At 75.2% G+C, this 57671-nt stretch carries 52 protein-coding genes, 3 tRNA genes and 1 pseudogene (1 of these 56 cut by a window edge); 24 read left to right on the forward strand and 32 right to left on the reverse strand.

Annotated elements, in window-relative coordinates:
* Positions 1-405: 405 nt before the first annotated feature.
* Positions 406-1512, reverse strand: coding sequence for a putative sulfate exporter family transporter (locus E8D37_RS08270; RefSeq protein WP_240770278.1), 1107 nt, complete (start codon positions 1510-1512; stop codon positions 406-408).
* 228 nt (positions 1513-1740) lie between these two features.
* Here E8D37_RS08270 and E8D37_RS08275 point away from each other — a divergent pair, with 228 nt between their 5' ends.
* Positions 1741-3471: an alpha/beta-hydrolase family protein gene (locus E8D37_RS08275; protein WP_168929680.1), complete on the forward strand. Its 1731-nt coding sequence runs from the start codon at positions 1741-1743 to the stop codon at positions 3469-3471.
* A 123-nt stretch (positions 3472-3594) separates the two neighbouring features.
* The gene (locus E8D37_RS08280; RefSeq protein ID WP_136569299.1) at positions 3595-4914 is read left to right on the forward strand and encodes a tryptophan 7-halogenase; all 1320 of its coding nucleotides are present in this window, start codon (positions 3595-3597) and stop codon (positions 4912-4914) included.
* A 222-nt stretch (positions 4915-5136) separates the two neighbouring features.
* On the opposite strand, the gene E8D37_RS08285 is transcribed toward E8D37_RS08280, so the two are convergent.
* A tRNA-Arg gene (locus tag E8D37_RS08285) sits at positions 5137-5209 on the reverse strand.
* A gap of 453 nt (positions 5210-5662) precedes the next feature.
* On the opposite strand from E8D37_RS08285, the gene E8D37_RS08290 reads away from it, so the two are divergent.
* Positions 5663-7531: a phosphoenolpyruvate carboxykinase (GTP) gene (locus tag E8D37_RS08290; protein WP_136569300.1), complete on the forward strand. Its 1869-nt coding sequence runs from the start codon at positions 5663-5665 to the stop codon at positions 7529-7531.
* 288 nt (positions 7532-7819) lie between these two features.
* Positions 7820-8839 carry a LuxR family transcriptional regulator gene (locus tag E8D37_RS08295; protein ID WP_136569301.1) on the forward strand — a complete coding sequence of 340 codons (1020 nt, stop codon included), beginning with the start codon at positions 7820-7822 and terminating at the stop codon, positions 8837-8839.
* A 182-nt stretch (positions 8840-9021) separates the two neighbouring features.
* Here E8D37_RS08295 and E8D37_RS19800 read toward each other — a convergent pair whose 3' ends face one another.
* The 3 genes from E8D37_RS19800 to E8D37_RS08305 all read right to left on the reverse strand — a co-directional run bounded on the left by E8D37_RS19800 (position 9022) and on the right by E8D37_RS08305 (position 10136).
* Positions 9022-9159, reverse strand: coding sequence for a hypothetical protein (locus E8D37_RS19800; RefSeq protein ID WP_168929681.1), 138 nt, complete (start codon positions 9157-9159; stop codon positions 9022-9024).
* A 299-nt stretch (positions 9160-9458) separates the two neighbouring features.
* Positions 9459-9549, reverse strand: a tRNA-Ser gene (locus tag E8D37_RS08300).
* A gap of 104 nt (positions 9550-9653) precedes the next feature.
* Positions 9654-10136, reverse strand: a complete 483-nt coding sequence (locus E8D37_RS08305) for a hypothetical protein (RefSeq protein WP_240770279.1) — start codon at positions 10134-10136, stop codon at positions 9654-9656.
* A 126-nt stretch (positions 10137-10262) separates the two neighbouring features.
* Here E8D37_RS08305 and E8D37_RS08310 point away from each other — a divergent pair.
* Positions 10263-10350: transfer RNA gene (locus E8D37_RS08310), tRNA-Ser, on the forward strand.
* A 3-nt stretch (positions 10351-10353) separates the two neighbouring features.
* On the opposite strand, the gene E8D37_RS19805 is transcribed toward E8D37_RS08310, so the two are convergent.
* From E8D37_RS19805 to E8D37_RS08325, 4 genes are all read right to left on the reverse strand, one after another.
* Positions 10354-11850 carry a hypothetical protein gene (locus tag E8D37_RS19805; RefSeq protein WP_168929682.1) on the reverse strand — a complete coding sequence of 499 codons (1497 nt, stop codon included), beginning with the start codon at positions 11848-11850 and terminating at the stop codon, positions 10354-10356.
* Between the two features lie 122 nt (positions 11851-11972).
* Positions 11973-12200 (reverse strand): biotin/lipoyl-binding carrier protein, encoded by a 228-nt coding sequence (locus E8D37_RS08320; protein ID WP_136569302.1) that lies wholly within the window; start codon positions 12198-12200, stop codon positions 11973-11975.
* A 58-nt stretch (positions 12201-12258) separates the two neighbouring features.
* Entirely contained in the window at positions 12259-13536 is a 1278-nt protein-coding gene (locus E8D37_RS19810) for a hypothetical protein (protein ID WP_168929683.1), read from the reverse strand.
* A gap of 197 nt (positions 13537-13733) precedes the next feature.
* Positions 13734-14522, reverse strand: a complete 789-nt coding sequence (locus E8D37_RS08325; protein ID WP_136569303.1) for a carbon-nitrogen hydrolase family protein — start codon at positions 14520-14522, stop codon at positions 13734-13736.
* A gap of 187 nt (positions 14523-14709) precedes the next feature.
* On the opposite strand from E8D37_RS08325, the gene E8D37_RS08330 reads away from it, so the two are divergent.
* From E8D37_RS08330 to E8D37_RS08345, 4 genes are all read left to right on the forward strand, one after another.
* Positions 14710-15393 carry an NTP transferase domain-containing protein gene (locus tag E8D37_RS08330; RefSeq protein WP_240770280.1) on the forward strand — a complete coding sequence of 228 codons (684 nt, stop codon included), beginning with the start codon at positions 14710-14712 and terminating at the stop codon, positions 15391-15393.
* A gap of 117 nt (positions 15394-15510) precedes the next feature.
* Complete coding sequence (locus E8D37_RS08335) at positions 15511-15831, forward strand: DUF6457 domain-containing protein (RefSeq protein WP_206055651.1); 321 nt, start codon at positions 15511-15513, stop codon at positions 15829-15831.
* Between the two features lie 58 nt (positions 15832-15889).
* Positions 15890-16867, forward strand: a complete 978-nt coding sequence (locus tag E8D37_RS08340; RefSeq protein WP_136569305.1) for an NAD(P)H-quinone oxidoreductase — start codon at positions 15890-15892, stop codon at positions 16865-16867.
* A 94-nt stretch (positions 16868-16961) separates the two neighbouring features.
* Positions 16962-17597, forward strand: a complete 636-nt coding sequence (locus E8D37_RS08345) for a bacterial proteasome activator family protein (RefSeq protein ID WP_136569306.1) — start codon at positions 16962-16964, stop codon at positions 17595-17597.
* 64 nt (positions 17598-17661) lie between these two features.
* Here E8D37_RS08345 and E8D37_RS08350 read toward each other — a convergent pair whose 3' ends face one another.
* The 5 genes from E8D37_RS08350 to serS form a co-directional block, all read right to left on the reverse strand.
* On the reverse strand, positions 17662-18348 hold the full coding sequence (locus tag E8D37_RS08350; protein WP_136569307.1) for a hypothetical protein: 687 nt from the start codon (positions 18346-18348) through the stop codon (positions 17662-17664).
* On the reverse strand, positions 18342-19175 hold the full coding sequence (locus tag E8D37_RS08355; protein WP_136569308.1) for an HAD family hydrolase: 834 nt from the start codon (positions 19173-19175) through the stop codon (positions 18342-18344). Before E8D37_RS08355 ends, E8D37_RS08350 begins: the two co-directional genes overlap by 7 nt.
* The gene (locus E8D37_RS08360; protein WP_240770281.1) at positions 19172-19684 is read right to left on the reverse strand and encodes a GNAT family N-acetyltransferase; all 513 of its coding nucleotides are present in this window, start codon (positions 19682-19684) and stop codon (positions 19172-19174) included. The genes E8D37_RS08355 and E8D37_RS08360 overlap by 4 nt, the downstream gene beginning before the upstream one ends.
* 14 nt (positions 19685-19698) lie before the next feature.
* Positions 19699-20493 (reverse strand): HAD family hydrolase, encoded by a 795-nt coding sequence (locus E8D37_RS08365; RefSeq protein WP_206055672.1) that lies wholly within the window; start codon positions 20491-20493, stop codon positions 19699-19701.
* Positions 20494-20564: 71 nt separating this feature from the next.
* On the reverse strand, positions 20565-21869 hold the full coding sequence (gene serS, locus E8D37_RS08370; RefSeq protein WP_136569311.1) for a serine--tRNA ligase: 1305 nt from the start codon (positions 21867-21869) through the stop codon (positions 20565-20567).
* A gap of 173 nt (positions 21870-22042) precedes the next feature.
* Between serS and E8D37_RS08375 the strand changes: the two genes are divergently transcribed.
* Positions 22043-23716 (forward strand): diacylglycerol kinase family protein, encoded by a 1674-nt coding sequence (locus E8D37_RS08375; protein ID WP_240770282.1) that lies wholly within the window; start codon positions 22043-22045, stop codon positions 23714-23716.
* Positions 23717-23767: 51 nt separating this feature from the next.
* On the opposite strand, the gene E8D37_RS08380 is transcribed toward E8D37_RS08375, so the two are convergent.
* A complete protein-coding gene (locus E8D37_RS08380; RefSeq protein ID WP_136569312.1) occupies positions 23768-25429 on the reverse strand; it encodes an MFS transporter in 1662 nt (553 codons plus the stop codon).
* Positions 25430-25595: 166 nt separating this feature from the next.
* Between E8D37_RS08380 and E8D37_RS08385 the strand changes: the two genes are divergently transcribed.
* The 3 genes and pseudogenes from E8D37_RS08385 to E8D37_RS20270 form a co-directional block, all read left to right on the forward strand.
* Complete coding sequence (locus E8D37_RS08385) at positions 25596-26480, forward strand: MarR family transcriptional regulator (RefSeq protein ID WP_168929684.1); 885 nt, start codon at positions 25596-25598, stop codon at positions 26478-26480.
* Positions 26481-26659: 179 nt separating this feature from the next.
* Positions 26660-27754 carry an NADH:flavin oxidoreductase/NADH oxidase gene (locus E8D37_RS08390; protein ID WP_136569314.1) on the forward strand — a complete coding sequence of 365 codons (1095 nt, stop codon included), beginning with the start codon at positions 26660-26662 and terminating at the stop codon, positions 27752-27754.
* 226 nt (positions 27755-27980) lie between these two features.
* Positions 27981-28091: pseudogene (locus tag E8D37_RS20270) on the forward strand (DUF1232 domain-containing protein); the annotation flags it as partial.
* A 161-nt stretch (positions 28092-28252) separates the two neighbouring features.
* Here E8D37_RS20270 and E8D37_RS08400 read toward each other — a convergent pair.
* A complete protein-coding gene (locus E8D37_RS08400) occupies positions 28253-28687 on the reverse strand; it encodes a DUF4446 family protein (RefSeq protein WP_136569315.1) in 435 nt (144 codons plus the stop codon).
* A gap of 23 nt (positions 28688-28710) precedes the next feature.
* On the opposite strand from E8D37_RS08400, the gene E8D37_RS08405 reads away from it, so the two are divergent.
* Entirely contained in the window at positions 28711-29562 is an 852-nt protein-coding gene (locus E8D37_RS08405; RefSeq protein WP_136569316.1) for a prephenate dehydratase, read from the forward strand.
* A gap of 30 nt (positions 29563-29592) precedes the next feature.
* Here the strand turns inward: E8D37_RS08405 and E8D37_RS08410 are convergent, their stop codons facing one another.
* A complete protein-coding gene (locus tag E8D37_RS08410; protein WP_136569317.1) occupies positions 29593-30048 on the reverse strand; it encodes a hypothetical protein in 456 nt (151 codons plus the stop codon).
* A gap of 193 nt (positions 30049-30241) precedes the next feature.
* Between E8D37_RS08410 and larB the strand changes: the two genes are divergently transcribed.
* The 5 genes from larB (at position 30242) to E8D37_RS08435 (ending at position 35214) form a co-directional block, all read left to right on the forward strand.
* A complete protein-coding gene (gene larB / locus E8D37_RS08415; protein ID WP_240770283.1) occupies positions 30242-30925 on the forward strand; it encodes a nickel pincer cofactor biosynthesis protein LarB in 684 nt (227 codons plus the stop codon).
* Positions 30922-32163, forward strand: a complete 1242-nt coding sequence (gene larC / locus E8D37_RS08420; protein ID WP_240770284.1) for a nickel pincer cofactor biosynthesis protein LarC — start codon at positions 30922-30924, stop codon at positions 32161-32163. Before larB ends, larC begins: the two co-directional genes overlap by 4 nt.
* Positions 32164-32217: 54 nt before the next feature.
* Positions 32218-33450, forward strand: coding sequence for an arginine deiminase (locus E8D37_RS08425; protein ID WP_136569319.1), 1233 nt, complete (start codon positions 32218-32220; stop codon positions 33448-33450).
* 271 nt (positions 33451-33721) lie between these two features.
* The gene (locus E8D37_RS08430; protein WP_136569320.1) at positions 33722-34105 is read left to right on the forward strand and encodes a cyclic nucleotide-binding domain-containing protein; all 384 of its coding nucleotides are present in this window, start codon (positions 33722-33724) and stop codon (positions 34103-34105) included.
* The gene (locus E8D37_RS08435; RefSeq protein ID WP_240770285.1) at positions 34102-35214 is read left to right on the forward strand and encodes an adenylate/guanylate cyclase domain-containing protein; all 1113 of its coding nucleotides are present in this window, start codon (positions 34102-34104) and stop codon (positions 35212-35214) included. The genes E8D37_RS08430 and E8D37_RS08435 overlap by 4 nt, the downstream gene beginning before the upstream one ends.
* Positions 35215-35416: 202 nt before the next feature.
* Here the strand turns inward: E8D37_RS08435 and E8D37_RS08440 are convergent, their stop codons facing one another.
* The 3 genes from E8D37_RS08440 to E8D37_RS08450 all read right to left on the reverse strand — a co-directional run bounded on the left by E8D37_RS08440 (position 35417) and on the right by E8D37_RS08450 (position 38662).
* Positions 35417-36379 (reverse strand): DUF5926 family protein, encoded by a 963-nt coding sequence (locus E8D37_RS08440; RefSeq protein WP_136569321.1) that lies wholly within the window; start codon positions 36377-36379, stop codon positions 35417-35419.
* A 117-nt stretch (positions 36380-36496) separates the two neighbouring features.
* Complete coding sequence (locus tag E8D37_RS08445; RefSeq protein WP_136569322.1) at positions 36497-37312, reverse strand: glycerophosphodiester phosphodiesterase family protein; 816 nt, start codon at positions 37310-37312, stop codon at positions 36497-36499.
* 87 nt (positions 37313-37399) lie between these two features.
* The gene (locus E8D37_RS08450; RefSeq protein WP_136569323.1) at positions 37400-38662 is read right to left on the reverse strand and encodes an ATP-binding protein; all 1263 of its coding nucleotides are present in this window, start codon (positions 38660-38662) and stop codon (positions 37400-37402) included.
* Between the two features lie 208 nt (positions 38663-38870).
* Here E8D37_RS08450 and hpxO point away from each other — a divergent pair, with 208 nt between their 5' ends.
* Complete coding sequence (hpxO, locus tag E8D37_RS08455; RefSeq protein ID WP_136569324.1) at positions 38871-40028, forward strand: FAD-dependent urate hydroxylase HpxO; 1158 nt, start codon at positions 38871-38873, stop codon at positions 40026-40028.
* 841 nt (positions 40029-40869) lie between these two features.
* On the opposite strand, the gene E8D37_RS08460 is transcribed toward hpxO, so the two are convergent.
* Positions 40870-42177, reverse strand: coding sequence for a fibronectin type III domain-containing protein (locus E8D37_RS08460; RefSeq protein ID WP_136569325.1), 1308 nt, complete (start codon positions 42175-42177; stop codon positions 40870-40872).
* Positions 42178-42250: 73 nt separating this feature from the next.
* On the opposite strand from E8D37_RS08460, the gene E8D37_RS08465 reads away from it, so the two are divergent.
* A complete protein-coding gene (locus tag E8D37_RS08465; protein WP_136569326.1) occupies positions 42251-43117 on the forward strand; it encodes a DNA-formamidopyrimidine glycosylase family protein in 867 nt (288 codons plus the stop codon).
* Positions 43118-43274: 157 nt separating this feature from the next.
* On the forward strand, positions 43275-43604 hold the full coding sequence (locus E8D37_RS08470) for a rhodanese-like domain-containing protein (protein ID WP_206055652.1): 330 nt from the start codon (positions 43275-43277) through the stop codon (positions 43602-43604).
* A 46-nt stretch (positions 43605-43650) separates the two neighbouring features.
* Here E8D37_RS08470 and E8D37_RS08475 read toward each other — a convergent pair whose 3' ends face one another.
* Positions 43651-44130, reverse strand: a complete 480-nt coding sequence (locus E8D37_RS08475; protein WP_136569327.1) for a hypothetical protein — start codon at positions 44128-44130, stop codon at positions 43651-43653.
* Between the two features lie 120 nt (positions 44131-44250).
* Positions 44251-44934, reverse strand: a complete 684-nt coding sequence (gene aat, locus E8D37_RS08480; RefSeq protein WP_240770286.1) for a leucyl/phenylalanyl-tRNA--protein transferase — start codon at positions 44932-44934, stop codon at positions 44251-44253.
* A 64-nt stretch (positions 44935-44998) separates the two neighbouring features.
* Here aat and E8D37_RS08485 point away from each other — a divergent pair, with 64 nt between their 5' ends.
* Entirely contained in the window at positions 44999-45688 is a 690-nt protein-coding gene (locus E8D37_RS08485) for an EcsC family protein (protein ID WP_136569329.1), read from the forward strand.
* A gap of 64 nt (positions 45689-45752) precedes the next feature.
* Here E8D37_RS08485 and E8D37_RS08490 read toward each other — a convergent pair whose 3' ends face one another.
* The 7 genes from E8D37_RS08490 to E8D37_RS08520 all read right to left on the reverse strand — a co-directional run bounded on the left by E8D37_RS08490 (position 45753) and on the right by E8D37_RS08520 (position 55496).
* Positions 45753-46955, reverse strand: a complete 1203-nt coding sequence (locus E8D37_RS08490; RefSeq protein ID WP_136569330.1) for a hypothetical protein — start codon at positions 46953-46955, stop codon at positions 45753-45755.
* Complete coding sequence (locus tag E8D37_RS08495) at positions 46952-48247, reverse strand: hypothetical protein (protein WP_136569331.1); 1296 nt, start codon at positions 48245-48247, stop codon at positions 46952-46954. Before E8D37_RS08495 ends, E8D37_RS08490 begins: the two co-directional genes overlap by 4 nt.
* A 7-nt stretch (positions 48248-48254) precedes the next feature.
* Positions 48255-49349: a hypothetical protein gene (locus E8D37_RS08500; RefSeq protein ID WP_136569332.1), complete on the reverse strand. Its 1095-nt coding sequence runs from the start codon at positions 49347-49349 to the stop codon at positions 48255-48257.
* A gap of 57 nt (positions 49350-49406) precedes the next feature.
* Complete coding sequence (locus E8D37_RS08505) at positions 49407-50417, reverse strand: hydroxymethylglutaryl-CoA lyase (protein ID WP_136569333.1); 1011 nt, start codon at positions 50415-50417, stop codon at positions 49407-49409.
* The gene (locus tag E8D37_RS20535; RefSeq protein WP_206055653.1) at positions 50414-52528 is read right to left on the reverse strand and encodes a biotin carboxylase N-terminal domain-containing protein; all 2115 of its coding nucleotides are present in this window, start codon (positions 52526-52528) and stop codon (positions 50414-50416) included. Before E8D37_RS20535 ends, E8D37_RS08505 begins: the two co-directional genes overlap by 4 nt.
* Before the next feature lie 5 nt (positions 52529-52533).
* Positions 52534-54120, reverse strand: coding sequence for a carboxyl transferase domain-containing protein (locus E8D37_RS08515; RefSeq protein ID WP_136569611.1), 1587 nt, complete (start codon positions 54118-54120; stop codon positions 52534-52536).
* Positions 54121-54194: 74 nt separating this feature from the next.
* Positions 54195-55496: a glycosyl hydrolase gene (locus E8D37_RS08520; RefSeq protein WP_168929685.1), complete on the reverse strand. Its 1302-nt coding sequence runs from the start codon at positions 55494-55496 to the stop codon at positions 54195-54197.
* A 188-nt stretch (positions 55497-55684) separates the two neighbouring features.
* Here E8D37_RS08520 and E8D37_RS08525 point away from each other — a divergent pair, with 188 nt between their 5' ends.
* Positions 55685-56242: a TetR/AcrR family transcriptional regulator gene (locus E8D37_RS08525; RefSeq protein ID WP_136569335.1), complete on the forward strand. Its 558-nt coding sequence runs from the start codon at positions 55685-55687 to the stop codon at positions 56240-56242.
* 77 nt (positions 56243-56319) lie between these two features.
* Here the strand turns inward: E8D37_RS08525 and E8D37_RS08530 are convergent, their stop codons facing one another.
* Positions 56320-57096: an SWIM zinc finger family protein gene (locus E8D37_RS08530; RefSeq protein ID WP_240770287.1), complete on the reverse strand. Its 777-nt coding sequence runs from the start codon at positions 57094-57096 to the stop codon at positions 56320-56322.
* Positions 57093-57671 carry the end of a DEAD/DEAH box helicase gene (locus E8D37_RS08535; protein WP_240770288.1) on the reverse strand. The gene runs 2391 nt beyond the window's last position, so only the last 579 of its 2970 coding nucleotides appear in the window; the start codon falls outside the window, past its right edge; its stop codon occupies positions 57093-57095. The genes E8D37_RS08530 and E8D37_RS08535 overlap by 4 nt, the downstream gene beginning before the upstream one ends.

Consider the following 57671-nt stretch of genomic DNA (forward strand, 5'->3'; position numbering starts at 1 on the left):
CCAGCAACCCTGCCGGCGTTCGGTCCTCGTCGGCACGAGGACCCAACGCCACCCGCCAGCCGACCCGCCACCATGCCCGCCAGCGGACCCGCCACCGTGCCCGACAGCCGGCCCGCAGCGTTCGGTCCTCGTCACCACGAGGACTCAGCGCCACGCACCGGCCCCGCCGCGTTGGGTCCTCGCCGCCACAAGGACCGAACGCCACCCAGCGTCCGCCCACCTACACAACTGCCCAGGTCAGCCGCCTGCCCCAGCCGACCCCGCCGCGTTCGGTCCTCGTCACTACGAGGACCGAACGCCACCCACCGACCCCGCCGCGTTCGGTCCTCGTGACCACGAGGACCGAACGCCCCACAGCCGCCCGCAGCCCACACCGGCCCCGCAGCCCTGCAGAGGACACACGACTCAGCTCACGAGCAGCACGAGCCCCAGGCTGGAGACGGTGACGACGAGCCACAGCACGAAGCCCATCGCGAGGGGGCGCCATCCGGCGCGGCGGAGTCCGGCGACGTCGGTGGAGAGACCGATCGCGGCGAGGGCGACGGTGATGAGGAAGACCGAGAGGTGGGCGAGGGCGGTCCGGGCGTCGTCCGGGATGCTCACGACGCTGCTCACGCCCGCCAGCACCAGGAAGCCGACGAAGAACCACGGGACGCGCGGCACCCGGCCAGCAGCCCCCACACCATCAGCCCCGACACCAGCCCCACCGCGCCGATCACGCCGACGCACCACCGCACCGAGGACCAGGACGATCGGGATGATCGACAGGGTCCGCACGAGCTTCACGACGACCGCCTGCGTGCCGGCCTCGTGCCCGTACGTCGAGCCGGCGGCGACCACCGAGGAGGTGTCGTTGACGGCGGTCCCGGCGAGGAGCGCGAACTGGTCCTGGCTGAGCCCGAGCAGGTGCCCGACCGGCGGCAGCAGCAGCACGGCCACCACGTTGAACAGGAAGATCGTGGAGAGGGCGTAGGCGACGGCGTGGCCGCGGGCGCGGACCACGGGGCTGACGGCGGCGATCGCGGAGGCCCCGCACACGGCGGTGCCGACGCCCACGAGGACGGCGAGGTCCGACTCCACCCGCAGCCACCGGGCCAGCAGCGCCGCGGTGGTCAGGCAGATCGCCAGCGTCCCGAGCATGACCGGCAGGCTGCTCAGCCCGACCGACGCCACCTCGCCCAGCGACATCTGGGTCCCGAGCACAACCACCGCCAGCTGCAGGACCGTCGACGCGCTGAAGGCCAGGCCCGGACGCAGCGCCTGCCGTCGTCCGAGCCGCCCGCTGAGCAGGACGCCGAGGACGATCGCGGCCACGGGGGCGCCGAGCACCGGCAGCGCCAGCCCGATCGGCGTGGCCACGGCGGCGACGGCCACCGCGACGGCGACGCCCGGCCACCGCCGGTCCCCTGGCACGCTCACCGCCGCGCGCGCAGCAGCCCCGCCGGGGCCTGGCTGCGCGGGGGCGGTGGCGGTCGGGGACAGCGGGGCGGTCGGAGCGGTCGGGGGCGTCACCCGTCCAGCGTGGCCGCACGGACGCACGGCCGGAACCCGCGACCTCGCTACCTCCGCCATAGTCGCTGTCTATGGCGGAGCGGCGGCGCCCGCACACGCAGCGCCGGTGTGAGAAGAACGACGCCTCCCCGCGTCCAGCGTGAAAGGTCGTGCCACCACCCGCAGGACCCCCCTCACGCCGGTGTGGACCGGGCTGCGCGCCTTTACCTCCGGTGCCACCATGCGCCGGTGAACCACCCTGAGAGCCCTGCCGAGACACCGGACCACGCCGAGGGCGGGCGAGGGGGACGAGTCCTCGCCCGCGTGCGCGCCCGCCTGCTCGGCGTCCGCGTCGGCCTCGGCCCGACCGTCGGGGCGCTGGTCCTGCTGTGGCTCTCGCTCACGCCGTCGCTGCTCCCGCTGGGCCCGGTGTTCCAGGGCCTCGTGTCGGCCGTCTGCGCGTTCCTCGGCTACGGCCTCGGCGCGCTGGTGGCCTGGCTGCTGGCGGGCTGGGAGCGCGCGTCCGCCCCCCGCACCCGGGCGCTGGCGTGGCGCTGGGTCGCCGGCGTCGGCACCGTCGGGACGCTCGTCGCGCTCGTGCTCGGGCACCGGTGGGACGACCAGGTCCGCGACGCCGTCGGCGTCGAGCGCGACGCGGTCTGGGACGACGTCCTCCAGGTGCTCGTCACGGCCGTCGTCCTGCTGCTGCTCGTGGCGATCGCCCGCGGCCTGCGCGCCGCCGGTTCCTGGACGTCGCGGCAGGTCGGCCGCGTGCTGCCGCGCCGGGTCTCGCTGGTGGTGGGCGGCCTCCTCGTCGCGTGGGTCGCCTCGAGCCTGGCCACGGGCGTGCTGGGCGGGGCGGTGGTCGACGCGCTCGACCAGACCTTCGCGGGCATCAACGACGACTACACCGACGACGTCGACGCCCCCACGAGCTCCGCCCTCTCCGGCAGCCCGGACTCGCTGGTGTCCTGGGCGGACCTGGGCCGCCAGGGCCGCGTCTTCGTCACCAACGCCCCCACCCCGGAACAGATCAGTGCCTTCACCGGCGAGGACGCCGTGCAGCCGGTGCGCGCCTACGTGGGCTCGACCGCGGGCAGCGGGGAGGCCGACCTGGCCGCCGAGGCCGACGAGGCCGTCGCCGAGCTCGAGCGGGCGGGCGGCTTCGACCGCGCTGTCCTCAACGTGGCCACCGGCACCGGGCGCGGCTGGGTCAACGAGAACTCCGTGCGTGCCCTGGAGCTGATGTGGGGCGGGGACACCGCCACGGTCAGCATCCAGTACTCCTACCTGCCCAGCTGGATGTCGTTCCTCGTCGACCAGCAGCGGGCGCAGGACGCCGGACGCCTGCTGTTCGACGCCGTGTACGCGCACTGGCTGGAGCTGCCGAAGAAGCAGCGCCCGCTCCTCGTGGTGAGCGGCGAGAGCCTCGGCTCGTTCGGCGGCGAGGCCGCGTTCAGCGGGTCCCAGGACCTCGCGAACCGCACCGACGGCGCCCTCTTCGTCGGGCCGACGGCGAACAACCGGCTGTGGAGCCGCTTCACCACCGAGCGGGACGCCGGCACGCCCGAGGTGCTGCCCACGTACGAGGGCGGGCAGACCGTCCGGTTCGCCGACCAGGACACGGACTGGGGGACCCTCGGCGAGTGGGACGGCACGCGCGTCGGCTACCTCCAGCACGCCAACGACCCGGTGACCTGGTGGGACTGGTCGCTGGCGACGGAGAAGCCCGACTGGCTCAGCGAGCCGCGCGGCCGGGACGTCTCGACGTCCCTGCACTGGCTGCCGGTCGTCACCATGCTCCAGGTCGCCGCCGACCAGATGGTCGCCAACGACGTGCCCGCCGGTCAGGGCCACCAGTTCGGCCAGGAGCCGGTGCGGGCGTGGGCGCAGATCCTCCCGCCGGACGGCTGGACGTCGGCCGACACCGAGCGGCTGGTCGACGCCGTCGCCGCCCTGGAGCCGGACATCCTCAGCTGACCCGCTCCGCGGGGGCAGCGTCGCCGGGACGAAGGACGCCCACCGCCCCAGGCCCGGCCTAGAGTCTGCCGACGCCCGGCCGGGCCCCCGACCGGGCGCCCGCCGTCCCCGCGGAGGTGGCAGATGCGTGTCCTGGTGGCCGGAGCCGGCCCGACCGGCCTCATGGTGGGCGCCTCGCTGGCGCGGCAGCGGCACGACGTCCTGCTCGTGGACCGCGACGCCGGGCCCGCACCCGACGGCTCCTGGACCCGCACCGGGGTGATGCAGTTCGAGCACACGCACGCGTTCCGGCCGCACGTGCGCGAGCTCCTCGCCGCCCGGTGGCCCGAGGCGGACGCCGCGTGGGAGGCGGCCGGCGCCGAGCCGGCCCCCCTCGAGATCCCCGGGGTCGGCACCGTCTCCACGGGCACGCGCTCGCAGCGCAGCACCTTCGAGCGCGCGCTGCACGAGACCGCGCGCACGCAGCCGGGGCTGACGCTGCGCCGCGCCCACGTCGACGGGCTCTGGAGCGAGGGCGGGCGGGTCGTGGGCCTGCGCGTCGAGGGCGAGGACGTCGCGGGCGACCTGGTCGTCGACGCCACCGGCCGGTCGGGCGGGCTGGCCCCCGAGCCGATCGACCACCCCGACGCGCTGCGCAGCGAGTGCGGCATCGCCTACGTCAACCGGCTCTACCGGCGGCGGCCGGGCACCGGGCCGGCGCCCCGCGTCGACGGCGTGGCCTGGGGGGCGATGCTCGACGGCTACATGGGGCTGGTCTTCCCGCACGAGCACGGCACGTTCTCCGTCCTGCTGATCCGCCGCACCGACGACGCCGCCCTGCGCGACCTGCGGCACGAGCCGGCGTTCGAGGCCGCCTGCGCCGCGGTCCCGGGTATCGCCGCGTGGACCGACCCGCGCGTCGCCGAGCCGCTCGGCCCGGTGCTGGTCGGCGGCGCGCTGCGCAACGTGTACCGCCCGCAGGCGGGGCTCCCCGGGCTGGTAGCGGTGGGCGACGCCGTCGCCACCACCACGCCGACCGCGGGCCGGGGCGTCGGGATGTGCGCGCTCCAGGTGGGGCACCTGCTCGACCTCCTGGACGCCGGCACCGACCCCGCCGAGGTCTGGGCCCCCTTCGAGCAGTGGGCCCTGACCGCGATGCGGCCGTGGGTGGTGGACCACGTCGAGTGCGACGACGACCTCGCCGAGCGCTGGGCCGGGGTCGACCTGGACGTCGAGGCGACCCTCGTCTCGAGCCGGATCTGCGACGCCGGCGCCCAGGACCCCCGCATCCTGCAGGGCGCGACGGGCTACCTGGGCATGCGGGCGCTCCCCGAGTCGCTGCGCGCGGTCGAGCCGCTCGCCCGCGACGTCTACCGCACCGGCTGGCGGCCGCTCCTCGACCCGGGCCCGTCGCACGACGACCTCGTCGGGATCGTCCAGCGGGCGCTGGTCGGCACCGCCTGAGCCGCCTACGGCAGCGCTCGGCGGATCTCGCGCAGCGGCTCGCCGGCGGCGTGGTGACGGCCCGCCTCCCGGGGAGGCGAAGAGCTCTGTCATGTCACTTTGTCCTTTATTAAAGGACAAAGTGCAGCCGAACCGAGGCGAGCGCCTGCGCACCGACGGAGCGCACACTCCCGGGAACGCAGAAGGGCCCGGTCCTGCTGGACCGGGCCCTTCCGAGTGCTGCGCGCCTGTAGGGATTCGAACCCCAAACCTTCTGATCCGTAGTCAGATGCTCTATCCGTTGAGCTACAGGCGCCCGCCGCACCGCTTGCGCCGTGCGACTGGTCAACGATAGCGCTCCCGACGCCCCAGACCGAAATCGCGCCCTCCGGCCCGGCCCCCAGGGCGCCTCGAGGGGTCGTCCAGCCGCGTCCCGGAGGCACCGCGCGACGTCCTGCACCCTCGACCCGCAGCCCCACGTCGTGAGAGCGTGACCGGGCAGGTTCCGGGCGCTCCCACACCCCGGTGCGGGCAGGTGACCAGGCACAACGCAACCGTTCTCGGCAATGTGAAGTGGGTCTCCACCTTGGGATCGATCTAATAGTCGGACGTCGATGTCCGCAGTATGGTCGCCTCATCCCGGACGGGGTCTCACGCAGACGCCGTCCGGGTCGTTCGTTCCCGCGCCGAGAGAGACGCGCGAGCCGGTCCGCGACCGGTGGGGCCCGAACGGACATCCCGGCACCCGCGAGAGGCGAGATCCAGGCACATGACGGCGATCCTCGAGACCGAGACCCACCACGACCAGGGCGCTACCCCGCTGGAGCTGGCGGCACCCACGACCCACCGCGGCATCCTCGACTTCGTCGCCCAGGTGGCGTCGCTGACGCAGCCCGACGAGATCCACTGGTGCACCGGCTCGGACGAGGAGTGGGCCGAGCTCACGGACTTCCTCGTCTCGACGGGCACGTTCACCCGACTGAACCCCGAGCGGATGCCGAACAGCTTCCACGCGGCGTCCGACCCGATCGACGTCGCCCGGGTGGAGGACCGCACCTACATCTGCTCGCTCGCCGAGCGCGACGCCGGCCCCACCAACAACTGGATGGCGCCGGCGGAGATGAAGCGGCGCATGCGCGGGCTCTACGAGGGCTCGATGCGCGGCCGCACGATGTACGTCATCCCGTTCGTCATGGGCCACCTGGACGCCGAGCGCCCGATGTTCGGCGTCGAGGTCACCGACTCCGCCTACGTCACCGTCTCGATGCGGGTCATGTCGCGGATGGGCACCGAGGTCCTGCGCCGGATGGAGGAGCTCGAGGCCGACTTCGTCCAGGCCGTCCACTCCGTCGGCCACCCCCTCGCCCCCGGCGAGCCGGACGTCGCCTGGCCCTGCAACGAGATCAAGTACATCTCCCAGTTCCCCGAGGAGCGCGCGATCTGGTCCTTCGGCTCGGGCTACGGCGGCAACGCGCTGCTCGGCAAGAAGTGCTACGCCCTGCGCATCGCCTCGGCCATGGCCCGCGACGAGGGCTGGCTGGCCGAGCACATGCTCATCCTCAAGCTCACCAGCCCCGCCGGCTCGGTGAAGTACGTGGCCGCGGCCTTCCCCAGCGCCTGCGGCAAGACCAACCTCGCCATGCTCGAGCCGACCATCCCCGGGTGGAAGGTCGAGACCCTCGGCGACGACATCGCCTGGATGCGCGTGGGCGAGGACGGCCGCCTCTGGGCCGTGAACCCCGAGAACGGCTTCTTCGGCGTCGCGCCGGGCACCAACTGGCACACCAACCCGAACGCGATGCGCACCATCGCCAAGGGCGGCTCGGTCTTCACCAACGTGGCCCTCACCGACGACGGCGACGTGTGGTGGGAGGGCCTGGAGAACCCGCCGGCCCACGCCACCTCCTGGAAGGGCGAGGAGTGGACGCCGGAGAGCGGGGAGCTCTCCAGCCACGCCAACAGCCGCTACTGCACGCCCATCCGGCAGTGCGACATCCTCGCCCCCGAGTTCGACGACCCGCGGGGGGTGCCGATCGACGCGATCCTCTTCGGCGGACGCCGCCGCACGACCGTCCCGCTGGTCTTCGAGTCCCGCGACTGGAACCACGGCACCTTCCTCGGCGCCACCCTCTCCTCGGAGACGACGGCGGCGGCCACCGGCGCCGTCGGCGTGGTGCGCCGCGACCCGATGGCCATGCTGCCCTTCATCGGCTACAACGCCGGCGACTACTTCGGCCACTGGGTCGACATGGGCAAGAGCGGCGACGCCGCCCGCATGCCGCGGATCTTCTACGTCAACTGGTTCCGCCGCGCCCGCCTCGAGGACGGCAGCGAGGGCGGCTTCCTCTGGCCCGGCTTCGGCGAGAACTCCCGCGTCCTCAAGTGGGTCGTGGAGCGCATCGACGGGGAGGCCGCCGCCGTCGAGACCCCGATCGGCCACGTGCCCACGCCGGAGTCGCTCGACACCGACGGGCTCGACATGACCGCCGCCGAGCTCGAGGCCGCCCTGGCCGTCGACGTCGACGAGTGGCGCGCGGAGCTCCCGGGCCTCACGGAGTGGTTCGAGGGCTTCGGGGACGACCTGCCGACCGTCCTGTGGAACGAGCTGGACTCGCTCCGCAGCCGCCTGGAGGGCTGAGCCGCCCGCCAGGCACCGCTGAGGCCCCCGACGAGCCTCCCCCCACCGCGACCCCGGTCGGCAACGGCGCCGACCGGGGTCGCGTGCATCCCGGGTCCTCCCGCCAGGTAGCGCTCCGTCCCGCCCCGTCCCACTCCGTCCCGCTCCGTCCCGCTCCGTCCCAGTCCGTCGGTCGACACGGTGTGCACGCGTGCGTGGACGCCTCGTGGGGTATCCGACGGCTGTGGAACGATGCGGGAGCACGACCGTGACGCACGGCCGTGGCGGGACTCGCAGGAGGGAGCGGCGGTGAACGGCTTCGGTCCGGAGCAGCGCGCGCTGTTCGAGAAGGCGGCGGTGCCGCTCTACGAGGACGTGCTGGCCGCCGGCGGGATGGCCGCGGACGACGTCCGCGTCGCCGAGGGGGCCGCCGAGCGCCCCGCCTTCGAGCTGCTCGTCGAGCTCGGTCTGCTCCAGCTCGACGAGGCGGGCGAGCGCTGGCGACCGGAGGACCCCTCCACCGTCCAGTCCCGCGTCGTCGCCCCCATGAACCAGGAGTCGACCCGCCTGCTGCAGGAGTCGACGGAGTGGGCCCGCGCGTTCACCGGGATCGGCCAGGCCTGGCGCCGCACCCCGCACGCGGAGGGCCCCGGGCCGTTCACCTACCTGCGCGACGGCGCGATCGGCCGCTTCCTCACCGGCCTGGTGGCCGACGCCGAGACCGAGATCCTCACCGCCCAGCCGCAGGCGGGCCGCGACGCGCAGACCCTCGCCGCGGCCGTGCTGCGCGACACCGCCGCCCTCGAGCGGGGCGTCTCGCTGCGCACGCTCTACCAGCACTCCGCCCGCCGCTCCGTGGTCACCGCGCAGTACGTGCAGGAGGTCTCGGCCCGCGGCGCGCAGGTGCGCACGCTGGACGAGTTCTTCAACCGGATGATCGTCGCCGACCGGCGCATCGCGGTGATCCCGGGCGCCGAGGACCTGCGGGTCGCGGTCGCGGTGCGCGAGCCGTCGGTGGTGGCCTACCTCGTGGACGTGTTCGAGCGCTCGTGGGAGCGCGGGCGGCCGTTCGCGAACAAGGAGACCGGCACCATGCGCACGATCGCCGGCGAGCAGCGGGCGATGACGATCCGGATGCTCATCGAGGGGCACGCCGACCCCGCGGCCGCCAAGCGGGTCGGGGTCAGCCCCCGGACGTACGCGGGCTACGTGGCCGACCTCAAGACCGAGTTCGAGGCCGAGACCCGGTTCCAGCTCGGCTGGACCATGGGCCGACTCGGTCTCACCGGCGGGGACGACGACCCGGACCCCGACGCCTCCGACCAGTGAGCCGCCCGGCCGCAGCAGCGCGGCCGGCGTCCCCCTGACGTCCTCGGGCGAAGGCGAGCTCGGACAAAAATGTGCTCAGGCGCCGGACGGACAGCCGGCGCCTGAGCGGGGGGTTGTTCCGGGGACCGGTCCACACCCGAGAGGGGGACCGGACTCCGGCACGTCTTCAGTTGGTCAGCGGGTCACTTCTTGACGGCGCAGTAGCCGCCGCAGCCCCAGCTGGTGTCCATGGCGTTGGCCGGCACGGCGAGCGCCGCGGTGAGCCCGAGGCCCAGCGTGGCGGTAGCAACGACGACACCGATCCTGCGAACGATCTTCATGAGCCTGTCCCTCTCCTCGGTCCCTCAGTGGTGGCACGAGTGTGGGCCGAGGGCGGCGAGGGGAGCGAGCGATCCGGTGCCTCATGTCTGTGCAGTGCACAAACCTGCAATCCCTGCCGCGACCTGCGATGACAGGCCCTCCCGGCAGGGCTGCCCTGCACACTAGGCGTCGCCGGGCGCGGACGGAAGACTTCGCCGGGATCGGCGCGTCCTGGAACAGGCGACCCCACGTCCGGCCTCGCGCGCGGGCCCGGGAAAGGCCAGAGCCCCCGGCGTGACGCCGGGGGCTCTGCACTGTGCGGAGGCGGAGGGATTTGAACCCTCGATGGGGTTGTAGCCCCAAACCCGCTTAGCAGGCGGGCGCCATAGACCTGACTAGGCGACGCCTCCTCGCGCAGCCGAGGTTACCGTCACATCGCTCCGGGCACCGAATCAGGTCCCCCTCGCACGGCGTGGCGGAGGCGGGTCGGCGGACGGGGCGGCAGGCGCGAGGGTCAGCGCCGGCCGAGCCGGGTGATCATCTCGGTCACGAAGAGCTCACGGTCGTAGGCCATCGCGGCGACCGGGATGCGGGTCTGGCGGCCGCCGGTGAGGTGCAGCCCGAGCACGGCCACACCCTGCGGGGTGGCGGTGGTGACCCGCTCGACCTCGCGCCAGGTCGCGGCCCGCACGCCGACGCCGCGCACGATCGCGACGCGGTAGCCCTCGGCGTCCACCTGGACCACCCAGGCGCGGCGCAGCAGCCACCAGGCGAACCCGGCCGCGGCCACGACACCGACGAGCGCCACGACGCCCGTGAGCAGGCCGGGCAGGCCCGTGAGCGCGACGAGGAGCTGCACGAGCAGCGTCACCACGGCCACCGCCACCAGCGCGACGCCGCTGAGCCGGACCGCGATCACCGGCGCGAGCCGGTACGTGTGCGGGGTGGGCGCGCCCGGGTCGGCGGGGGACGCTGCGGGGGACGACGGCGTGCTCACAGGCGCATGGTGCCGGACGCGCGCGGCCGGCTGCCAGCCGGGGGCGGCGGGCCGCCCCCGACCGACACCGGGGTGCGGTCGTAGGATGCCCGCAGTCCGCTGCCGGCGTCCGCGCCCCGGCGGTCTGGAGGGGTGCCGGAGTGGCCTATCGGAACCGCCTTGAAAGCGGTCGTGGGGAGACCCACCGCGGGTTCGAATCCCGCCTCCTCCGCCACCCTCAGCGCGCCCGCACCCGCAGGACGTCGGTCCCGGCGTCGTAGTGGCTGCGCCGGCCCACGGCCCGCAGCGAGCCCGTCGCGTCGGGCCGCAGCGCCATCCGGCAGGTCCCGCGCGAGGACGTGCGGCACTGCCGTCCGTCCACCGTGACCCGCACACCGGCCACCGGCACCCCGGCGTCGGTCGCCGTGAAGGTGACGCGCGTGCGCCGGTGGACGGTGAGCGTCGCCGGGTCCGCGACGAGGCTCAGCCCGGGGTAGACCTGCTGGTGGAGCAGGCGCTCGGTGTCGTTCGCGACCACGTCGGCGTAGCTCGCGGCGGCGTCGACGACCACGCCGTAGGTGCTGTCCAGCCCGTCGCGACGCAGCGTCCCGAGGACCACGGCGCGGCCGAAGCGCGTGCCGGCGGGGTTGCTCCTGGCCGCGCGCACCTCGTGGCCGGACGCCCAGGCGACCCAGAGCCGCCCGCGCGGGTCGACGGAGAGGGAGGCGTACCGGGCGTCGGCGCTGGACGGCACGCGGACCACGCCCGAGCGACCCACCCGCCACACCGCCAGGTACTCGCGGGTGGGGTAGCCCACCGGGTAGGCGACGAACACCGCCCCGTCGCTGCGGGCCACCAGCGGCGCCGGTCCGCTCATCTGGCTGGTGACGGCCGTGCCGCCCGAGGTCGTCGTGGAACGGGGGGCCTTGGCCGGGTCGTCGTCGACGTCGATCCGGCGCACGAAGACCCCGTTCGGGGCGCTGCCCCCGACGGTCCAGGACATCCAGGTCCGGTCGTCCCCCGGGACGACGGCGACCTCCGGGTCGTACCCGCAGCAGCCGTCGAGGGTCTCGGTGTCGTCCGCCGCGGCCGTCGCAGGGTCCGCCACCACCCCGGTGCGGAAGCTGACGGTCGCGCCGCCGACGGTCCACGCCGTCACGGGGGTCCCGTCGTCGAGGGCGGCGGCACCGAGCGTGGCACCCGTCGTGAGCGCCGTGGACAGGTAGGTCGACGACAGCGTCCACGTCGCCCCACCGTCGGACGACGAGCTCCGGTGGGTCTGACCCCCGCCGGAGACGCCGTCGGAGCTGCCCGAGCTGCGCTTGCCGGTGAAGGCCACCGTCAGCCCGCCGCTCCCGTCGGGCAGCAGCTGCGGGTCGCGGCCCAGGATGTACCAGCCGGACACGACGGCGCTGCGCGACAGGACCCGGCCCCGCGCCCCGAGCGCGACGTGGCGCAGCGAGTACGTCCCGTCGTCCTCCTGGCGGGTGTAGACGACGTGCAGGGTGCCGTCGTCGGTGCGCAGGAGCGAGGGCCGCCCGGTGTTCCCGATGGCCTGCGCGGACGAGCCGGTGACCGACGTCCACGTGCCGGGAGCCCCGGCGTCAGCGGCGGGGAGGGGGCCCAGGAGGGCCAGGCCGGGGAGCAGGACGAAGGCGAGGACCGAGGGGACGGCCGTGGTCAGGGCCGCGCGGAGGCGGCGGACGCCGGGGGGCGCGCAGGTTTCCCGGGACATGACCGCAATGTCGCGCCGGGACGCGGGGGCGGCGACGCGGTCTGGACCACGGTCCTCGTGGTCTGCGGCGATGCTCGTGCTGGCACCACCGCGCGGGGCCCGTGGGACCCCGACGGTCCGGATCAGACCAGGCTGAGCAGGAGGTCGCCCTCCTGGACGACGTCGCCCGGCGACACGGTGACGGACTTGACCGTCCCCGCGTGCTCGGAGATCACCGGGATCTCCATCTTCATCGACTCCAGGAGCACCACGGTGTCACCGACGGCGACCTTCTGGCCGACCTCGACGCTGATGCTCAGCACGTTGGCGACCATCTCGGCCAGGATCTCGTTCACGTTCTCGCGCGGCACCCGCTCACCGTAGCCGTTACCCGCGCGTACGGGTCGACCAGGGCGCCGCGGACGGGCGTCAGCGCAGGACCTGCGTGCGGCCCGGCTCGGGTCGGGCCGCGGCGGCCCGCTCCGCACGCCGGGACCCGCGCCCCCGCTGGCCCGTCACGGCGAGGTCGAGGCGGATGACGAGGAAGCCGATCAGCAGGCCCAGGAGGAGGCCGTAGAGCGTCGAGAGCCCGGCCTCGGAGAAGGACACCCGGGCGTGGACCAGCGCTGCCGAGACGGGGGCGGTGGCGGCGACGCCGAACGCGCACATCCACCAGCCCTGCCGGCGCCGGGCGCGCATGTGCACGCCCCACACGATGGCCGGGACGCCCAGGAGCGTCATCAGGGGCCGGGGGAAGGCCCCCAGGTGGAGGCGCGTCCAGCGGACGACGGAGAGCAGGTCGGAGACCACGGTGCCCGGCCCGTAGCGGCGCAGCGCCTCGGCGTAGGCGGTGCCCACGATGAGCATGAGCCCGGCCACGGCGACCGTCACCAGGCCACGCCGGCCGAGCCCGTGGAGGCCGGCCGCGAGGCCGTGCACGAGCAGCAGCGCGCCGACGGTCGAGAGGAAGAGGACGAGGTAGTCGAAGCGGACGACCTCGAGGCTCGGCCCCCAGCCGACCACGCCGAGGGAACCGATCGTGGCGATCGCCAGCGCGAGCACCGCCTCGCGCGCCGCCCCGCCGAAGCCGCGCGCCGGCACGGTGGCCATGACGCCGAGCAGGGCCGAGACGACGGCGGTGAGCACGGCGGCGCCGTCGGCCAGCAGCTGCTCGCCCGAGAGCGCGACCACCGTCCCGAGGACGGCGACCACGGTGCCGAGGACGACGGGCCGCCCACCGGTCCGGGCGGCCAGCGCCCAGGCGTAGGCCGTGGTGAGCACGACCGAGCCGGCCGTCGGCAGCCAGTCGGGCCCGATCGGGACGACCCCGGCCACCAGCGCGACCACCGAGGCCGCGACGAGGGCGAGGAAGCCCGCGAACGGCAGCCGGGAGTCGGAGACGCGGCGCCACCAGGACGCTGTGCCGGTGCCCGCGTCCGTGGTGGGCTGGTCGGCCGCGTCGGGGGCGTCGGGGGCGTCGGGGGCGTCGAGGGCGTCGAGGGCGGGGGCCGCGGGGGCGTCCTCGCCGATGACCTCAGGGGAGGGCCGGCCGGGCTGGGTGCCGGGCTGGGTGGCGGGCTGGGTGGCGGGCTGCGCGGGGATCGTCGTCGTGGCCGCGGCGGGTGCGGACGGCAGGGGCTCCAGCCGGGACGCGGGCTCCGGGACGGCCGGGGCCGGCGGGGCGGGCGGGGCGGGCGTGGGTGTCACTGCCGTCAGCGTGGTGGTCTGCGGGGCGCTCACCGGGGCCCCCGACGGGGCTGCCGACGGGGCGCTCGACGGGGCTGCCGCGTCGGCCGGCCGGGCCGCGCGGGTGCCGACGGCGCGCTCGCTCCGGCCGAGGCCGAAGCGGCGGGGCTTCTCGGCGCGGCGACGTGGGGCTGCTCGACGTGACACGACCGTCGAGGTTACAGCCGACGGTTGCTCAACGACGGGTTGAGGCGACGGGCCTCGGCCACCACCCCGGCGTCCAGGACCGCCCTCGCGACCCCCGGCCCCTCGTCGGCCTCGACGAGGACGTCGCCCAGGGGGTCCACGACCATCGAGTGGCCGGAGTAGCGCGGCGCGGGCTGGCCGCAGGCGAGGACGTAGACGGTGTTCTCGATCGCGCGGGCCCGGACGAGGGTGCGCCAGTGGTCGACCTTGCGCTCGCCGGCGACCCAGGCGGCGGGCACGACGAGGGCCTGCGCCCCGGCGTCCACGAGGCTCCGCGCGAGCTCGGGGAAGCGGAGGTCGTAGCAGGTCATGAGGCCGAGGCGGAAGCCGCCGAGGTCGACGACCGCGGGGCCCGCCTCCGCCGGCAGCGGCCCGGGCAGGAGCCGGTCGGACTCGCGGTAGCCGAAGGAGTCGTAGAGGTGCACCTTGCGGTACTCGGTGCTCGCGCCGCCGCGCACGAGCAGGGTGTTCCAGGGCCGCTCGGCGTCCGGGGAGCGCTCCAGCATGCCCGCGACGACGGTGGTGCCGTGCTCCTTGGCGACCCGCTCGAGCTCGGTGCCGAACGGCCCGTCGATCGGCTCGGCGAACGGCGAGACGTCCGAGCCGGCGGTGCCGAAGTCCCGCGCGAACACCTCGGGCAGGACGACGAGGTCGGCGTCGTCCGGCACGACCTGGGCCAGCCGCGCCCGGTTCTCGGCGGGGTCGAGGCCCGCGGGCTCCTGCACCAGGGCGACCGTGAGGCGCGCCGTCTGCTCGCTCATGGGTCCCAGGGTGCCAGGTGCACCTGTGGCCGCTCGCCCGGGTCGGCGGGGCGACTCGGTGGGTCGGGCTGGTCGATCAGGCGGCGTGCCGCGTGATCGGGGTGGATGCGGTGCATCTGACACACCGCATCCACCCCGATCACGCACCGTCGCCGGCACGCACGCGGCCGCGTGCAAGGCTGGGCGGGTGAGCACCCCGGGGAGTCCGTTCGCCGCGATCGTCCTGGCCGGCGGGCGGGGCGAGCGCCTGGGCGGGGCGGTCAAGGCCACCCTCCAGCAGGACGCCGGGGGCCCGACCCTGCTGGAGCGCGCCCTGGCCGCGGTGACCGGCGCGACGGCCGTGGTCGTGGTCGGTGACCCGGTGCCGCTCCCCGGGCACGAGGGGCCGCAGCCGCGCTGGGCCCGGGAGGACCCGCCGCTGGGCGGTCCGGCGGCCGCGCTGCTCGCGGGGGTGGACGCGCTGGCGCCGCGGCTCACCGAGGCGGGCGATCCGGCCACCGACACCACCGCCACCGGGACCGACACCACCGCGACCCGCGACACCCTCGACGGCTGGCTCGTCGTCCTCGCCGTGGACATGCCGCACCTCGACGCGGGCACGGTCGCCCGGCTGCTCACGGCGGCGGAGGTGGCCGCCGCACGGGGCTCCGGCGACGGCGCGCGGCTGCGCGACCCGGACGGTCGCCACCCGCTCGCCCTGGCCGTGTCGGCACGGCGGCTGGCCGACGTCCGCCCCGCCCCCGGGGAGGCCGACGGGCTGCCCCTGCGCCGCCTCCTCGCCCCGCTGGACCTCGCGGACGTGCCGACCGTCGGCGACGAGCACCGCGACGTCGACACCCCGGACGACCTGGCCGCGTGGCGCGCGCGCTGACCCGCACCCCGCACCGCCACCACCAGCACCCACCCGCGCCACCCACCGGACCAGCCAGAACCTGTGAGGTCGGCGACCCCGCTTGCGGGGCCGGGCCAGGACTCGCAGGCTGGTCCCGTGAACCTCCACGACTGGATCGACGAAGTCTGTGACGCCCTCGACCTCGAGGCCGAGATCGACGAGGGCCTGGTGCTGGACCTCGCACGCGTGGTCGCCCACAACGTGACCCGCCCCGCCGCCCCGCTCACCGCCTACCTGCTGGGCCTCGCCGTGGGCGCCAAGAGCCTCTCGGCGGACCCCGAGGCCGTCGAGGACCTCGCCGACCGGGTCTCCCGGCTCGCCGAGTCCTGGGACCGCCCCGCCCCGGCCGGCGTCGAGGACGCGCCCGAGGAGGAGGACGAGCTCGACGACGAGCTCGACGCCGACGAGGAGGAGTGACCGCACCGCGCACCGACGGGGCGGTGGCCCGGCTCGCGCCGCGGCCTACGGTGGTCGCATGCGTGCCGTGGTCGCCACCGAGCCCGGAGGTCCCGAGGTCCTCACCGTCACCGAGCTGCCCGACCCGGAGCCCGGCCCCGGCGAGGTCCTGCTCGACGTCGTCGCCGCGGGGCTGAACCGCGCCGACCTGCTCCAGCGCCAGGGCTTCTACCCGCCGCCGCCCGGGGCGTCCGAGATCATCGGGATGGAGGTCTCCGGTCGCGTCGCCGCCTTGGGCGAGGACGTCGGGGGGCTCGCTGTCGGCGACGAGGCCTGCGCCCTGCTGGCCGGTGGCGGGTACGCCTCGAAGGTCGTGGTCCCGGTCGGGCAGCTGATGCCCCTCCCGCCGGGCGTCGACCTGGTGACCGCCGCCGCGCTGCCCGAGGTCGCGGCCACGGTCTACTCCAACCTCGTGCTCACGGCGGGGATGCGCCAGGGCGACACCCTGCTCGTCCACGGCGGCGCCGGCGGGATCGGCTCGTTCGCGATCCAGCTCGCCGTCGCGAGCGGCGTCCGGGTCCTCACCACCGCCGGCTCGGCCGAGAAGCGCGCGTTCTGCCGCTCGCTGGGCGCCGACGTCGTCATCGACTACCGCGAGGAGGACTTCGTCGAGGTCGTCCGCGAGGCCACCGACGGCCGGGGCGTCGACGTCGTCCTCGACAACATGGGTGCGAAGTACCTCATGCGCAACGTCGAGGCCCTCGCCCTCGACGGCCGGCTCGTCGTCATCGGCCTCCAGGGCGGGACGCGGGCCGAGCTCGACCTCAACGCCCTGCTGCGCAAGCGGGCCGGCGTCATCGCCACCAACCTCCGCGGCCGCTCGGTCGCGGAGAAGTCGGAGATCTGCGCCGGGCTGCTGCGCGACGTGTGGCCGCTGCTGGGCACCGGGGCGATCAAGCCGGTCGTGGAGGGCACGTTCCCGCTCGAGCGGGCCGCCGACGCCCACCGGCTCATGACCGAGGGCAGCCACACGGGGAAGATCCTCCTCACGCTCTGAGGGGCGCGGGAACGGGAGCGGGCGCCGGGCCGGCACCGCGGCCCTCGCACGGACGGGCGAGGGCGCCCTCACGGCGTCCTCCTAGGCTGGAGCCATGAGCGAGCAGCAGCAGGGTCACCCGGCCGACGGCGAGCAGCAGGTCGTGATCGTCGGCCCCGACGGGCAGCCGATGGCCGCCGTCCCCGCCTCCGCGCTCGCGCACCTGGCCGGCGCCCCCGGCGAGGCCGGTGCCGTCGACGACGAGGACGCCGAGGGCGACGAGGGCCGCTCGCTCACCGAGCTCGTCGAGCAGCCGGCGAAGGTGATGCGGATCGGCACGATGATCCGCCAGCTCCTCGAGGAGGTGAAGGCGGCGCCCCTCGACGAGGCCAGCCGCCAGCGCCTCAAGGAGATCCACCAGGCCTCCGTCGCCGAGCTGGAGACGGGCCTGGCGCCCGAGCTCGTCGAGGAGCTCCAGCGGCTCTCGCTCCCCTTCACGGAGGACGCCGTGCCCTCCGAGGGCGAGCTCCGCATCGCGCAGGCCCAGCTCGTGGGCTGGCTCGAGGGGCTCTTCCACGGCATCCAGACCGCGATCTACGCCCAGCAGATGGCCGCGCGCGCCCAGATGGAGCACGGACGCCGCGGTCTGCCGGCCGGGCTCGGCCAGGGCGGCGTCACCGCGGCGCCCGGCGCCACGGGCGGTGCCCCCGACGACGACGGCGGTCACCGCAGCGGCGGCATGTACCTCTGACCGCCCGTCGGCCAGCCCGCCGGCCAGCCCGCAGAGCGGCCGCGGGCGTGGGCGTCAGCAGGCGTCAGTGCCGGACGAAGCGCCGCAGCAGGACCAGGCCGAGCACGCCGACGAGCGCCATCGCGGCGCCGGGGGCGGCGGTGCGCGCGAGGCTGCGCGGCTGCGTGACGGCCAGCGAGGTGAACTCGGCGGTCTCGGGCTCGGCCGCGACCGGCGGGTGGGGGTTGGGGAAGATCGACTCGATCCGGTCGGAGACCGCGGCGGTGAGCTTCGTCGTCCCGCTGTCACCGGTGGCGAAGAACGCCTCGCCGCTGCTGGTGACGAAGAACAGGTAGGTCTCGCCGCTGGTGAGCCGGCCGAGGTCGCAGCCGTGCTTGGTGCCCGCGTGGGTGCGCACCTCGACGACGCTGCTGTTGATCCGGCCCTCGCCCTTGTAGACGAGGTCGACCTGGACCTCCTGGGTCACCAGCGTGCCCTGCTTGTTCGTCAGCGGGCTGCTGGAGATCGCGGCCACCTCGCCGCTGAACACGGCGGTGGCCTGCCGCGCCTGCGTCGCGAACGACGGGTTCGTGCAGGTCGTGGTCGGCTTCTTGTCCGCCGCCGAGGCGGGCTGCACGGGCACGAGGACGGCGAGCGCGACGAGGAGCGCCGCCACGACGGGCGCGGCCGCGCGCAGCACGACGGCCCGGGCTGCGGGGAGCACGAAGGGCCCCGCGGTGGCGGGGCGACGGGGTCGCAGGCGGCTCAGCACCCCTCCAGGGTGTCAGGTGGGAGGTCGAAGACTCCAGCCAGCACCCGCGCGACGCCGTCCTCGGCGTGGTCCGGGGCGACGTGGTCGGCGACGGCCAGGACGCTCTCGTGGGCGCCCTCCATCGCGTAGGAGCGGCCGGCCCAGCGCAGCATCGGCAGGTCGTTGGGCATGTCCCCGAAGGCGATCACCTCCTCCGGCGCCACCCCCAGGTCGGCGCACAGGTCGGCCAGGGTGGTGGCCTTGGTGACGCCCGCCGCGCTGACCTCCAGGAGGGTGGTGGAGCTCGACCAGGTGATGGTGAGGCTGCCCCCGGTGGCGCGCTCGGCCAGGTCCCAGAACTCCTGCGGCCCCAGGTCCTCGTGCCGCGCCAGGAGCTTGAGGGGCGCGCTCGCGGGCTCGTCCGTGAGCAGGTCGGCCAGCGGGGCGCGGCGCGCCCCCTCCGGCAGCGGGAACCGCTCGACGAACGCGGGCTCGACGTCCAGCCCGGCCAGGGACTCCACCCCGAACGCCGTGCCGGGCACGGCCGCGCGCAGCGCCTCGCACCAGTCGCGGGCGTCGGCGGCGGTGATCCCCCGGGTGCGCACCGCCCGGTCGCGGGTGATGTCCCACAGCAGCGCGCCGTTCGACACGACCGCCAGGCCGTGGCTGCCGACGTGCTCGAACACCTCGCGCGCCCAGCGCAGGGGGCGGCCGGTGACGAAGACGACCGGCACGTCGCGGGCGTCCAGGGCCTCCAGGACGTGACGGGTCCGGTCGCTCACCAGACCGTCGGCGCCGCACAGGGTGCCGTCGAGGTCGGTCGCGACCAGCCGCGGCAGGTCGCTCACGCCGGGGCCCCCGGCCCAGAAGTCGGCCCAGAAGTCGGCCCGGGCAGCGGGCGGGCCATCACGAGCTCGCCCTCCTCGTTGGCGCCGCGCAGCAGGGTGAACCCGTTCTTGGCCAGGACGCGCAGCGACGCCGCGTTCTCCGGGCGCACCGACGCCCGCAGCCGCACCCCGAGCGCGTCGCAGGCGGTGAGCAGGCCGGCCAGCGCCTCCGAGGCGAAGCCGTAGCCGCGGGCCTCGGCGACGAGGCCGTAGCCGACCTCGGTCTCCGGCACCCCGTCGGCCTCGTGGGGCGAGGGCGGGCCGAAGCAGCCGATCGAGCCCAGCACGGTGACGCCGCGGACGATGCTGCGCGGCCCCCAGCCGTCGCCGTCGACCCACAGGGTCGAGGCGTCGAGGTCGTCGCGGCGCGGGAAGTCGGGGTGCCAGTCCCGGTGGCGTCGGCCCTCGCGCATCCCCGCGACGTCCGCGGCCGTCCACAGGGGCAGGGTCAGGCGCTCGGTGCGCAGCACCGGCGCGGGCGCGCTCAGAAGAACCGCCCGATCTCGGTCGCGGCGCCGTCCTGCGTCACCGGGTGCGTCACCGCGTCCGCGGCCGCGAGGACCTCGGGCACCGCCTGGCCCATCGCCACGCCGCGCCCGGCCCAGGCCAGCATCTCCAGGTCGTTGCGGCCGTCCCCGATCGCCAGGGCGTCGCTGGGGTCCACGCCCAGGTCGCGCGCCACCTCGTCGAGCCCGGAGGCCTTCGAGACGCCCACGGGGGCCAGGTCGAGCCAGGCCGTCCAGCCGACGACGTAGTCGGTGCCGTGCAGGCCCAGCCGCTGGCCGAGGTCGACGAAGTCCTGGGCGGTCGCCTCGGGGTCACGGATGATCACGCGGCTGACCGGCTCGGCGACGAGGTCGGCGACCGGGGTGATGTGCTGGGTCCCCGAGAGCTCGCCGTCGGGGAAAGGCGCGGAGACGCGGTAGCCGTCCCCGCGCTCCTCGACCGCCACCAGCGCCCGCGGGTGCTCGCGCAGGACGGCCGCGACGGCGTCCGCAGCCTCGAAGGTGTGCTCGTGGACGACCTCGAGCGGCGGGTAGCGGAAGACCACCGCGCCGTTGGAGGCCACGATCCACACCGGCTCGTCGGCGCCCAGGCCGAGCATGTCCGCCACCGGGAGCATGCCGTGCGGCGAGCGCCCGGAGGCGAGGACGACGTGGCACCCGGCGTCCAGCGCGCGCCGCACCGCGGCGCGCACCGGCTCGGTGACCTCGCCGTGCGTCTGGCCGGAGCCCTCGACCCACGAGAGGAGCGTGCCGTCGATGTCGAGCGCGACCAGCCGCGGCACCCAGCCGGGCGCCGGGTCGGGGCCGACCGGCGGCGGGGGCGTCGCCGCGACCGGGGACTCGCTCACGCCTGCTCGGCCGGGTGCACCGGGACGAGGACCTCGAGGCCCCCGAGGTAGGGCTGCAGCGCCTTCGGGACGCGGACGGAGCCGTCGGCCTGCTGGTGCTGCTCGAGCAGGGCGATGATCGGCCGGTTCACCGAGCACAGGGTGCCGTTGAGGGTGGCGATCGGGCCGGTGGCGGTGCCGCCGTCCTCCTTGGCGAAGCGGCCGCGGGTGTCGAGGCGACGGGTCTGGAAGTCGGTGCAGTTGGAGGTCGAGGTGACCTCGCGGTACCGCTCCTGGCTGGGGATCCACGCCTCGCAGTCGAACTTGCGGAAGGCGGAGAGGCCCAGGTCGCCCGCGGCCACGTCGATGACCCGGTAGGAGAGCTCGAGGGCGTCGAGGAACTGCCGCTCCCAGGCCAGCAGGCGCTCGTGCTCGGCCGGCGCCTCCTCCAGCGTGGTGTAGACGAACATCTCGACCTTGTCGAACCAGTGCACCCGGAAGATGCCGCGGGTGTCCTTGCCGTGCGAGCCGGCCTCCTTGCGGAAGCAGGGGCTCACCGCGGCGTACCGGAACGGCAGCTGCTCGGCGTCCAGGATCTCGTCGGAGTGGTAGGCCGCCATCGGCACCTCGGAGGTGCCGACGAGGTACATGTCCTGCCCCTCGATCGTGTAGACGTCGTCGGCGGCCTGGCCGAGGAAGCCGGTGCCCTCCATGGCGCGCGGCTTGACCAGCGACGGCGGGACGACCTCGGTGAAGCCGTTCTCGTGGGCCATGTCGAGCGCCATCGCGATGAGCGCGCGGTGCAGGCGGGCGCCGATGCCGGTGAAGAAGTAGAAGCGCGAGCCCGAGACCTTGGCGCCGCGCTCGAGGTCGATCGCGGCGTGCATGCGGCCCAGCTCGACGTGGTCGCGCGGGGCGAAGCCCTCGGCGGCGAAGTCACGGATCTCGCCGACGGTCTCCAGCAGGGCGAAGTCCTCCTCGCCGCCCGGCGGGGTCTGCTCGGCGGTGAGGTTGGGCATCGAGGACAGGCACTCGTTCCAGGTGTCCTCGGCCTCCTTCTGGGCGGCCTCGGCGGCCTTCACCTCGGCGGCCAGCGCCTTGGTGCGGGCCAGGAGCTCGGTCTTCTCCTCGCCCTTGGCCTGCGCCACGAGCTTGCCCATCGACTTCTGCTCGGCACGCTTGGCCTCGAACTCCGCGATCGCCGCGCGGCGCGCGGAGTCGGCGGCCAGGGAGCGGTCGACGACCTCGTCGGACAGCCCGCGCTTGGCGAGCGAGGCACGGACGCGGGCGGGGTCGTCGCGCAGGACGCGGGGGTCGATCATGCCCCGAGGCTAGCCGGACCGGCCGGTGTCGATCACCCCGGATTCCCCAGGCCGCCTCCCGTGTCGCGCACCGGGTCGTGCACCGGCTCGTGCCGGCGCCGTGCCCGCGTCGTGCGCGCGCACCGCCGGTGTCGCCTCCCCGCCGGGGCGGCGGGCTCGGCATACTCGGACCCGTGCCCGCTCCCCTGACCCCCCGGCAGCGCGTCCGCACCGGTGCCTGGGGCGTGGCCTGCTGGGTCGGCGTGGCCCTCGTCTGGCTCCTCGTGAGCGCCGGCTGGCCGCCCGCCACCTGGCTCGACCGGCTCGCCTCGCCCGGCGACGGGGGCGCCTGGGTCTCGCCCGGCAGCCCGCTGTGGGAGCCGCTCCTGCTGATCGAGGACGCGTTCGGCCCGGACGGCATCACCACCCTGGTCATCCTGCTGGCGATCGGCCTGCTGGCGTTCGGCCGCGGCCGCCTGGCCCTCGTCACGCTGGTGACCCCGCTGCTCGTGAGCGGCGCGACCACCCTCGTCAAGAACGGCGTGGGCCGCGACCGGCCCGCGTGGCAGGACGCCGACGGCTTCCTGGAGAGCTACTCCTTCCCCTCCGCCCACGCCTCGTCGACCGCCACCCTGCTCGGCCTGCTGTTCGTCCTCGTCCTGTTCGCGGTCCCCGCGCCCACGTGGCGCCGGCTCGCGCTCGGGGCGCTGGTGCTCGTCCAGGTGGTCGTCTGCCTCGACCGGGTGCTGCTGGGCCGCCACTACCCGACCGACACCGTCGCGGGCACGCTCCTCGGGGTCGGGTTCGTGCTCGTCGCGGTCGCGCTCTACCCGCCCACGGGCGCCGGCGAGCCCGCGCCCGCCCCGCGCCGGGGGCGCCGCGGACGCCGTCCGGAGCCGGAGGGGCGGCGGCTGGCCGTCGTCCTCAACCCCGTGAAGGTCTCGGACGTGGACGCGTTCCTCGACCAGGTGACGACCGTGGCACGGACCCACGGCTGGGCCGCGCCTCGCCTGTACCTGACGACGATCGAGGACCCGGGGCCCGGGATGACCCGCGCGGCGCTCGCCGACGGCGCCGAGCTCGTGCTCGTGTGCGGCGGCGACGGCACGGTGCGCGAGGTGTGCGCGACGCTCGCCGGCACCGGCGTGCCCGTCGGCATCGTCCCCGCGGGCACGGGCAACCTGCTCGCCCGCAACCTGGACATCCCGCTGTACCGACGCCCCGCGCTGGAGTGCGCGCTGGGCGGCGAGACCCGCGCGGTGGACCTCGTCGCCGTGCGCGGCGACGGCCTGGAGGAGACGCACTTCCTCGTCATGGCCGGCATGGGGCTGGACGCCGCGATCATGGAGAGCGTCAACGAGGAGTTCAAGGCGCGAGTCGGCTGGCTGGCCTACGTGGTCTCGGGCGTGAAGTCGATGATGTTCCCGACCATCCGCCTGGAGATCTCCGTCGACGGCGGGGAGTTCACCACGCACCGCGCCCGGATGGCGGTGGTCGGCAACGTCGGCTACCTGACCGCCGGCATGCCGCTGCTACCCGACGCCGCGATCGACGACGGGCTGCTGGACGTCGTCCTGCTCTACCCGCGGGGGCTGCTGAGCTGGGTGCCGCTGGCCGCGCGGGTGCTGCTGCGCCAGCGGCACACCGACGACCTGGTCAACCGGATGACCGGCCGCACCATCACGCTGCGCTCCCAGCACGAGGTGCCCCGCCAGCTCGACGGCGATCCGTGCGGCAAGGGCCGCGAGCTCGAGATGACCTGCCTGCCCGGCGAGCTGCTCGTCAGGGTGCCCGGGGAGAAGCCCTTCCCGCTCAACGTCGCCGCGGTGGTCAACTCGCGGCTCGCGGGCACCGCCGGACGCGAGTAGTCCCCGCCTCCCCCGAGGATCCGGGGAGAAGGGGGGACTGCTCGGGGCGGCTCAGTGCTGGCTGACGAAGTCCTTCTGCCGGACGAGCACGAGGACGACGAGGGCGGCGGCGGCCGCGCCGATTCCACCGATGAGCAGCACGTGGTTCAGCGCCTCGACCACGGCCTCGGTGCCGACCTGCGAGACCAGGTCGTAGGCCTGGGTGCCGGCCTCGTCCCCGCCGTTCTGGGCGGCGTAGGACTGCGCGGTCTCGGCCGCGACCTGCACCTGGCCCGACGACAGGGCGGCGGTGAGCCCGGTGAGCGCCGAGTCGGGCACCTGGCCGGAGAGCCCGTCGCGGGCGAGGGAGGCGACCTGGTTGCTGAAGATCGAGCCCAGCGCGGCGATGCCGGTGGCGACGCCGACCTGGCGGAACGTCGAGTTCACGCCCGAGGCCATGCCGGAGCGCTCCGGGGTGACGACGCCGACCGCGGTCGAGGCCAGCGGCGGGTTGACCAGGCCGATGCCGAGGCCGGCGACGACGAAGCCGGGGATGAGGTGGGTCCAGCTGGAGTCGGCGTCCAGCCCGCGCATGAGGAACAGCCCGACGGACACGAGGACGAAGCCGGGGAACAGCAGCCACTTGGCGGGGACGTGGGACGACAGCCGGCCGGCGACCACGGCCGAGACGAACGCGGCGGCGGAGAGGAACAGGAACCGGACGCCGGTGCCGACCGCGGAGTACCCGAGGACCGACTGCACGTAGATCACCAGGTAGGTGAGCAGCGAGAAGATCGTGGCCGAGATGCCGAACGCGGCGATCAGGCCGCCGACGAAGGTGGGCTTGCGCAGCAGGGTCAGGTCGAACATCGGGTGCTTCAGCACCGCCTGGCTGATCACGAAGACCACGAGCAGGACGGCGGAGACCGAGAGCGACACGAGGACGCGGGTCGCGCCCCAGCCGTCCTCGCCCGCCTCGATCAGGCCGAACACGAGCGCGGCCAGCGCGACCGAGAAGGTGACGAACCCGAACCAGTCGGGGCGGCCGGCGCGGGGGTTGCGGGACTCCTGGACCCGGCCGAGCGTCACCACGAGCGCGACGAGGCACAGCGGCACGTTGACCAGGAAGATCCAGCGCCACGAGAGACCGGTGGTGAGGACGCCGCCGAGGACCGGGCCGATCGCCACGGCCACGCCGGTGGTGGCGCCGAACGCGCCGAAGGCCACGCCGCGGTCCCGGCCGCGGAACGCGTTCGCGAGCAGCGCCAGCGCGGTGGCGAACATGGCGGCGCCGCCGATGCCCTGGAACGCGCGGGCGATGCAGAGGAACAGGACGTCCTGCGACAGGCCGCAGGCCAGCGAGCCCGCCGTGAACAGCACCAGGCCGATGGCGAAGACGAGGCGGCGGCCGTACAGGTCGGCCAGCGAGCCCGCGGTGAGCAGCAGCGCGGCCAGCGAGAGCGCGTAGGCGTCGATGACCCACTGGAGGTCGGAGAGCCCCGCGTCGAAGGCGAGCGCGATGTCCGGCAGAGCGACGTTCACGATCGTGATGTCGAGCAGGAGCATGAACACGCCGAGGCAGACCGCCGCCAGCGTCCACCACTTCTTCTCACCACCGGTGTGGTGGGTGGGCCGGGCGCCGTGGGCGCCGTGCGGCTCACCGTGGTGCGCGGCGTGCTGGCCCGCGTGCTCGTCTGCCGGCGGGGCGGCGGTGTCGTGGTCCGCGGATGACATGGGTGCTCCTGCTGGGTGGGGGTCGTTGCGGCGTGGGTGCCCGGGTCCGAGGTGGGCGGAGGCGACTCCGTCACGGGATGAATCATCACGCACTGAACTATCTGGGACGCTACGATACGCTCGGATCAGAGATCGTCAACGTCCGAACGAATGCGAGGGTGGTCACGTGGGGGTGGAGGACACCTCGCCCGACCCCGGTCGCCGGCTCCTCCCGGCCCTGGCCGCCATGCCCGGCCACCTGCTGTGGCGGGCGGCCGCGCGGGTGCAGCGGGTCCTGGCCGAGACCCTGCCCCCCACCGCCGACATCCACGCCTACGCGGCGCTCACCCTCCTGGGCGACGGGACCCCCCGCAGCCAGCAGCACCTGGCCGTCGAGGTGGGCACCAGCCGCACGACCCTGGGCAAGGTCGCCGCCCGGTTGGTGGAGGCGGGCCTCGTCGAGCGGGTCCGCAACCCCGAGGACCGGCGCAGCTACCTCCTCACCAGGACCCCCGCCGGCGCCGACACCGCCGCCGCGTGGGACGGCCCCGTCGCCGAGGTCGACCGCCGCGTGTCCGCCCCCTTCACCGAGGCCGAGAGCGCCGACCTGCGCGCGCTGCTCGTCCGCGTGCTCGACCTCGACGACACCGTGGCCCCGGTGCTGCGAGGCAACCTCGGCCTCCTGCTCGAGCGTGCCCACGCCGCGACGTCCCCGCAGTTCTCGGCGGGCCTCGCCCCGCTCGGCATCGAGCCCCGGCACTTCGGCGCGCTCCAGGTGCTGAGCAGCCTGGGGCCGCTCCCGCAGTCCTCTGTGGCCGGGTGGCTCGGGTTCAGCCCCGCCTCCGGGGTCGCCCTCACCGACGAGCTGGAGGAGCGAGGGCTGCTCGTCCGGCGCCGCAGCGAGAGCGACCGCCGCGTCCACGAGCTCCACCTCACCCCCGCCGCCGGCCCCGTGGTCGAGGGCGCCCGCACGCTCGCCGCCCGCGTCGTCCACGACCTCTTCGCGGAGCTGGACGACGCGGAGACCGCCCGCCTGGTCGGCTACCTGCGCCGCGTCGTCACCGACGCCTGAGCGTCCGCAGGCGCGGCGGCCGCGGCCCGGGGACGGGACGCTGCGGGGCGCTGTGACGCGTCAGACCCCACGTGGTGGAAGGCCGGGCTGGACGCGTCGGTTGGGCAGTGGTGGGCTCCGACCCGGCCGGTCGCGGCGACCCCGCGCCCGGCTCAAGACACCCAGCCACAGGAGGCAACGTGAGCGACAGCCAGCTCTTCACCCCGATCACCCTGCGGGGGACCGAGATCTCCAACCGCGCCTGGATGGCGCCGATGTGCCAGTACTCCGCCGACGTGGAGGGGCCGCTCGTCGGCGCCCCAAACGACTGGCACGTGGCGCACTACGGCGCCCGGGCCGTCGGCGGGCCCGGCGCGATCATCGTCGAGGCCACGGGCGTGCTGCCCGAGGGCCGGATCACGGGCTGGGACCTGGGGATCTGGGACGACGCGCAGCTGCCGGGCCACCGCCGGCTCACCGCCGCCATGGAGGCCCAGGGCGTCGTGCCGGGCATCCAGCTGGCGCACGCCGGCCGCAAGGCCAGCACCGCCCGTCCGTGGGACGGCGGCAGCGGGCTGACCGAGGGCCCCGGCGCCTGGCAGGTCGTCGCCCCGTCGGCCGTCGCCTTCACCGAGGGCTACCCCGAGCCGGTCGCCCTCGACGAGGCCGGGATCGCCCGGGTCGTCCAGGGCTTCGTGGACGCCGCGCGCCGGGCGCTCGAGGCGGGCTACCGACTCGTCGAGCTGCACGCGGCCCACGGGTACCTGCTGCACCAGTTCCTCTCGCCCGTCTCCAACCGGCGCACCGACGGCTACGGCGGGTCCCTGGACAACCGCATCCGGCTCGCCGTCGAGGTGGCGGAGGCAGTCCGCGCCGTCCTGCCGGACGACGTGCCGCTGCTCGCGCGGGTCTCCGCGACCGACTGGCTCGAGCCCGAGGGCTGGACGGCGGACGACACCGTCGTGCTCGCGAAGGCGCTGGGCGAGGTCGGCGTCGACGCGCTGCACGTCTCCACCGGCGGCAACGTCGCCACCGCCTCCATCCCGATCGGCCCCGGCTACCAGGTCCGGTTCGCCCGCAAGGTCCGCGAGGAGGCCGGCCTGCCCACCATCGCGGTCGGGATGATCACCGAGCCGCTCCAGGCCGAGCAGCTCCTCGCGGACGGCGCGGCCGACGTCGTCGCGCTGGCCCGCCCGCTCCTCGCCGACCCGATGTGGGTGCGCCGCGCCGCGGTCGCCCTCCGCGCCGACGCGCCGCTGCCCGAGCAGTACTCCCGGGCCGCCGCGCTGCTCTGAGCCGCGCCGCCGGTGACCGCCGGCGGCGCATGATGGTCCCGTGGACTGGACGACGGGCCTCATCGTCGCCGGCGTGCTCGCCGGCCTCTGGGCGGTCTCGGTGCTCGTGATGGTGCTGCTGGCCGACCGACTGCCGGACGGCCTGCTCAAGCAGGTCGCCGAGTTCCTGCCGGCCTGCGTCACCGCCGCCCGGCGGCTGCGCCGTCACCCCGACGTGCCGCGCCGGGCGAAGGTCGCGCTGGCGGTCGCCGTCGTGTGGGTGCTGAGCCCGATCGACCTGCTGCCCGAGTTCCTGCCCGTCATCGGCCCGCTGGACGACGTGGTGGCGGTCGTCCTGCTGCTGCGCTACGCCGCGCGGAGCATCCCCCGCCCCGTCCTGCTCGAGGCCTGGCCCAGCGACCCCGCGCTGCTCGAGCGGCTGCTGGGGAAGCAGCGGGGCTGAGCGGCGGTCTCGAGGCTCGTCGCCAGGGCTCCTCGCACCTCGACCACGGGCAGGGGTCAGGGGCGGGCGCCCCGCACGGCCTCGACCTCCTCGGGGGAGAGCTGCATGTCGCTGGCCCAGTCGGCCACCGGCTTGGCGTAGGTCCGGGCCTCCGAGCGCCCGTGGATCGAGGTGAGCACCACGCCGTTGCCCCCGTCGTCCAGGAGGGCCAGCGACCAGGAGAGGTGCCCGCCCATGTCCCCGAACGCGTCGTAGCGGACGACGGCGAGGTGTCGCAGCGCGTCGGCGTTCTCCGCCCGCAGCGCGCTGACCTCGGCGCGGAGCCCGGCGACGTCGGTGGGCAGCTCGGTACGGGGCTCGCGTCGACGCAGGGCCGCGGCGCGGGCCGTGCGCTGCGCGGCGACCACCGCCAGCACCAGCGCGAGCAGCGCCAGGAGGAGGGCCAGGACGGCCACGACGAGGATCAGCACGGACACCGCGGAGTCGGACACGGCGGCGAATCTAGACTGCCCTCGTGGCTGACGTGCGACGCATCGCCTATCAAGGGGAGCCCGGGGCGAACTCCCACATCGTGTGCGCGGAGCACTACCCCGACTTCGAGGCGGTGCCCTGCGCGTCCTTCGAGGACGTCTTCGCCGTCGTCGAGGGCGGGGACGCCGACCTCGCGATGATCCCGATCGACAACTCGCTGGCGGGCCGGGTGGCCGACATCCACCACTTCCTGCCGGCCTCGAGCCTGCACATCATCGCGGAGCACTTCCTGCGCATCCGGTTCGACCTGGTCGCCGTGCCGGGCGCGACGCTGGACTCGATCCGCACGGTCCACAGCCACGTCCACGCGCTCGGCCAGTGCCGCCGCGTGATCCGCGAGCTGGGCCTCGAGCCGGTCATCTCCGGCGACACCGCGGGCGCGGCCCGGGAGGTCTCCGAGGAGCGCGACCCGTCGATGGCGGCCATCTCCCCGCCCATGGCGGCGGAGCTCTACGGCCTGGACGTGCTGCGCAAGGACGTCGAGGACGAGGACCACAACACCACCCGCTTCGTGGTGCTGGCCCGCGAGCCCCAGCGCCCGCCGGTGGGGCAGGGGCCGGTGGTCACGAGCTTCATCTTCAACGTGAAGAACCTGCCCGCCGCGCTCTACAAGGCGCTCGGCGGCTTCGCCACCAACGGCGTGAACATGACCAAGCTCGAGAGCTACATGGTCAACGGCGAGTTCACCGCCACGCAGTTCCTCGCCGAGGTGGACGGGCACCCGGAGGAGCCGGGCCTGGCCCGCGCCCTGGAGGAGCTCACGTTCTTCACCACCGACATCAAGCTGCTGGGCGTCTACCCGGCGAGCCCGGCGCGCGCCGACGCGGCGCGCTGAGTCGCACCCCGGGGGGGTGCGGGACACCGCTCAGGGCATCCGTCGGTGCCCGCCCGGCACCATGCGCAGGTCGGGTGCCACGGCGCCGTCGGGGCCCCAGGGGTCGATGACGTCGGCGTAGGGGTCGCTCGGGGCGCCCGCACCGACCGTCGCGGCCGTGGCGGTGGCCGCCGGCGCCTCGGACCAGGTGCGGACCTCCGTCTCGACGTCGCGCGCGGTGCGTCCGCCGCCGACGCGCATGCCGTCGAAGGGCCGGGCCCCGCTGGCGTGCTGGCCGCGGCACTGCGCCAGCAGCTCGAGGATGGCCCGCTCGTGCGGCTCGCCGACCTCGTCGGGCTGCCACGAGGAGAGCAGGACGACCTGGAGCCAGTTGCGCAGCTCGGTCTCGGTGAGGACGGCGGAGTAGGAGAGCTCCGGCGTGGCCCAGAAGGTGAGCCGCTTCGAGGCGCGCTCGTAGACGAGGTGGCCGTCGCTGACCCGCCCCATCTCGACTGCTAGATCGACCTGCACAGCGTCCCCCCTGACGTGCCTGGCACCACAGTTGTACCGGATGTGTGACTGGTGTGACAGACCGCTGCCGGGAAAGGGGCGCACACCACACGTGCAAGGGCGTGCACCCGGAGGCCCCCGAGCGGCCCGGGCCGGGGCTCCGGCGCGGGTGCCGGGATACGGTGCGACGGTGTCCGACCCCCGCACCCTCGACCTCGGCTACGCCCGCCTCGACCTCGACCGGGCGACCCGGACCGGGGACCCCGAGGTCGTCCTGGGCGAGGGCAAGACCGCCGAGCACGTCACCGCGATCATGGCGCGGCTGCACGAGGCGCACCCCGACCGCGCGGTGCTCGCGACGCGGCTCGACGAGGCCGCCCGCGCCCACGTGGCCGCGCACCTGCCCGGCGTGGAGATCGACGACGAGGCCCGCTGCGCCACCCTGGGGCCGCTCCCGGCGGCCCGCGGCAACGTGACCGTCGTTGCCGCCGGCACCTCCGACGGCCCCGTCGCCGCCGAGGCGGCCCTCGTGGCCCGGGTCCACGGCGCCCACGTCGAGCGGATCACGGACGTCGGGGTGGCCGGGCTGCACCGCCTGCTCGCGGTCCGCGACCGGCTCGAGGAGGCCGACTGCCTGGTGGTCGTCGCCGGCATGGAGGGCGCCCTGCCCTCGGTGGTCGCCGGGCTGGTCGGCGTCCCGCTGGTGGCGGTGCCGACCTCCGTGGGCTACGGGGCCAACCTCGGCGGCATCGCCGCCCTGCTCGGCATGCTCAACTCCTGCGCCCCGGGCGTCACGGTGGTCAACATCGACAACGGCTACGGGGCCGGCGTGCACGCCGCACGCGTGGCCCGGCAGTCGGGCGGGCGGGCGTGAGCGCCGAGGCTCGCGGGGCCGGGCGGGACGTCTGGGTCGACGCCACCGCGGGCGCCAGCGGCGACATGCTCCTCGGCGCGCTCGTCGGCGCCGGGGTCCCCCTCGAGGTGATCGCCGAGGCGGTGGACGCCGTCGCCCCCGAGCCGGTCGGGCTCTCCGTCCAGCGCGTGGTCCGCTGCGGCCTCGCCGCGACCAAGGTGCACGTGGACGTCGCGGACTCCGCCCACCACCGCACCTGGCGCGACGTCCGGGCACTGCTCACCGGGGCCGACCTGGACGAGCCCGTCCGCCGCCGGGCGGTCGCCGTGTTCCACGGCCTGGCCGTCGCCGAGGCCGCCGTGCACGGCACCGACCCCGACGACGTCCACTTCCACGAGGTCGGCGCCCTGGACTCCATCGCGGACGTCGTCGGCGCCTGCGCCGGGCTGGCCCACCTGCTCGGCGCGGACGGCCGGCTCACCGTGTCGACCGTCGCGGTCGGCACCGGCCGGGTGCGCGCCGCGCACGGCTCGCTGCCCGTGCCGGTGCCCGCCGTGGCCGAGCTGCTGCGCGGCGTCCCCTCCTCCGCCGGGCCCAAGGGCAGCGAGGGCGAGCTCTGCACGCCCACCGGCGCCGCGCTCCTCAGGGTCCTGGCCGACGCGTTCGGGCCCCAGCCGTCCATGGTGGTGGCCGAGATCGGGCTCGGGGCGGGCGACCGGGACCCCTCCACCCACCCCAACGTCGTGCGCGTGCTCGCGGGCGAGCCGCGCACCGGCGACGGGTCCACGTCCCTCGACGTCGTCCTCGAGGCCAACGTCGACGACCTGGACCCGCGCGTGTGGCCCGCCGTCCTGGAGGCGCTCCTCGAGGAGGGCGCGTCGGACGCCTGGCTCACCCCCATCCTCATGAAGAAGGGGCGCCCCGCGCACACGCTGTCGGTGCTGTGCCGCGCGGAGCGGGCCGCCGAACTGCGGGTCGAGGTCTTCCGGCAGACCTCGACCATCGGGGTCCGCGAGCGCACGGTCCTCAAGCACGCCCTGCCCCGGGAGGTGCTGAGCGTGGTGGTCGGCGGCCAGGAGGTGCGGGTGAAGGTCTCCCGCCTGGGTGACCGCGCCGTCACGGCCCAGCCCGAGCACGAGGACGTCGCCGCGGCCGCGGCCGCGCTCGGTCGGCCGGTCCGCGACGTCCTGGCCGACGCGACCGCGCTGGCGCGGGCCCTCGTGGCACCCGACCCGGCCGCCGAGCACACGTACCGCTGAGACGCGCTGCGACCGCCACCCCGGCGGGGCCCCGCTCCCCCTAAGGTGGCCGCCATGACGTCGACGCCCGCCGAGAAGGCCCCGCACTACGCCGACTCCGAGGTCGGCCGGCTGCGGACGGTGATGCTGCACCGTCCCGGCGACGAGCTGCGCCGCCTCACCCCGCGCAACAACGACCGCCTGCTGTTCGACGGCGTGCCGTGGGTCGACCGGGCCCAGGAGGAGCACGACGCGTTCGCGGAGGCGCTGCGGGGCAAGGGCGTCGAGGTGCTCTACCTGACCGAGCTGCTCACCGAGACGCTCGCCGACGAGATCGCCCGCAACCACGCGATCAGCTCCGCGCTCTCCGGCCTGCACCTGGGCGACACGCTGCGCACCTACCTCTCCTCGTTCCTGCACGAGGCCTCGCCCGAGGAGCTCACCGCCTACCTCACCGCGGGCATCCGCAACGACGAGGTCCGCGGCGGGTTCGGGCTGGTGACCTCGCTGCTGGACCGCCACGACTTCCTCGTCGACCCGCTGCCCAACCTGCTCTTCACGCGCGACTCCAGCGTGTGGGTGCGCGACCGGGTGACGGTCACGTCCCTGGCGATGCCGGCCCGTGCGCGCGAGACGCAGCTGACCGAGCTCATCTACACCGAGCACCCGCGGTTCAAGGGCACCCGGAAGATCCACGGCTGGCACCAGGAGCACGTGGAGGGCGGCGACGTCCTGCTGCTCGCGCCGGGCGTGGTGGCGGTGGGCGTCGGCGAGCGGACGACCCCGGCCGGCGTCGAGCGCTTCGCGCGCCAGGTCTTCCACGCGGGCCTGGCCCACACCGTCCTCGCCGTGCCGATCGCCCAGGAGCGGGCGACCATGCACCTCGACACCATCTGCACCCTCGTCGACGTCGACAAGGTGGTCATGTACCCCAACGTCGCGCACACGCTCGAGGCGTGGACGGTCACGCTGGACGAGCAGGGCGAGGAGTCCGACCTCTCGCTCACCGTCACCGGCCCGCGCCCGTTCCTGGAGGCCGCCGCCACGGCCATGGGCATCGACCGGCTGCACCAGATCGACACGGGCCTCGACCCCGTCGAGGCCGAGCGCGAGCAGTGGGACGACGGCAACAACACCCTCGCCCTGGCCCCCCGGGTCGCGGTGGCCTACGAGCGCAACGACCAGACCAACGCCCGCCTCGAGGAGGCCGGCATCGAGGTCGTCCGCATCGCCGGCTCCGAGCTCGGCTCCGGCCGCGGTGGCCCGCGCTGCATGAGCTGCCCGATCTCGCGGGAGCCCCTGGCCTGAGCAGTCGCCGGCGTGACTCGGCCGCGCCGCCCTGCCACCTCCGGCCCACTCGGCAGTGGGGCCCACCCGGGCCCCACTGCCGAGTGCCGGTCACCCGGTGCCGGCCACCCGGTGCACGCCTCGCTGGGCAGGCCGAGCTGGGCAGGCCGAGCCGGGCGTGACCCAACCCCTCCTGGGCCGTTGTGATCCTTGACACGCTCACCGTCGACCCACAGGCTCGCCGTGGGGGCACCGTCAGCCAGGAGACCCACCGACGAGAGAGGACGCCGCCGTGGCCGACTCGTTCTTCAGCGCGTTCACCCCCCAGGAGATCGCTCGCATCAGCGCCGCCGGCACGAAGGTGAGCCTCCCTGAGGGCTGGGCACCGATCTCCGAGCGCACCGGCGCGGACAAGGCCTACGTGATCCTGGACGGGCAGGTGTCCGTGCGCCAGCACGGCACCGAGGTCGCCGTCCTGGGGCCCGGCGACATCATGGGCGAGGCGGCGATCCTCAACCACTCCCTGCGCACGGCCAGCATCGTGGCCCTGACCCGGCTCGAGCTCATCCACTTCACGCCGGAGGCGCTGCGCGGCCTCGCCGCCGACATGCCGTCGTTCGGCGCGGCTCTCGACCGGGTGGCGCGCGAGCGGTTCGGCGAGGTGCAGTCCGGGTGAGCACCGACCCCGCCGAGCCGGCGCCCGACCCGTCCGACGCCCCCGCCGCAGTCCCCGCCGCGGTCCCCGAGCCCGCTCGCGTCGCGCCGGAGGTGGACGTCCGCGAGCTGGTCGCCGCGCTGGCCCGGGTCGAGGAGCTGCTGCTGGGCGGGCCGCCGCGGCTGACCCGGGTCGAGGTCGCGGCGCGCGCCGGGGTGCCGATGGAGACGGGCGAGGAGCTGTGGCGGTCCCTGGGGTTCGCCACCACCGACGACGACCAGGTCGCGTTCACCGACGCCGACGTGGAGGCCCTGCGGATCACCGCGGAGCTCGAGGCGCTCGGCGTGCTCGACCCCGGCTCCCGCACCGCCCTCGTCCGCACCTGGGGCCGCTCGTTCGCCCGGCTCGCGGAGTGGCAGACCACGCTGCTGGCCCGGGTCGCGGTCTCCCAGGTCGACGAGCACCACGGCGACCCGGCGCTGCTGCTGCGCGCGATGGCCGACGAGGTGCTGCCCCGGGTGGAGAAGCTCCAGTCCTACGCCTGGCGCCGGCACCTCGCGGCGTCCGCCAGCCGTCGCCTCGCCTCCGGGCAGGAGGTCCCGCTGGACCCGGCGTCCGAGCCCGTCCTGCCCCTCGCCGTCTGCTTCTGCGACATCGTCGGGTTCACCTCCACCGCCCGTGGCCTGCGCGAGCCCGACCTCGTGGACTTCATCGAGACCTTCGAGGACGTCTGCGCGCGGGTGGCCCTGGACCACGGCGGCCGCATCGTCAAGGGCATCGGCGACGAGGTGCTGCTCGTCGCGGACTCGGCGGAGGACGCCGTCCGCCTCGCCCTCGCGCTGGTGGCACGCGGCGAGGACGAGGACGACCCGTTCCCCCGCGTCCGGGCGGGGATCGCCTACGGGGACGTGGTGGCGCGGCTCGGCGACGTGCTCGGACCGGTGGTGAACGTGGCCGCCAGGCTGACGTCGCTGGCCCGGCCCGGGACCGTGCTGGTCGACGACGGCGCCCACGAGGCGCTGACCGAGGTCGCAGGGCTGCGCGTCAAGCGCCTGCACCGCACGACGGTGAAGGGCTACCGCCGGCTCCAGCCGTGGCTGGTCCGCGAGGAGCCTCCCGGCGACGCCTGAACGGGCCCGCTCCCGGGAAAGGGTGCACCCGACCGCTGCTGACGGGGGACACAGCAACGGCCGGGTGCGAGCCCCACGGTACGGCGCTCGCGGGGTGCCCGCCAAACATCAGGCGCGGTTCCTCGAGGCAGGCGGGCCCCACGCCGCGGAATTCGGGACCAAAGTCCTATGGCGCCGGCCCGTCGGCGCGTGGAAGGCGTCGTCAGCGGATGGTGACCTGACGGCCGGCGAAGCCGTCGCGCGCGGAGCGCTCCTCGGCGGAGAGCTCGCGCCCGGCCTCGAGCTCCGCGACCGTCGAGGCCAGCAGCGCGTCGAACGCCGCGACCGGGGCCACGAGGGCGTCGGCCTCCGTGCCCAGCGGGAGGTCCCAGACCGGGGTGAGCAGGCCGTGGGCACGGAACATGCCGACGAAGCGGGCGTCGGGGACGAGCACGTCGTCGCCGCTGCGGTGCAGGACGGCCAGCGCGGAGAGCAGCACGTCCTCGGCCTCGGGTCGGGTCCAGCGCAGGAAGACGCGGTCGCCCATGTGCGTCCAGTAGGCGCTGTCGACGCCCTCGAGCCGGACGGTCGGGGCGGCGGCGCCGTTGGCCTGGTCGAGCGCGGCGGCCAGGGCGTCGCGGTCCTCGGCCGGGGCGTCGGCGATCCAGTAGTCGAAGCCCTCGTGGATCGTCACCTCGAGCGCGGTGTTCGTGACCAGGTCCTGCAGGCGGGGGGCGTCGGCGGCCGGGGCCTCCGTCAGGCCCACGAGCCCGCTCTCCCCGGCCTCGGCCTTCGCGAGGGCGGCGGTGAGCACCGCACCCAGGTCGCGCGAGGGGTCGCCGTAGGCGTGCTGCACCTGGAGGCCCAGCCACACGTCGCCGTTGTCGCGCACCAGCGCGGGGGCGGCACCCGGCAGGAGGGTGCACAGCAGGACCTCGCGGTCGCCGGCGTCCTTGACGCTCAGCGGGGCCGTGGCGGCCGGGACGAGCTCGCGCATGGCGATGACGTCGGTCTCCGAGGGCATGCCCTCGAACGGGCGGGCGACGAAGACGGGCGCGGGGCCGCCGGCGGCACCGTGGCACGCCTTGTAGCGGCGACCGGAGCCGCAGGGGCAGGGCTGACGCGGGTTGACGCCGTCGGCCGGGGCAGCGGCTGCGGGGCGGTTCTTGCGGGACTTCTTCGCCATGCGCGCGAACTTACCGCGAGCCCGCCCGACCGTCCGCCTCGACGGCGGGCCCTGACGCTGCCGCCCTGGTCAGGCTCCTGGCCAGGCTCCGGGTCAGGCTCCGGGTCACGCCCGTGCTCAGCCCGCCTCGGGTCGGTCGATCCCGTCGTCCGGCAGGGCGTCCACGAGCCCCCGCAGGTAGGCCGGCCGGTCGCTGATCACGGCCTTGACGCCGAGGTCGAGGCAGAGCTGGAGGTCCTCGGCGGTGTTGACGGTCCACACGTGCAGGTCGTGGCGGCCCTCCGCGAGGCGCCGGGCCAGGCGGGGGTGCTCACGGAGCAGCTCGACCCCGGGGCCGAGGATCCACCGGCCGCGGACGACGCGGCGCAGCATCGGCCACATCGCCGACCGCTCGATGAGCTGGACGACGGGCAGCTCCGGCGCCAGCCGCTCGATCCGCTGGATGGCCGTGTAGCTGAACGACATCACCCGCGCGGGGCTGTCGGCGCCCGTCCAGCCGAACTCGCCGAGCAGCTCGACGACCTTGCGCTCGACGAGGCCGCCGTAGCGGGTCGGGTGCTTGGTCTCGATGGCGATCTCGACGCGCCGGTCCTGGGCCGCGACCACCTCCAGCAGGCGCCGGAGGGTGAGGACGCGGTCGCGCTCGGGGTCGAGGTCCGGCCGCTCGTCGTCCAGCTCGGCCCACGGGTGCTTCCAGGACGCGAAGTCGAGCTCGGAGAGCTTCGCGAGGTCCATCGTGGAGACGACCCCGCCGTAGCCGGTGGTGCGCTTGGTGTTGCGGTCGTGGACGCAGACGAGGTGGCCGTCGGCGGTGAGCCGGACGTCGCACTCCAGACCGTCCGCACCCTCCTCGAGTGCCACGAGGTAGGCACCGAGCGTGTGCTCGGCGTGGTCGTGACTCGCGCCCCTGTGCGCCAGCACCTGCGGCCTCATGCGCGCCATTGTGCTCCTCACCCCGACGGGCGAGGAACGGGGTCCGGGTGCTCGTCCTGGCGCCGGTCCTGGGGCCGGTCCTGCGGCTCAGTCCTGCCCGCGCAGGTACCGGCCGAAGTGCGGCACCGTGAACGAGATCCGGCCGCGCTCGCCGGAGTAGATGAGGCCCTTCTTCATCAGGGCGTCGCGGGCCGGCGAGAGCGACTGTGGCTTCTTGCCGAGCACGGCGGCCACGTCGGACGTCGCGACGGACTCCACCGTCTCGACGGCCGGTCGGGCGCCGGTGTCGGGCTCGCCGGCGATGCCGGTGTCGCCGCCCGCGCCGGCCGCCGCGGCCAGCTCGGCCGCGGCGTCCGCCATGGCCCGCAGGTAGTCCCGCTCGGCGGGTGTGGCCCGCTCGTAGCGCGAGCCGAAGAACCCGACGGCGAGCTCGGCCTCGGCCTCGGGCGCGGCCACCGCGACGTCCTCGGCGGTGATGGGGCTGCGGGGGGCGAGGTCCCAGACGGTCTTGCCGTAGGCCTGGATGAAGTAGGGGTAGCCGCCGGTGGCGCGGTACATGGCGGCGAGGCCCTCGGGGGTGAACTCGGCGTCCTCCTCGGCGGCGGGCGCGGCGAGGGCGCGGTCGGCGGCGTCGCGGGTGAGCCGGTCGATCCGGGCGTAGCGGAAGAGCCGCTCGGAGTAGGACTTCGAGGCGCTGAGCACGGCCGGCAGGTGCGGGAGGCCGGCGCCCACGACGATGACCGGCAGCCCCTGCTGGCCGATCTCGTGCACCGCGGCGCACAGGGCCGAGACGTCCGCGGGGCCGAGGTCCTGCATCTCGTCGATGAAGACCGCGACGCCCTTGCCGACGTCGGCCGCGAGCCCGCCCACGTCGGTGAGCAGCTCGACGAGGTCGATCTCGATGTCGCCGGAGTCGGCGCGGCCGCGCGCCGCCGGCACCTCGATGCCGGGGCTCCACCGGTCGCGGAGCTTGGCGTCGGTGCCCGCGTCGCGCTCGACGAACGCGCGGACCACGGCGAGGACCGCGTCGGACTCGTCGGACGACGGGTGGCCGAGCTCGCGGATCGCCTGGTGCAGGGCGCTCGCCAGGGGACGGCGCAGCGTCTGCTCGGGGCGGGCCTCGAGCTTGCCGGTGCCCCAGCCGCGCCGGACCGCCGCGCCGCGCAGCGCGTTGAGCAGGACCGTCTTGCCGACACCGCGCAGGCCGGTGAGGACCATCGAGCGCTCCGGGCGTCCGCGCGCCACCCGCTCCAGGACGACGTCGAAGGACCGGAGCTCGCCGTCGCGGCCCGCCAGCTCGGGCGGACGCTGGCCGGCGCCGGGGGCGTAGGGGTTGAGGATCGGGTCCACGATCGGACCGTATCGGTCTCTCTAGCCCCGCTCGCAGATTTCGCTAGTCGACGGTAGGCGCGGCGTGGCGCGGCGGCCCCCGACGTCCTTCTTGCGCTGTTCCTGCCCCCTTCGGAGCGCCACCCGTGAGACGCGCGCAACACCGCCCGCCCCGCTGTGAAACTCGCGTTTCACACGCCCGCAACACGGGTTCCCTACGGTGCGTGTCATGAAGATCCTCGTCGTGGGCGCCGGTATCGGCGGGACCTCGGCAGCCATCGCGCTGCGCCGGCACGGTTTCGACGTGGAGGTGGTGGAGCAGGTCCGGGAGAACAAGCCGGTCGGCGCCGCGATCTCGCTGTGGTCCAACGGCGTGAAGTGCCTGAACTACCTCGGGCTGCACGAGGAGCTCGCCGCGCTCGGCGGGACGATGGACCACCTCGCCTACGCCGACGCCCTCACCGGTGAGACGCTCTGCGACTTCTCCCTCGCGCCGCTGCTGGAGGCCGCGGGCCAGCGCCACTACCCCGTCGCCCGGGCCGAGCTCCAGCTCATGCTCATGGAGGCGTTCGGGATCGACGAGATCGGCTTCGGCAAGCGCGTCGTCGGTCTCGAGCAGGACGACGCGGGCGTGACGGCCACCTTCGCCGACGGGTCGCAGACCACCGCCGACCTCGTGATCGCCGCCGACGGCTCCCGCTCGGCCACCCGCGACCACGTCCTCGGCCGCACCGTCGAGCGCACCTACTCCGGCTACACGAACATCAACGGGCTGGTCCGGGCCGACCCGGCCATCGCCGCGAGCGACCACTGGACCACCTGGGTCGGGGAGGACCAGCGCTGCGCCGTCATGCCGGTGGCCGGCGACCGGTTCTACTACTGGTTCGACCACGTCACGCCGTCCGGCAAGGACGTCCCCCGCGAGGCGGTCGTCGACGAGCTCCGTGCCGTCTTCGGCCACTGGGCCCCGCCCGTCCAGGCCCTCATCGACGCCATCGAGCCCGGCACCGCCAACCGCGTCGAGATCTGGGACCTCGACCCCATCGACACGTGGGTCCGCGGGCGGGTCGCGCTGCTCGGCGACGCCGCCCACTCCACCGCCCCCGACATCGGTCAGGGCGGCTGCTCGGCCCTCGAGGACTCCGTCGTCCTGTCCTGGATGCTCGCCACCCACCGCGACGACCCGCTCGAGGGGCTGCGGCGCTACGAGGCGGCGCGCACCGAGCGCGCCGGCGACCTCGTCCTGAAGGCGCGTAAGCGCTCCGCCGTCACCCACGGCCACGACCCCGAGGCCACTGCCGCGTGGTACCGCGAGCTCGCCGCTGAGGACGGCTCCGGGATCATCGCCGGCATCCTCGGCAACGTCGTCGGGGGTCCGTTCGGCTGAGGACTGGTGTCGTGGTGGCGGCTGTGTGGGCCGCGGGCGGCTGGGCTGTCGGCGGCTGGGCTGAGGCTGGCTGGGCTGCGGGCGGCCGGCCTGCGGGCGGCCGGCCTGCGGGCGGCTGAGTTGGGGCGGCTGAGTTGGGGCGGCCGGCCTGCGGGCGACTGGCCGGCGGGCGGGCCTGCGGGCCGCTGGGGTGCGGGCGGCTGGGGTGCGGCTAGCTGGGCTGCGGGCAGCTTCGTTCGGACTGTGCTCACCGGCATCGACCCGCGTTCGGAATGTGCTCGCGGGCGGCTGGGTTGCGTTCGGTCCTCGTGCCCACGAGGACCCAACGCCCACACCAGCCGGGCAGTACTCCGCTGACCTGCGCTGATGCACCCGCCCACCTGCGGGCTGCGGCGTTCGGTCCTCCTGGCTGACGAGTCCGGGCCTCACCCCACCCGGCCGCCAGCTCGCACCGGATCGCCCGCTCCACCAGCCGCACCCACCGGCGGTCGGCTTCGGTCCTCGTGTCCACGAGGACCCAACGCCCCCACCAGCCCGCAGCGTCCCCCTGACCTGCACCGGAGCACCCGCCACCGGCCGCCGTTTTGCTTCGGTCCTCGTGGACACGAGGACTCAACGCTGCCCAGCAGTCTGTCCGTTCGGTCCTCGTAGCCACGAGGACCGAACCCGAACGCCGGCCCCGCAGCACCCCGCTGACCTGCACCGATGCGCAGACCCACCGCCCCGGGAGGCCGTTCGGTCCTCGTGGGCACGAGGACCGAACGGTGCCGACTCAGTTGCCGACACCGCCGGCGGCGGACCAGCCCCAGCCAGCCCCAGACCAGCAGCAGACCAGCAGCAGTCACCCCACGGAGAACCGCACGGGGCGGCTCCACACGGACGCGGGCACGTTCGGTCCGCCGTACGCCCGGACGCGGACGCGGTACGCCCCGGGTTCCAGGTGCCGCAGGACGAGGCGGCGGCCGGTGAGGGTGCGGTCGGCGGCGGGCACGCGCCGGGAGATCCGGTACTGGTAGCGCCGGAGGGTGTGCCCCTGCAGGTCGGGTCGGGCCCACGTGACGACCGCCCGCCGACCCGTCACCGTCTTCTGCAGACCCCGCACCCGGTCGATGGGTCGCACGACCTCGACGGTCTGGGTGACGGCCGGGGACGAGCCCGCGGCGGAGTCCGCGGTCAGCTCGAAGGTGTGCTCACCCGGCTCCAGGCCGTCGATGCGCAGCCGCCAGTGCTGCCCGCGGGAGACGGTCCACACCCTCCCGGTGGTGGTGTCGCGAACGGTGTACCCGGTCACCACGGCGGTGGCGTGCCCGCTCGCTGTGGAGGTCCAGTGCAGCGTGGTCCGGTCGTGGCGGGGGAAGTCGTCGGCCCACAGGTCGAGCGCGGGATCGGGGGCCGCGGCGGTCACGTCGTCGAGGACGAGGTCCCAGCCCCCGTCACCGGGCACCGCGGAGGCCAGGTCGACGGTGGCCACGGACTCGTCGGGGAGGGTCGCGGTGGCCGTCCCCTCGGGCAACGTCCCCGCCTCCGGCGCCTCGTACTCGAACGCCCCACCGGTCGACCAGGCCTCCAGCGTGTAGACGGCCGTGGCCCAGCCCAGGGGGGCGTGGTACCACCCGCACTCCATGTCCTCGGTGGCCGTGGGGTGCTCGTCCACGAAGCCGGCCGAGGGGCCCGTCGCCGTCAGGTGGACGCCCTCGAGCGGCGTCCCCGCGCCGTCCAGCACCCGCACGACCTGCGGGTGCAGCGACGGCACGAGGACGTCGTGGAGGTCGCAGTCGATCCCGCCGGAGAACACCTCCGTGCGCATCGAGAGCGAGGACGTCGCGGCAGGAGTCACGACCGATCGGATCACGACGACCTCGTAGTCGCCGGCCCGCTCCTTGCGCCAGAACCGCCCGTCCTCGCCGGTGGTGCCCCTGGAGACGTACACGTAGTCCCAGAGCTCCACGTTCCCCGAGAACGGCTCGCCCGTCGTCTCGTCGACGATCCGCCCCACCACGGTCGAGTCGATCGCCCCCGCCCGAGCCGTCACCGGCGCCGACAGGCAGAGCGCCGTGGCCAGCACCAGGCCGACCCTGGTCAGGGCGTGGGCCCGGCCCCTCGTCGCACGAGGTAGCCGGCCCGGGAGCGTCGTCGATCCGTCAGGCATCCTGCGACGATACGCCTCGCGCGGCCTGGTGGGGCGAGCCTCATGCACGCCGCCCGGGCCCTAGAGTGAGGCCGTGCCCGAGCTGCCCGAGGTGGAGGCGCTGGCCCACGACCTGGCCGGCCGCCTGGACGGTCGCGCGATCGTGACGGTCCACGTCCCCCAGTTCTCCGCCCTCAAGACGTTCGACCCGCCGGTCAGCGCCCTGGAGGGCACGCTGGTTGACGGCGTCGGGCGGCACGGCAAGTTCCTGGACGTCGAGGCCTCCGGGCTGCACCTCGTGCTGCACCTGGCCCGGGCCGGGTGGGTGCGCTGGCGCGACGAGGTGCCGACGCTCCCGCCCAAGCCCAGCACCAAGTCGACCCTGGCGGTCCGCCTCGTCCTCGACGACGGCAGCGGGCTCGACGTCACCGAGGCCGGCACCCGCAAGTCGCTCGCCCTCTACGTCGTCCGGGATCCACAGGACGTGCCGGGCATCGCCTCCCTCGGACCCGACCCGCTCACGGACGACTTCACCCGCGAGCGCCTCGCCGAGATCCTCACCGCCGAGGGGCGCAAGCAGCTCAAGGGCGTGCTGCGCCACCAGGGCACCATCGCCGGCATCGGCAACGCCTACTCCGACGAGATCCTGCACGCGGCACGCATGTCGCCGTTCAAGCCGGCGAACAGCCTCACCGACGACGAGCTGACCACGCTCTTCGACGCCCTGCGCAGCACCCTCGGCGACGCCGTCGCGCGCTCCTCGGGCACGGCCGCCTCCGAGCTGAAGAGCGAGAAGAAGACGAACATGGCCGTCCACGGCAGGACGGGGCAGCCCTGCCCGGTCTGCGGCGACCCCGTCCTCGAGGTCTCCTTCGCCGACTCCAGCCTCCAGTACTGCGCCACCTGCCAGACGGGCGGCAAGCCGCTGGCCGACCGGCGGATGTCCCGGCTGCTGAAGTAGCCGGCACGGCAGAACGCTGCACCGGCGCTGCCCAGGCGCTGCCGGTCCGGTCGTCACCCGTCCGCTCGGCGCCCGGCCGCTAGGGTCGAGGAGTCAGCCCGAGGTGTCCGCCGCGACCCACGTGGACCCGCACGACCGACCCCGCCGGAGTACCCCTGTGATCCCCACCGTCAGCATCGATGGCCTCCCCGACCCGCTGCCCGAGGACCTGACGGTCCTGGACGTCCGCGAGTTCTCCGAGTGGGAGGCCGGGCACGCCCCCGGCGCCCTGCACATCCCGCTGGGCGTCCTGCCCGTGCGCCTGCAGGACCTCCCCGAGGGCCGGATGCTCGTCGTCTGCAAGGTCGGCGGCCGGTCGGCCCAGGCCACCATGTACCTGGGTCAGCAGGGCTACGACGTCGTCAACCTCGAGGGCGGCATGGAGGACTGGGCCGGCGCCGGTCGTCCCCTCGTCACCGACAGCGGCGACTCGCCCTTCGTGGCCTGACCCCGCGGCCGGCCCGCAGGACCGCCCACAGGAGCGCCGGCGCGCGTCAGCTGCTCGCCGACGCGCTCGCGGAGGCCGACGCGGTCGAGTCGTCCTCGCACGTCGTGAGCAGGTAGGACAGGAACGCCGCGAGCGCGCGGGTCTGCTTGGCGGTGCCCTCCTCGAGGGAGTCCAGCGCCTCGTCGACGCCACCGGAGTCGGACGCGTCCGCGAGCGCGTTCACGAGCAGCACGTACCCGCGGCGGGCCGCGTCGGTCATGTCGTCGGGCGTGCCGACGTCCATCGCCTCCGAGGCCCACTCCGAGGTGTCCACGTCCAGCTCCTTCTTGCCGCCGGTGAGGTCGAGGTCGGCCCAGGTCGAGCAGAAGTCGCTGGTGGAGGCGTGGTCAGAGGAGCCGGCCGCGCCGTCGGTGTCCGAGCCGCAGCCGGCCACCAGCCCGCCCACCGCCAGGCCCAGCACGAGGGCCGGGGCCGCCAGCGCGAGACGTCCGCGCGCACGGGGGGAGGAAGGGGTGGGACGACGCACGGGCGCTCCTGTCAGGGCGGGCAACGGGTGTTCAGGACCGCGTCCGGGGCGGGCCGCAGCGGTCGTCCACGGTAGCCGCCGCACCTGGCCGCGAGCCCTCGGGACCCCGTGAGCCCCCGCTCAGCGCCCGTCGTCCAGCGCGGCGGGCAGCGGCAGGGCGAGGGCCCCGGGCAGCCGGTCCAGGTAGTCGGCGCGCGGTATCTCGACGATCCCCAGGCTGGCGAGGTGGTCGGTGCGCCACTGCACGTCGATCAGCCGGTCCTCGGCGTGCTCGTCGGAGAGCAGCTCGACGAGCCGCATCAGCGCCACCTTGGAGGCGTCGGTCGCGGTGTGGAACATCGACTCCCCCGCGAAGAGCCCCCCGATCGCCAGGCCGTAGAGCCCACCGACCAGCTCGCCGTCCCGCCACGTCTCCACGGAGTGGGCCCAGCCCAACTCGTGCAGGCGCGTGTAGGCGCCGACGATGTCCTCGTCGATCCAGCCGTGCGGGCGCGAGGGGTCGCCGCACGCGCGCACGACCTGCTCGAAGGCGGTGTCCACGCGGGTCTCGAAGGTGCGCGCCGAGCGCCGCAGCGAGCGGGACGCCCGGAAGCCGGCCAGCGGGAGGACGCCGCGCTGGACCGGGCAGAACCAGTACATCGGGTCGCCGGGCGAGCCGGACGGCATGGGGAAGAGGCCGCTGCGGTAGGCGAGCAGCAGGGTGGCCGGCTCCAGGTCGGCGCCGATCCCCACCAGGTCGTCGAGCGCGTCGAAGCGCCTGCGGTCCGGGAAGGACCAGCTCGTCGGCGGGGGAAGGAGCGGCACGGGTCGAACGTAGACCCTCCCCCCGGGCATGGTCCCCGCCCTCCCGGTTGGGCAGGATCGACCCATGAGCCGCAGCCGCACCCTCGCCGCCTCCGTGGGCAAACGACTGGCGCCCAAGGTCACCAGCGTGGCCCCGGGCCTGACCAGCACGTTCGTCCGGCAGGCGCTGGAGCGCGCGATCGCCGGGATCGGGCCCCTGCCCGGTGCCGCCGCGGCGGCGACCGCCGCGCTGGACCAGCACGGCGGCGACGTGGAGAAGGCGGTCCGCAAGGTCACCGAGGACCACGTCCGCTACGCGGGCGCCCAGGGCTTCGTCACCAACCTCGGCGGCCTGGTCACCTCCACGGTGCTCGTGCCGGCCAACATCTCCGGACTGGCGCTGGTGCAGACCCGGATGCTCGCGGTCATCGCGCACCTGCGGGGCTACGACCTCTCCGACCTGCGCACCAAGAACGCCGTCCTGGCCCTGCTCATCGGCGAGGAGCGCGTCGACCGGCTGGTGGAGGAGAAGGAGCTGCCGGGCCCGCCGATGGCGCTGGCCACCGCGCCGGCCACCGACCGGGTCTTCCACGAGCAGCTCGGCACCATGGTCGCCACCGAGCTCGTCACCCGCATGGTCGGCAAGCGCGCCGCCATCGTGGTCGGGCGCCGCGTGCCGTTCCTCGGCGGGGTCGTCGGCCTGGGCGCCGACGGCTACAGCACCTGGAAGGTCGGTCGCTACGCCGAGCGGGAGCTCCTCGCCCGGCGCCACTGAGCCCGACCCCACTGAGCCCGACGAAGATCAGGGCCGGGCCGAGAGGCCCGGAGACCGGGCAGGCTCAGCGCCGGCGCAGCACCCGCCGGTAGGCGGCGTGCACCTTGCGGCCGACGCGGGAGCGGCGGACGTAGCGCAGCGTCCGCTCCTTGAACCGACGGCCCGGCCGGTCGAGCGCGCGGTGCAGCTCGTGCCGGGTCTCCGCGAGCTCGCGGTGCAACCGCGCCTCCGACTCGCGCAGGCGCACCCCCTCCACCAGCAGCGCCGTGAGCGCCTCGACGGCGGCGGCGGACACCTGGCTCTCGCGGGGCGAGTCGGGGTCGGCCCACCGGGTCGGCGCCGGGCCGGGGTGCAGGTCGGCGAGGTCACCGACGACGTCGTAGCCACGGTCGGCGATCTCCGCCTCCCACGTGCCCCACAGCTCCACGGCCCACGGGTGGACGTCGGGCGGCAGGCTGAGCCGCGGGCTCCCGCTGCGGGCGGAGAGCGTGCGGTGGGCCAGGAGCTCGCGCACGAGCTCGCGGTAGTCCGGCGGCGGCACCACGCCGGTCGCGGCGAGGTTGATCCGCCGCACCAGCGCGGCCTCGGGCACGCCGAGCGAGGCGTTGGCCCGGTCGGCGGCGAGGTCGAGGTCGATGCCGTCCAGCTCGAAGGCCTCGGCGAAGCGCCGCCACAGCAGCCCCCGGTCGGCCCCCGGCGGCGGCACCGTCACGAGGTGGATGTTCTCCGGCGGCAGGTCCTGCCCCCAGCGCTCGAGGATGGCCGGGATCTCCTGGGCCGCCCAGAACCAGCTGGACACCCGGGTCGAGCGCTCCGCCGAGCGCAGGTCGGTGAGGAACGTGGCGTAGCTGAGCGTCGCCCGGTGCTTGATCGTCTCCTGCCACTCGGCGGGGATCTGCCGGGCGAGGTCGCGCACCGAGATGAGCACGTGGATGTCGGTGCCGTCGCCCTGGCCGAGGTCGGCGAGCGCGCGGGCGGCCTGGGTCCGGGTCGCCGTCGCGAGGATCTCGTGGCTGATGATCGAGGTGCCCTCGAACGCGCGGACCTGCGCGGCGAGCTGCTCCCAGCGTCCCACCGCCTCGGCCTCCAGGCCGCCCCACGGCAGGTCCATCAGGTCGAGCGCGGCGAGGAAGTGGGCGTCGAACCGGTCGGCCGGGTAGAGCACCCCCGCCGCCTCGAGGGCGGGGCGGGAGCGCCACAGCACGTCCTGGAGGTAGGACGTGCCGGTCTTCGGTGTCCCGACGTGGAGCAGGACGCGTGCGCTCACCGGGGGGTGCCTCCTTGCAGGCCGTGCGGGTGGTGCGGGTCGAGCGGGCGGTGCGGGTCGCTGTGCGGTGCCGTGGCCGACCCCGCGGCGGGTCCGGTCGCGCTGCGCTCGGTGCCCGTGAGCAGGCGCAGGGCCGTGGCCAGGACGCCGCCCTCGTCGGGCTCGGCGCTCTCCCGCCGCGCGAGGGCGACCGGGCCGGACACGAGACGCCCCGGACGGCCGTGGACAGGGTAGCGGGAGTCCGCCAGCTCCCTGCGCAGCCGCTGGGAGCGACGGTGCACCCAGCGGTGCAGCTCGGCCGGGACGCCGAGCGGCGGACCGGGCAGCCCGGCCACGCGCCCGAGGAAGACGGTGCGCATGAGGTGTCGGCCCCGCTCCTGCGGCACGCGCAGGGCGAGGGTGGCCGAGACGCGGCGGGCGAGCTCCACGGCGTCCGCCGGCACGGCCGGCGGGGCGTCCAGGCTGCGGACCCGCAGGAGACCGGGGAGCAGGGCGGGGTCGAGGACGACGTTCACGCCCCGCGTGTCCGGGTCGGAGACGCGCCCCGCGAGACCGGCGCGGAGGGCCGTGCGCGCGTGGGCGGTGCCCACGGGGTCGGCGCCGCGGGGCAGCAGGTCGCGCTCCGGGAGCTGGCGGACCCAGGCCTCCCAGCCGGTCAGCCGGCCGCGGCAGGCGAAGGCGCGGGCGGTCCAGGTGTCGGCGATCATGGTCGCCAGGTCGGCTCCGAGCACGAGCACGCCCGCGTCGGGGTGGCCGAGCCGGTGCCCGGCCGCGTGCACCTGGGTGCGGGCGGCGTCCACGAGCCAGGGGTCGCCGGCGACCGAGGGCCGCCGCCGGGCGAGGCGGCGCCGCGGCGGGGGCTGGACCGGCGACGCGTCGCGGCCGCCCCCGGCGGCCAGCACGTCCTCGGCCAGGAGGACGGAGGCCAGCCGGACGAGCTCGGGCCGGGGCAGCAGCGTGGGGTCGACCGGTGCCAGGCCCCAGCCGCGGTCGGGGACGACGCCGACGAGGTCGAGCTCCGGGCGGCCGCGACCGGGCGGCGAGGCCGCCAGCACCCGTTCGACCAGCGCCGGGTCGGGGCGGGCGGTCGGCCCGACGTCCGTGCGCGCCTGGAGGTTGAGGCGACGCACCAGCTCCAGGTGCTGGGCTCCGGGGAGCACGCGGGCGCCGGGCTCAGCGGTGCCGGACCAGGACGACCAGGCCGTGGTGCCGCCGTCGCGGAGGTGGGCGAGCCAGCCCCAGGCGCGCGCCTCGCCCGGGGAGGGCGGGCGCTCGGAGGGGCGCCCGGTCACCGGCGCGTCACGACCCGAGCCGCTTGACGAGGCGACCCGCCTTCGCGGCGGCGCTCTCGTGCGGGTCCTGGCGCTCGGCCGCGGTCTTCAGCGAGACCACGAGGGCGTCCAGGGCGGCGTCCAGGACGTCGGCGGCGTCGGCCTTGTCCGGGTTCTGCCACGGGCGCTCGTCCTCGTCCGTCGGCCAGATCGGGGTGAGCTCGGCGAGGTCGCCCACGACGTCCACGCCGGCGCCCTCGGCCCACTCGATCGCCCGCTCGGCCATCTCGTCGGCCCAGCCGCGGGCCTCGGGCGCCACGGTGACCTTCTGCATGTCCGAGCGCTGCGAGAGGTGCTGGTGGGCGAGGGTCTGCCGGACGAGGCGGCGGTAGTCGTCGTCCCCGAGCTCGCCCTTGAGGCGGCGGTTGAGCTTGCGCACGAGGGTGGTCTCGGCGGCGCCCATCGACTGGTTCGCGCGCTCCGACTCCTGCGGCCCGGCCGCCGGGTCGACGCCCATGGAGCGGCAGAAGCGGTTCCACAGCTCGTCGCGCGGGGCGCCCTTCTGCGGCACCGTCACCAGGTGGATGCGGGAGGGCTCGAGGTTGGCGCTCCAGCGGGTGAGGACGTCGGGCAGCGACTGCACCCGCCAGAACCACATCTCCGAGGGCGTCAGCCGCGTCTGCTCGAGCTTGGCGAGGTACTTGGTGTACGGCGTGCGGCCGCGGTGCTTGACGTGCTCCTGCCACTCGGCCGGGATCTGTCGGGCCAGGTCACGCGCGGTGTAGATGACGTGGACCTCGAGGTCGGCCAGGTCCTTCATCGCCCGCGCGACCTGCGGCGCCGAGGCGCCCGCGAGGATCTCGTGGCTGATCAGGACGTCGTCGTCGCCGCGCAGGGTGCGGCGCACCAGACCGTCCCACTCCCCGCCGGCGCGCTCGAGCATGCCGCCCCACGGACGCTGGATGAGGTCCAGCGCGGGCAGGAACATGTCGGAGCGCAGGCCGATCGGGTACCGGACGCCCGCCTTCTGCAGGCTCTCCCGGTTCGTCAGCCACCGGTCCTGGAGATAGGTGGTGCCGGTCTTGGGTGCCCCGATGTGCAGGAAGACGCGCCTGGTGCTCACGCGCCCGATTCTGCCTCACTCACGCCCGCGCGCCGCTTCCGGCGCCCGCAGCACCGCTCACCCGCCGTCGGCACCCGATCCCACCTCCGGCCCCGCCTCCTGTCCCGCCTCGTGTCCCGGTGCCAGGGCGCGCACGACGGCCGAGGGGCTCGGACGGCCCAGGGCCCCGGCCATCCAGGCGCTGGTGGCCACGAGGGCGTCCAGGTCGACGCCGTGCTCGACGCCCAGGCCGGTGAGCATCCACACCAGGTCCTCGGTCGCCAGGTTCCCGGTCGCCGAGCGGGCGTAGGGGCAGCCGCCCAGGCCCCCGGCGGAGGTGTCGAAGGTGCTGACGCCGGCGCGCAGGCCGGCCAGGACGCCGGCGAGCGCCTGCCCGTAGGTGTCGTGCAGGTGCAGCGCCAGGCGGTCCGGCCCCACCCCGGCGTCCCCGAAGGCGGCGACGAGGGCCGTCACGTGACCGGGCGTCGCGACGCCGATGGTGTCGCCCAGGCTCAGCTCCTCGGCCCCCAGGTCGAGCAGGCGCAGCCCCGCCTCGACGACCTGCGCGAGCGGGACCGCCCCCTCCCACGGGTCGCCGAAGCACATGGAGAGGTAGGCGCGGACCCGGCAGCCGGCGTCCGTCGCCCGCGCCACCACCGGGGCGAACATCGCGTACTGCTCGTCCAGCCCCCGGTTGAGGTTGCGGCGCGCGAAGGTCTCGGTCGCCGAGCCGAAGACCGCGAGGTGCCGCGCCCCGAGCGCGAGCGCCCGCTCCAGCCCCCGCTCGTTGGGCACGAGGACGGGCAGGTCGCGGGCCCGCTCCCCCAGGTCGTCCCGCAGCCCGGCGAGGAGGTCCTCGGCGTCGGCGAGCTGGGGCACCCAGCGGGGGTGGACGAGGCTGGTGGCCTCGACGACGGGCAGGCCGGCGTCCAGGAGGCGCCGGACGAAGGCCGCCTTCGCCGGGGTGGGGACGAACCCCGCCTCGTTCTGGAGCCCGTCGCGCGGGCCGACCTCCCAGATCCGCACCCGCGCGGGCAGGCCGGGCTCCGGGTGGACGGCCGGGAGCGATTGCGGAGCACGTTCATTCACTGTGCTTGACCCCCGATTTCCCCGGTTGCCGGTTCGACGAACTGGGAGAACGCATGTTCCACGTGGAACATCTCACGTCCGCGCGACACCTGTTCTCCGACTTCGACGTCGACCCGGGTCACGGTGCCGGCGTGCGGCGCCGCCAGCGCGAGCTCCATCTTCATCGCCTCCAGCACGCCCAGGACCTCCCCCTGGGCAACCTCCTGGCCCTCGCTCACGCGCACCTGGGTCACGGCCCCCGGCATGGGTGCCACCACCAGCCCGTCGCCGGCGGCGCCACGCGTGCCCCCCGCGCCCCCTGCGCCCCCTGCCGCCCGCGGCGTCGCCTCGAGGACCAGGCGCTGGCCGCGGTGGCAGGCCTGGGCGCGGGGCGGGCCGCCGCGCTGGGGTCCGGGCTGGACGTCGACGACGACCGTCTCCCGGGTCGTGGCGCCCGCCGCCCGTTCAACCGCACCGCTCACGTCCGTCACGTCCGCGACCACCGTGTGGTCGGCCGCAGAGTGCACCCGCACCTCCAGCACCCTCGTGGTCCCCCGGACACCCGGGTCCTGTTCCGCGTCCTCCCAGGTCAGCCGCCCGTGCTCCGGGCCCAGCCGCTCCACCGCCACCGGGACGTCGAGCCGGACCCGGGCGGGCGCCGCCGGCCCCGAGGACCGGAACCCGTCGGCGGCCCACGGGTCTCCGGGGGTGGCGGTGAGGGTGGGCAGCCAGGCCGCGCACCACGCGGTGACGGCGCGCGCGACGGCCGGGTCGGGGGCGGGTGGGAGCGGCTCACGATCCAGCCAGGCCGTGTCCAGGGGGCCGGCGGCGAACGCCTCGCTCGCCGCGAGCGCCCGCAGGAACCCCACGTTGGTGGTCATCCCCAGCACCGCGGTGGCGTCGAGGGCCCCGACGAGGCGGGCGCGCGCCTCGTCGCGGTCAGCGCCGGCGGCGACGACCTTGCCGAGCATCGGGTCGAAGCCGGTCGTGACGACGTCCCCGGACGCGAGCGCGTGGTCGACGCGGACGCCGGGCCCGGCCGGCCAGCGCACCAGGGTCGCGGCCCCGGCCTGGGGCAGGAAGCCGCCGTAGGCGTCCTCCGCGTAGACCCGCGCCTCGATCGCGTGGCCGGTGACGGCGACGTCCGCCTGCGTGAACCCGAGCGGCTCGCCCGCGGCGACGCGGAGCTGGAGGGCCACGAGGTCGGGGTGCTCCCCGCGCACGGTCGTGGTCTGCTCGGTGACGGGGTGCTCCACCTGGAGCCGGGTGTTCATCTCCAGGAAGAAGAACTCCCCCGAGGCGACGTCGACGAGGAGCTCGACGGTGCCGGCCCCGGTGTAGCCGACCCGGGAGGCCAGCGAGCGGGAGGCGTCGAGCAGCCGGGTGCGGGTGGCGTCGGGCAGGTCGGGGGCGGGGGCCTCCTCGAGCACCTTCTGGTGCCGGCGCTGGGCCGAGCAGTCGCGGTCGCCGAGGGTGACGACCGTGCCGTGGGCGTCCCCCATGACCTGGACCTCGACGTGCCGCCCGCGCTCGACGAACCGCTCCACGAGCATCGTGTCGTCCCCGAAGGCTCCCGCCGCCTCGCGCCGGGCCGCGGCCAGCGCGTCGGGGTAGGCCTCCGCGGACCGGACGACCCGCATCCCCTTGCCACCGCCGCCCGCGGCGGCCTTGACGAGGACGGGGTAGGTGAAGCCGGCCGGGTCGTCGCCGGGCGACCAGGCGGGGAGAACGGGGACGCCGGCCTCGGCGGCGAGCTCGCGCGCCCTGTCCTTGCGCCCCATCGCGTCCAGCACGTCGGCGCCCGGGCCGACGAACCCGACCCCGGCACGCTCGAGGGCCCGGGCCAGGTCGGCCCGCTCGGAGAGGAAGCCGTAGCCGGGGTGGACGGCGTCCGCACCGCAGGCCACCGCGGCCGCGACCACGGCGTCGACGTCCAGGTAGGAGGCCACCTCCACGCACGCGTCGGCGGCGGCGAGGTGGTGGGCCCCGGCGATCCCGGCCGTCTCGCCGGGCACCCGCAGCGCCACCGTGCGCAGGCCGAGCCCGCGGGCGGTGCGCAGCACCCGCAGGGCGATCTCGCCGCGGTTGGCGACGAGGAGGGTGCGGATCGGGCGGGTCACCGGCGAGGCCACGGCGCTCACATCCGGAAGAGCGGCGTGAACCGCTCGGGCAGGGGCGCGCGGCCCGCGACGGAGAGCGCCAGGCCGAGGACGCGGCGGGTGTCGGCCGGGTCGAGCACCCCGTCGTCCCAGAGCCTCGCGGTGGCGTACCAGGGGGAACCCTGCCGCTCGTACTGGGCGCGGATCGGCGCGCGGAACGCCTCCTCGTCCTCCGCCGACCAGGTCTCCCCGCGGGCCTCGAGCCCGTCGCGCCGGACCGTGGCGAGGACCGAGGCCGCCTGCTCCCCGCCCATGACGGAGATGCGGGCGTGCGGCCAGGTCCACAGGAAGCGCGGGTCGTAGGCGCGACCGCACATGCCGTAGTTCCCGGCACCGAAGGAGCCGCCGGTGACCACCGTGAGCTTCGGGACGCGGGTGGTCGACACCGCCGTCACCAGCTTCGCCCCGTCCTTGGCGATCCCGGCGTTCTCGTACTCGCGCCCGACCATGAAGCCGGCGACGTTCTGCAGGAAGAGCAGCGGGATGCCGCGGGCGTCGCAGAGCTCGACGAAGTGGGCGCCCTTGAGCGCGGACTCGGCGAAGAGGATGCCGTGGTTGGCCAGGACGCCGACCGGGTGGCCGTGCAGGTGCGCGAACGCGCAGACCAGCGTCTCGCCGTAGAGCGGCTTGAACTCGGTGAACCGGCTGCCGTCGACGAGGCGGCGCAGCACCTCGCGCGGGTCGTAGGGCGTGCGGACGTCGGCGGGCACCACGTCGACGAGGCCGGCCGGGTCGAGCAACGGCTCCTCGACGTCCCGCACCTCCCACGGCGGGGACGCCGGCGGCGGCAGGGTGTCGATGATGCCCCGCACGAGGTCGAGCGCGTGCTCGTCGTCCTCGGCGAGGTGGTCGGCCACCCCCGACAAGCGCGCGTGCACCTCGGCACCGCCCAGCTCCTCGGCGGTCACGACCTCGCCGGTGGCCGCGCGGACCAGCGGCGGGCCGCCCAGGAAGATCGTGCCCTGGCCGCGGACGATGACGGTCTCGTCGCTCATGGCGGGGACGTAGGCACCGCCCGCGGTGCACGACCCCATCACCGCGCTGACCTGCGCGATCCCGGCGGCGGAGAGGCGTGCCTGGTGGAAGAAGATGCGGCCGAAGTGCTCGCGGCCGGGGAAGACGTCGTCCTGGAGCGGGAGGTAGGCGCCACCCGAGTCCACCAGGTAGACGCAGGGCAGGTGGTTCTCCTCGGCCACGCGCTGGGCCCGCAGGTGCTTCGTCACCGTGAGCGGGAAGTAGGTGCCGCCCTTGACGGTCGCGTCGTTGGCGACGACCACGACCTCGCGGCCGGCGACCCGGCCGATCCCCGCCACCACGCCGGCGGACGGCACGGCGTCGGGGCGGTCGAGGCCCGGCGTCCCCGGCGCGTCGGGGGTCTCGTCGTAGAGCCCCGTGGCGGCCAGCGGCGCGAGCTCGAGGAAGGGGCTGCCGGGGTCGAGGAGCCGGTCCACCCGGTCGCGGGCGAGCAGCTTGCCGCGGCCCACGTGGCGCTCGCGGGCCCGCTCCGGCCCGCCCTGCCGGGCCAGCGCCAGGCGGGCGTGCAGCTCGGTCACCAGCGCGCGCATCTCGCTCACCGCGCCAGGTTAGCGATCGTTAACCTCTCCTGACCAGGGGTGGCGGGGCGCGGGCCAGGCGCGGGTCAGCGCACCTGGCAGACGGCCCCGCAGGAGGCGAACCACTGCTGGCCGTCGGCCAGCGAGGCGATCTGCTTCTTGCCGGCGCCGTCGTCGAACCAGAACATCACGTAGGCCGGCAGCACCGACTGCGCCGAGGCGGTGTCGAGCACCTCCTGGGGGTCGAACGCGCCGGCGTAGTCGTCGCGCGGGCCGACCTCGGTGAACGCGGCGCGCAGGCCCGTGGCCGCCAGCTCGCTGTAGCCGGTGACGTCGAGCATGCCGGTCTCGCTGCCGTCCGAGCCCAGGCACAGCCCGTCGGAGGCGAGGTCGCAGTAGGCGTCCACCCCGACGAGGTCGACGCTGGCGGGCAGCGCGTTCGTGGTGTCGACCGTGGTGCCGGAGTTGTCGGCGTTCTGCCCGTAGGCCCAGGCGATGTTGTGGATGCCGCGGTCGTAGGCCCGCTGCTGCATGGCCGCGTAGAGCTGCACGAGCGTGGAGGAGTCGGCCGCGCCCCACCAGAACCAGTCGCCGTTGGACTCGTGGAGGGGACGGAAGAGGACGGCCACCCCACGGTCCTGGAGCGCCTGGAAACGGTCGAGCACCGCGTCGTAGTCGGACCAGAAGGCGACCCCCGCGTCGGTCGAGGAGTCCAGCACCTGCGAGAGCTTCCCCTGGCCGGTGGTGTCGTCGGCGGCGCCGCCGGTCCAGGGGTTCGGCGCATGCCAGGAGGCGGTGAGGACGACGCCCTGGTCGGCGATGGCCGCGAGGTCGCTGGTGTGGTCCGAGCCGTAGCCGAGGGCGTCCACGAGCTCCTGGGCGTCGAAGCCGACGACCGCCGGCAGCGCGCCGAGGCGGTTGAGGGGGCGCGCCCAGTGCGCGCTGGAGATGTTGACCTGCTGGCCGAGGCCGACCTGGCCGTTGTCGCGCCAGGAGTCGATGGTCGCCAGGAGGCAGCCGACGGCCGCCGTCGCCTCGCTGTCCACGGGCGCGGTGTCGGGGTAGCAGGTCTCCTGCGCCGCGGAGGAGGAGTCGGTGGCCGTGGCCGAGTCCGTGGCGGCCGCGTCCGTCGAGGCGGTCTGGCTGGGGTCGCTGGTCACCGTCGTCGTCACCGTCTCCGTCGGTTCGGCGGCCTCGCCGGCGCTGGCGTCGTCGTTGGCACCGACGACCTCGCGCACCGCCCCGCTGAGGCCGCCCTTGGCCACCGCCAGGGCGCTGCCCAGCCCCGCGTCGACCACGGCCAGGTGGGTGATGCCCATCGCCAGGACGGCGCCCACGACCGAGAACACGGCCGCTGAGCGGCGGGAACGGCGATCGGGGTCGGGCACGAGGTACATGGTCGGTCATCGGGCTGTGAACCGTGGCAGGTCCCCCACACCCCGCCCGGGCGAGCCCTGTGTCACTCGTCACGGCACGCCGCGTCGGAGCTGCCCGCCGCGTCCTGGCGCGTCCTGCTGCGTCCTGCCGCCCCGGACGCGGCGTCGGGCTCGGGAGCCGGATCGGTAGCGTGTCGCGCGTGAGCCGGCGCGAGCAGATCCTCGACACCGCCGCCGGGCTGTTCGCCGCCCGCGGCTTCCACGGGGTCTCCGTCGCCGAGCTCGGCGCCGCCTGCGGCATCTCCGGGCCTGCGCTCTACAAGCACTTCGGCTCCAAGGACGCCCTCCTGGCGGCCATGCTGGAGCAGATCAGCGAGCACCTCCTGGACGAGGGCCGCCGCCGTGTCGCCGAGGCCGGCTCGCCCGCCGCCGCCCTGCGCGGCCTCGTCGCCCACCACGTCGACTTCGCCCTCGAGCACCCCGCGCTCATCGTCGTCCAGGATCGCGACTGGGCGAGCCTGCCCGACGCCGCCCGGGAGCGCGTCCGCGACCTCCAGCGCGCCTACGTGGAGGAGTGGGCCGACCAGGTCTCCGCGCTCCACCCGGGGCTCACCCCCGACGAGGCCCGCGCCACCGCCCACGTCGTGTTCGGCCTGGTCAACTCCACCCCGCACTCCGCCCTGCTGCCCGCCGACGAGATGCGCGGGCTGCTCACCGCCGCGGCGCTGCGGGTGCTCGAGGTGCCCGCCGGGGGCTGAGGCCGGGCGGTCAGAAGCCGGGGCGGTCGGAAGCCGGGCGGTCCGGGGCCGGGCAGTCCGGGGCCGGGCGGGAGCGGTCAGGGGAGCAGGTGGGCCGGCAGGTCGGCGTCCTGCCCCGGAGCGCCGGGCGGGTGCTCCTCCAGCCAGGCCAGCCACCGGCGCGCCCGCACGGCCGCGTCGAGCGCGAGGTCGATCTCCGGCGCCTCGGGCTCGCCGCCGGGGCCGTCGGCCTCCCGTTCCTCGCGCTCCCGGGCGGCCTCCCGGACGCGGGCCAGCAGCCGCTCGCGGGGCAGGCCGCGCAGGTGCCACAGCAGCAGCGGCTCCCCCTCGAGCAGCCAGCCGACCTGCACCAGCACCGCGAGGGCGTGCTCGCAGGGGTCGACCCAGTGCCGGCAGGTGCAGTCGCAGGAGAGCTCGTCGCCGTAGGGCAGCAGCTCGACGCCGGCCTCCTCGGCGTGCTCGACGAGGTCGTGCGGCAGGTCGCCGGCGAGCAGGGCGTCCGCGCGGGCAGGCTCGGCGAGGACCACCTCGACCAGGGCGGCGGCATCCCCGTCGTCCAGGAGGGGGACCGTCACCACCACCGACGCCGGCCCCTCCCGCGTCTCCACGGCCGCGGTGACCCGGCCCGGCTCCAGGCGCAGGCCGCCGACCCCGCCGGTGCGGGCGAGGCGCCGGCCGGCCACGAGGTCCGGCTCGCCGTAGGCGGCCTCCTCGGCCGCCCGGTCCCAGGCGCGGGCCCACCACTGGCGCAGGCGCGGGGCCTGGCGCCGCGCCGCCAGCGGCGCGTGCAGCAGGACGTCGCCGGGCCGGCGTGCGCCCGCCCCGGACGGTCCCGGCTGGGCCGGCTCGCTCACCGCAGCGTCACCAGGTCGCGCAGCTCGTCGTTGCTCAGCTCGGTCAGCGCCGCCTCGTGGCCGCCGAGGACGGCGTCCGCGAGGGCCCGCTTGCGCGCCAGCAGCTCGGCGACCTTCTCCTCGACCGTGCCCCGGGTGACCATGCGGTGCACCTGGACGGGCTTGGTCTGGCCGATCCGGTAGGCGCGGTCGGTGGCCTGCTCCTCGACGGCCGGGTTCCACCAGCGGTCGACGTGCACCACGTGGTCGGCGCGGGTGAGGTTGAGCCCGGTGCCCCCGGCCTTGAGGCTGAGCAGGAAGACGGGGACGCGGTCGGGGCCGTCGTCCTGGAACCGCCGCACCATCGCCTCGCGCTCGCGCACCGGGGTGCCGCCGTGGAGGAACTGGTGCGGGATGCCCGCGCGCGTGAGGTGGCCCTCGATGATCCGCGCCATCGCGACGTACTGGGTGAAGACCAGCGCGGCGCCGTCCTCGGCGAGCACGGTGCCCAGCAGCTCGTCGAGGAGCTCGATCTTGGGCGAGCGGCCGCTGCTGCGCGCGCCCGTGCGGCCCAGGAACTGCGCGGGGTGGTTGCA

It is taken from the genome of Nocardioides sp. GY 10127 (genome assembly GCF_004919085.1).
In the GTDB taxonomy this organism is placed as follows: domain Bacteria; phylum Actinomycetota; class Actinomycetes; order Propionibacteriales; family Nocardioidaceae; genus Nocardioides.

Bases quoted from the DNA above. Each gene is read 5' to 3' on its own strand.
- E8D37_RS08280 (WP_136569299.1), top strand. From the start codon at position 3,595: ATGCGTGTCCTGGTGGCCGGAGCCGGCCCGACCGGCCTCATGGTGGGC.
- E8D37_RS08290 (WP_136569300.1), top strand. From the start codon at position 5,663: ATGACGGCGATCCTCGAGACCGAGACCCACCACGACCAGGGCGCTACC.
- E8D37_RS19800 (WP_168929681.1), bottom strand. From the start codon at position 9,159: ATGAAGATCGTTCGCAGGATCGGTGTCGTCGTTGCTACCGCCACGCTG.
- E8D37_RS19805 (WP_168929682.1), bottom strand. From the start codon at position 11,850: ATGTCCCGGGAAACCTGCGCGCCCCCCGGCGTCCGCCGCCTCCGCGCG.
- E8D37_RS08325 (WP_136569303.1), bottom strand. From the start codon at position 14,522: ATGAGCGAGCAGACGGCGCGCCTCACGGTCGCCCTGGTGCAGGAGCCC.
- E8D37_RS08340 (WP_136569305.1), top strand. From the start codon at position 15,890: ATGCGTGCCGTGGTCGCCACCGAGCCCGGAGGTCCCGAGGTCCTCACC.
- E8D37_RS08345 (WP_136569306.1), top strand. From the start codon at position 16,962: ATGAGCGAGCAGCAGCAGGGTCACCCGGCCGACGGCGAGCAGCAGGTC.
- serS (WP_136569311.1), bottom strand. From the start codon at position 21,869: ATGATCGACCCCCGCGTCCTGCGCGACGACCCCGCCCGCGTCCGTGCC.
- E8D37_RS08380 (WP_136569312.1), bottom strand. From the start codon at position 25,429: ATGTCATCCGCGGACCACGACACCGCCGCCCCGCCGGCAGACGAGCAC.
- E8D37_RS08410 (WP_136569317.1), bottom strand. From the start codon at position 30,048: ATGGGGCGGGTCAGCGACGGCCACCTCGTCTACGAGCGCGCCTCGAAG.
- E8D37_RS08425 (WP_136569319.1), top strand. From the start codon at position 32,218: ATGACGTCGACGCCCGCCGAGAAGGCCCCGCACTACGCCGACTCCGAG.
- E8D37_RS08440 (WP_136569321.1), bottom strand. From the start codon at position 36,379: ATGGCGAAGAAGTCCCGCAAGAACCGCCCCGCAGCCGCTGCCCCGGCC.
- E8D37_RS08445 (WP_136569322.1), bottom strand. From the start codon at position 37,312: ATGAGGCCGCAGGTGCTGGCGCACAGGGGCGCGAGTCACGACCACGCC.
- hpxO (WP_136569324.1), top strand. From the start codon at position 38,871: ATGAAGATCCTCGTCGTGGGCGCCGGTATCGGCGGGACCTCGGCAGCC.
- E8D37_RS08460 (WP_136569325.1), bottom strand. From the start codon at position 42,177: ATGCCTGACGGATCGACGACGCTCCCGGGCCGGCTACCTCGTGCGACG.
- E8D37_RS08485 (WP_136569329.1), top strand. From the start codon at position 44,999: ATGAGCCGCAGCCGCACCCTCGCCGCCTCCGTGGGCAAACGACTGGCG.
- E8D37_RS08515 (WP_136569611.1), bottom strand. From the start codon at position 54,120: ATGCGCGCGCTGGTGACCGAGCTGCACGCCCGCCTGGCGCTGGCCCGG.